The organism is Nocardioides sp. IC4_145 (assembly GCF_011250565.1).
Lineage (GTDB): Bacteria > Actinomycetota > Actinomycetes > Propionibacteriales > Nocardioidaceae > Nocardioides.
Genome location: NZ_JAANMS010000026.1, coordinates 1 through 57,171 on the forward strand (window position 1 = coordinate 1; position 57,171 = coordinate 57,171).

General features: G+C 73.5%; 54 protein-coding genes (1 of these 54 only partly in view). 42 read left to right on the plus strand and 12 right to left on the minus strand.

Translation table 11 applies throughout. The annotated features are described in order from the left end of the window. The 3 genes from G6553_RS12025 to G6553_RS12035 form a co-directional block, all read right to left on the minus strand. Positions 1–1,060 (minus strand): DUF5667 domain-containing protein (locus tag G6553_RS12025; RefSeq protein ID WP_242680359.1); only part of this gene is annotated, 1,060 nt, incomplete at its 3' end. Between the two features lie 141 nt (positions 1,061–1,201). After that, entirely contained in the window at positions 1,202–1,990 is a 789-nt protein-coding gene (locus G6553_RS12030; RefSeq protein WP_166192915.1) for a sigma-70 family RNA polymerase sigma factor, read from the minus strand. 114 nt (positions 1,991–2,104) lie between these two features. After that, positions 2,105–2,989 carry an HAD-IB family hydrolase gene (locus tag G6553_RS12035; RefSeq protein ID WP_347565677.1) on the minus strand — a complete coding sequence of 295 codons (885 nt, stop codon included), beginning with the start codon at positions 2,987–2,989 and terminating at the stop codon, positions 2,105–2,107. Positions 2,990–3,040: 51 nt separating this feature from the next. On the opposite strand from G6553_RS12035, the gene G6553_RS12040 reads away from it, so the two are divergent. From G6553_RS12040 to G6553_RS12075, 8 genes are all read left to right on the plus strand, one after another. Next, on the plus strand, positions 3,041–4,645 hold the full coding sequence (locus G6553_RS12040) for an AMP-binding protein (protein WP_166192918.1): 1,605 nt from the start codon (positions 3,041–3,043) through the stop codon (positions 4,643–4,645). Between the two features lie 10 nt (positions 4,646–4,655). Further along, complete coding sequence (locus G6553_RS12045) at positions 4,656–4,925, plus strand: glutaredoxin family protein (protein WP_166192921.1); 270 nt, start codon at positions 4,656–4,658, stop codon at positions 4,923–4,925. A 182-nt stretch (positions 4,926–5,107) separates the two neighbouring features. Continuing rightward, the gene (locus G6553_RS12050) at positions 5,108–5,773 is read left to right on the plus strand and encodes a redox-sensing transcriptional repressor Rex (protein WP_347565678.1); all 666 of its coding nucleotides are present in this window, start codon (positions 5,108–5,110) and stop codon (positions 5,771–5,773) included. After that, positions 5,770–7,101, plus strand: a complete 1,332-nt coding sequence (locus G6553_RS12055; protein ID WP_166192924.1) for a glutamyl-tRNA reductase — start codon at positions 5,770–5,772, stop codon at positions 7,099–7,101. The genes G6553_RS12050 and G6553_RS12055 overlap by 4 nt, the downstream gene beginning before the upstream one ends. Then, complete coding sequence (hemC, locus tag G6553_RS12060) at positions 7,098–8,090, plus strand: hydroxymethylbilane synthase (RefSeq protein ID WP_166192927.1); 993 nt, start codon at positions 7,098–7,100, stop codon at positions 8,088–8,090. Before G6553_RS12055 ends, hemC begins: the two co-directional genes overlap by 4 nt. Continuing rightward, positions 8,087–9,739, plus strand: a complete 1,653-nt coding sequence (locus tag G6553_RS12065; protein ID WP_166192930.1) for a uroporphyrinogen-III synthase — start codon at positions 8,087–8,089, stop codon at positions 9,737–9,739. The genes hemC and G6553_RS12065 overlap by 4 nt, the downstream gene beginning before the upstream one ends. Continuing rightward, entirely contained in the window at positions 9,736–10,746 is a 1,011-nt protein-coding gene (hemB, locus tag G6553_RS12070) for a porphobilinogen synthase (RefSeq protein WP_347565679.1), read from the plus strand. The genes G6553_RS12065 and hemB overlap by 4 nt, the downstream gene beginning before the upstream one ends. A gap of 271 nt (positions 10,747–11,017) precedes the next feature. Beyond that, positions 11,018–11,263, plus strand: a complete 246-nt coding sequence (locus tag G6553_RS12075; protein ID WP_166192933.1) for a hypothetical protein — start codon at positions 11,018–11,020, stop codon at positions 11,261–11,263. 77 nt (positions 11,264–11,340) lie between these two features. Here G6553_RS12075 and G6553_RS12080 read toward each other — a convergent pair whose 3' ends face one another. Then, a complete protein-coding gene (locus G6553_RS12080; protein ID WP_347565680.1) occupies positions 11,341–12,471 on the minus strand; it encodes a lytic murein transglycosylase in 1,131 nt (376 codons plus the stop codon). A 335-nt stretch (positions 12,472–12,806) separates the two neighbouring features. On the opposite strand from G6553_RS12080, the gene hemL reads away from it, so the two are divergent. From hemL to ccsB, 6 genes are read left to right on the plus strand one after another with little or no spacing between them, the layout of a single operon-like run. Continuing rightward, positions 12,807–14,126, plus strand: a complete 1,320-nt coding sequence (hemL, locus tag G6553_RS12085) for a glutamate-1-semialdehyde 2,1-aminomutase (RefSeq protein ID WP_166192939.1) — start codon at positions 12,807–12,809, stop codon at positions 14,124–14,126. Beyond that, positions 14,126–14,809, plus strand: a complete 684-nt coding sequence (locus tag G6553_RS12090) for a histidine phosphatase family protein (protein WP_166192942.1) — start codon at positions 14,126–14,128, stop codon at positions 14,807–14,809. Before hemL ends, G6553_RS12090 begins: the two co-directional genes overlap by 1 nt. Next, positions 14,806–15,393: a TlpA disulfide reductase family protein gene (locus G6553_RS12095; protein ID WP_166192945.1), complete on the plus strand. Its 588-nt coding sequence runs from the start codon at positions 14,806–14,808 to the stop codon at positions 15,391–15,393. The genes G6553_RS12090 and G6553_RS12095 overlap by 4 nt, the downstream gene beginning before the upstream one ends. Then, complete coding sequence (locus tag G6553_RS12100; RefSeq protein WP_166192948.1) at positions 15,386–16,147, plus strand: cytochrome c biogenesis protein CcdA; 762 nt, start codon at positions 15,386–15,388, stop codon at positions 16,145–16,147. The genes G6553_RS12095 and G6553_RS12100 overlap by 8 nt, the downstream gene beginning before the upstream one ends. Then, on the plus strand, positions 16,144–17,763 hold the full coding sequence (locus G6553_RS12105) for a cytochrome c biogenesis protein ResB (RefSeq protein ID WP_347565681.1): 1,620 nt from the start codon (positions 16,144–16,146) through the stop codon (positions 17,761–17,763). The genes G6553_RS12100 and G6553_RS12105 overlap by 4 nt, the downstream gene beginning before the upstream one ends. Further along, positions 17,760–18,806: a c-type cytochrome biogenesis protein CcsB gene (ccsB, locus tag G6553_RS12110; protein WP_166192951.1), complete on the plus strand. Its 1,047-nt coding sequence runs from the start codon at positions 17,760–17,762 to the stop codon at positions 18,804–18,806. Before G6553_RS12105 ends, ccsB begins: the two co-directional genes overlap by 4 nt. Here ccsB and G6553_RS21200 read toward each other — a convergent pair. Both G6553_RS21200 and G6553_RS12120 read right to left on the minus strand, forming a co-directional pair. Continuing rightward, a complete protein-coding gene (locus G6553_RS21200) occupies positions 18,768–19,337 on the minus strand; it encodes a TlpA disulfide reductase family protein (RefSeq protein WP_166192954.1) in 570 nt (189 codons plus the stop codon). The two genes, ccsB and G6553_RS21200, sit on opposite strands and share 39 nt — an antisense overlap. Beyond that, complete coding sequence (locus tag G6553_RS12120) at positions 19,334–19,582, minus strand: hypothetical protein (RefSeq protein ID WP_166192957.1); 249 nt, start codon at positions 19,580–19,582, stop codon at positions 19,334–19,336. The genes G6553_RS21200 and G6553_RS12120 overlap by 4 nt, the downstream gene beginning before the upstream one ends. 45 nt (positions 19,583–19,627) lie before the next feature. Here G6553_RS12120 and G6553_RS12125 point away from each other — a divergent pair, with 45 nt between their 5' ends. Then, the gene (locus G6553_RS12125) at positions 19,628–19,888 is read left to right on the plus strand and encodes a DUF4229 domain-containing protein (protein ID WP_166192960.1); all 261 of its coding nucleotides are present in this window, start codon (positions 19,628–19,630) and stop codon (positions 19,886–19,888) included. A 17-nt stretch (positions 19,889–19,905) separates the two neighbouring features. On the opposite strand, the gene G6553_RS12130 is transcribed toward G6553_RS12125, so the two are convergent. Continuing rightward, the gene (locus G6553_RS12130) at positions 19,906–20,043 is read right to left on the minus strand and encodes a hypothetical protein (RefSeq protein WP_166192963.1); all 138 of its coding nucleotides are present in this window, start codon (positions 20,041–20,043) and stop codon (positions 19,906–19,908) included. 23 nt (positions 20,044–20,066) lie between these two features. Next, entirely contained in the window at positions 20,067–20,942 is an 876-nt protein-coding gene (locus tag G6553_RS12135; protein ID WP_166192966.1) for a 1,4-dihydroxy-2-naphthoate polyprenyltransferase, read from the minus strand. 66 nt (positions 20,943–21,008) lie between these two features. Here G6553_RS12135 and G6553_RS12140 point away from each other — a divergent pair, with 66 nt between their 5' ends. The 7 genes from G6553_RS12140 to G6553_RS12170 all read left to right on the plus strand — a co-directional run bounded on the left by G6553_RS12140 (position 21,009) and on the right by G6553_RS12170 (position 30,284). After that, the gene (locus tag G6553_RS12140) at positions 21,009–22,016 is read left to right on the plus strand and encodes an AMP-binding protein (protein WP_166192969.1); all 1,008 of its coding nucleotides are present in this window, start codon (positions 21,009–21,011) and stop codon (positions 22,014–22,016) included. Further along, complete coding sequence (locus tag G6553_RS12145) at positions 22,013–22,963, plus strand: o-succinylbenzoate synthase (RefSeq protein WP_347565682.1); 951 nt, start codon at positions 22,013–22,015, stop codon at positions 22,961–22,963. The genes G6553_RS12140 and G6553_RS12145 overlap by 4 nt, the downstream gene beginning before the upstream one ends. Continuing rightward, positions 22,960–24,537 carry a 2-succinyl-5-enolpyruvyl-6-hydroxy-3-cyclohexene-1-carboxylic-acid synthase gene (menD, locus tag G6553_RS12150; protein ID WP_347565683.1) on the plus strand — a complete coding sequence of 526 codons (1,578 nt, stop codon included), beginning with the start codon at positions 22,960–22,962 and terminating at the stop codon, positions 24,535–24,537. Before G6553_RS12145 ends, menD begins: the two co-directional genes overlap by 4 nt. 39 nt (positions 24,538–24,576) lie before the next feature. After that, a complete protein-coding gene (locus G6553_RS12155; RefSeq protein WP_166192972.1) occupies positions 24,577–26,445 on the plus strand; it encodes a Na+/H+ antiporter in 1,869 nt (622 codons plus the stop codon). A 70-nt stretch (positions 26,446–26,515) separates the two neighbouring features. Continuing rightward, complete coding sequence (locus G6553_RS12160) at positions 26,516–27,529, plus strand: extracellular solute-binding protein (RefSeq protein ID WP_166192975.1); 1,014 nt, start codon at positions 26,516–26,518, stop codon at positions 27,527–27,529. Next, on the plus strand, positions 27,526–29,193 hold the full coding sequence (locus tag G6553_RS12165) for an iron ABC transporter permease (RefSeq protein WP_166192978.1): 1,668 nt from the start codon (positions 27,526–27,528) through the stop codon (positions 29,191–29,193). Before G6553_RS12160 ends, G6553_RS12165 begins: the two co-directional genes overlap by 4 nt. Continuing rightward, positions 29,190–30,284, plus strand: coding sequence for an ABC transporter ATP-binding protein (locus G6553_RS12170; RefSeq protein ID WP_207619688.1), 1,095 nt, complete (start codon positions 29,190–29,192; stop codon positions 30,282–30,284). The genes G6553_RS12165 and G6553_RS12170 overlap by 4 nt, the downstream gene beginning before the upstream one ends. Here G6553_RS12170 and G6553_RS12175 read toward each other — a convergent pair. From G6553_RS12175 to G6553_RS12185, 3 genes are read right to left on the minus strand one after another with little or no spacing between them, the layout of a single operon-like run. After that, complete coding sequence (locus G6553_RS12175) at positions 30,176–32,827, minus strand: AMP-binding protein (protein WP_207619689.1); 2,652 nt, start codon at positions 32,825–32,827, stop codon at positions 30,176–30,178. The genes G6553_RS12170 and G6553_RS12175 overlap by 109 nt on opposite strands. Before the next feature lie 55 nt (positions 32,828–32,882). Then, a complete protein-coding gene (locus G6553_RS22175; protein WP_166192981.1) occupies positions 32,883–34,073 on the minus strand; it encodes a cytochrome P450 in 1,191 nt (396 codons plus the stop codon). Next, positions 34,070–34,555: a GNAT family N-acetyltransferase gene (locus G6553_RS12185; RefSeq protein WP_166192984.1), complete on the minus strand. Its 486-nt coding sequence runs from the start codon at positions 34,553–34,555 to the stop codon at positions 34,070–34,072. Before G6553_RS12185 ends, G6553_RS22175 begins: the two co-directional genes overlap by 4 nt. 72 nt (positions 34,556–34,627) lie before the next feature. Here G6553_RS12185 and G6553_RS12190 point away from each other — a divergent pair, with 72 nt between their 5' ends. Then, the gene (locus G6553_RS12190; protein WP_166192986.1) at positions 34,628–35,266 is read left to right on the plus strand and encodes an MBL fold metallo-hydrolase; all 639 of its coding nucleotides are present in this window, start codon (positions 34,628–34,630) and stop codon (positions 35,264–35,266) included. 206 nt (positions 35,267–35,472) lie between these two features. Here the strand turns inward: G6553_RS12190 and G6553_RS12195 are convergent, their stop codons facing one another. Further along, positions 35,473–36,657: an isochorismate synthase gene (locus G6553_RS12195; protein ID WP_242680373.1), complete on the minus strand. Its 1,185-nt coding sequence runs from the start codon at positions 36,655–36,657 to the stop codon at positions 35,473–35,475. 241 nt (positions 36,658–36,898) lie between these two features. Here G6553_RS12195 and G6553_RS12200 point away from each other — a divergent pair, with 241 nt between their 5' ends. The 19 genes from G6553_RS12200 to G6553_RS12290 form a co-directional block, all read left to right on the plus strand. Continuing rightward, a complete protein-coding gene (locus tag G6553_RS12200; protein ID WP_166192988.1) occupies positions 36,899–37,537 on the plus strand; it encodes a hypothetical protein in 639 nt (212 codons plus the stop codon). A 44-nt stretch (positions 37,538–37,581) separates the two neighbouring features. Next, positions 37,582–38,271, plus strand: a complete 690-nt coding sequence (locus tag G6553_RS12205; RefSeq protein WP_166192991.1) for a demethylmenaquinone methyltransferase — start codon at positions 37,582–37,584, stop codon at positions 38,269–38,271. 289 nt (positions 38,272–38,560) lie between these two features. Beyond that, complete coding sequence (locus G6553_RS12210) at positions 38,561–38,920, plus strand: NADH-quinone oxidoreductase subunit A (RefSeq protein ID WP_166192994.1); 360 nt, start codon at positions 38,561–38,563, stop codon at positions 38,918–38,920. Between the two features lie 15 nt (positions 38,921–38,935). Then, entirely contained in the window at positions 38,936–39,490 is a 555-nt protein-coding gene (locus G6553_RS12215) for an NADH-quinone oxidoreductase subunit B (RefSeq protein ID WP_166192997.1), read from the plus strand. Next, the gene (locus G6553_RS12220) at positions 39,487–40,227 is read left to right on the plus strand and encodes an NADH-quinone oxidoreductase subunit C (RefSeq protein WP_166193000.1); all 741 of its coding nucleotides are present in this window, start codon (positions 39,487–39,489) and stop codon (positions 40,225–40,227) included. The genes G6553_RS12215 and G6553_RS12220 overlap by 4 nt, the downstream gene beginning before the upstream one ends. Before the next feature lie 88 nt (positions 40,228–40,315). Continuing rightward, on the plus strand, positions 40,316–41,656 hold the full coding sequence (locus G6553_RS12225; RefSeq protein WP_166193003.1) for an NADH-quinone oxidoreductase subunit D: 1,341 nt from the start codon (positions 40,316–40,318) through the stop codon (positions 41,654–41,656). A gap of 82 nt (positions 41,657–41,738) precedes the next feature. Then, the gene (gene nuoE / locus G6553_RS12230; RefSeq protein WP_166193006.1) at positions 41,739–42,551 is read left to right on the plus strand and encodes an NADH-quinone oxidoreductase subunit NuoE; all 813 of its coding nucleotides are present in this window, start codon (positions 41,739–41,741) and stop codon (positions 42,549–42,551) included. After that, positions 42,548–43,885, plus strand: coding sequence for an NADH-quinone oxidoreductase subunit NuoF (nuoF, locus tag G6553_RS12235; protein ID WP_166193009.1), 1,338 nt, complete (start codon positions 42,548–42,550; stop codon positions 43,883–43,885). Before nuoE ends, nuoF begins: the two co-directional genes overlap by 4 nt. Further along, positions 43,882–46,314: an NADH-quinone oxidoreductase subunit G gene (locus tag G6553_RS12240; protein WP_166193012.1), complete on the plus strand. Its 2,433-nt coding sequence runs from the start codon at positions 43,882–43,884 to the stop codon at positions 46,312–46,314. Before nuoF ends, G6553_RS12240 begins: the two co-directional genes overlap by 4 nt. Further along, positions 46,311–47,651: an NADH-quinone oxidoreductase subunit NuoH gene (nuoH, locus tag G6553_RS12245; RefSeq protein WP_166193015.1), complete on the plus strand. Its 1,341-nt coding sequence runs from the start codon at positions 46,311–46,313 to the stop codon at positions 47,649–47,651. The genes G6553_RS12240 and nuoH overlap by 4 nt, the downstream gene beginning before the upstream one ends. Further along, complete coding sequence (gene nuoI, locus G6553_RS12250) at positions 47,648–48,310, plus strand: NADH-quinone oxidoreductase subunit NuoI (protein WP_166193018.1); 663 nt, start codon at positions 47,648–47,650, stop codon at positions 48,308–48,310. Before nuoH ends, nuoI begins: the two co-directional genes overlap by 4 nt. Further along, a complete protein-coding gene (locus G6553_RS12255) occupies positions 48,307–49,203 on the plus strand; it encodes an NADH-quinone oxidoreductase subunit J (protein ID WP_166193020.1) in 897 nt (298 codons plus the stop codon). Before nuoI ends, G6553_RS12255 begins: the two co-directional genes overlap by 4 nt. Continuing rightward, positions 49,200–49,502: an NADH-quinone oxidoreductase subunit NuoK gene (gene nuoK / locus G6553_RS12260; RefSeq protein WP_166193023.1), complete on the plus strand. Its 303-nt coding sequence runs from the start codon at positions 49,200–49,202 to the stop codon at positions 49,500–49,502. The genes G6553_RS12255 and nuoK overlap by 4 nt, the downstream gene beginning before the upstream one ends. 12 nt (positions 49,503–49,514) lie before the next feature. Then, positions 49,515–51,449, plus strand: a complete 1,935-nt coding sequence (nuoL, locus tag G6553_RS12265; RefSeq protein ID WP_166193026.1) for an NADH-quinone oxidoreductase subunit L — start codon at positions 49,515–49,517, stop codon at positions 51,447–51,449. Continuing rightward, positions 51,446–53,134: an NADH-quinone oxidoreductase subunit M gene (locus tag G6553_RS12270; protein ID WP_166193029.1), complete on the plus strand. Its 1,689-nt coding sequence runs from the start codon at positions 51,446–51,448 to the stop codon at positions 53,132–53,134. Before nuoL ends, G6553_RS12270 begins: the two co-directional genes overlap by 4 nt. A 2-nt stretch (positions 53,135–53,136) precedes the next feature. Next, on the plus strand, positions 53,137–54,741 hold the full coding sequence (gene nuoN / locus G6553_RS12275; RefSeq protein WP_166193032.1) for an NADH-quinone oxidoreductase subunit NuoN: 1,605 nt from the start codon (positions 53,137–53,139) through the stop codon (positions 54,739–54,741). An 86-nt stretch (positions 54,742–54,827) separates the two neighbouring features. After that, on the plus strand, positions 54,828–55,760 hold the full coding sequence (locus G6553_RS12280) for a polyprenyl synthetase family protein (RefSeq protein WP_166193067.1): 933 nt from the start codon (positions 54,828–54,830) through the stop codon (positions 55,758–55,760). 77 nt (positions 55,761–55,837) lie between these two features. Next, complete coding sequence (locus G6553_RS12285) at positions 55,838–56,158, plus strand: hypothetical protein (protein WP_166193035.1); 321 nt, start codon at positions 55,838–55,840, stop codon at positions 56,156–56,158. Further along, positions 56,158–57,171: the 5' portion of a SprT family zinc-dependent metalloprotease gene (locus tag G6553_RS12290; protein WP_166193038.1), read on the plus strand. It continues 36 nt past the right edge of the window; the window shows 1,014 of its 1,050 coding nt (coding positions 1–1,014); it begins with the start codon at positions 56,158–56,160; its stop codon lies off the right edge, out of view. Before G6553_RS12285 ends, G6553_RS12290 begins: the two co-directional genes overlap by 1 nt.

Here is a 57,171-nt window from a genome sequence, read left to right on the forward strand (position 1 = left end):
CACCCCGACCCTCCCGCCGGTGCTGGCCGCCGCCCAGCACCGGCGGGAGGGTCGGGGTGTCGGTGGGGACGGCCTGGCCACCCCCGGGGCCGGCCTTGCCCTGGCCGCCGCGGTCCTTGCCCTGGCCCCGGCCGGAGTCGCCCCGGCGGTCCTCGGACGCGGCCTGGGTGCTGGCCGGGGTGGTGAGCGCGCCGACGAGCCCGCCGAGGACGTCCTCGACGGCCTTGACCGCGAACGGCGGGATGATCGAGATGCCCTCGCCGCCGCAGACGGTGCACAACGCGGCCGCCTCGGCGTCGATCCGGGTCAGCAGCTGGGCGGCCTGGATCAGCGCCGCGCGTGCGCCCTCGGGCAGCACGCTCTCGAGGCCGGCGAGCGCGTCCATGCTCGAGCCGGTGAAGTCGCGCAGCTCCGCGATCGCGGCGGCGTGACCGTTCTCCTCGTAGTCGCTGATGAGGAGCTCGGACGCCGCGCCGGCCTGCTCGCTGAACTCCGCGAGCGTGCCGGCGATCGTCTCGGCGGTGGCGGCGTCGCGCGCGGCCTCGGACTGGCTGAGCTCCTCGACCTCCGCCAGGCGACCCTGCGCGTTGGCCAGCAGGTTCGAGCCCTTCTGGTTGTCGCTGACGCTGAAGCCGGTCTGGGCGTTCTCGATCGCGCGCTTGAGCGGGTACAGCGTGTCGCCCGGCAGGGCGGTCTGGGCCGCGACCGCCATCGACGTGGTGGCACCGACGATCGCGAAGCCGCCGACCGCGGCGGCGATCCGCCGGTCCCGCGTCGTACGCCGCGGCGCCAGCGTCAGGCGGCGCTCGGTGTCGTCGCCGGCCTCGTCGCGGGTGCCGGCCGCGGACGGGACCAGCGCGGTGGCGGCCTCGGCCATCAGCCGCTCCCGCAGGTCGGCGACGAACGCCGGGCGCGCCTCCACGGGCGCGGCGGAGCGCAGCGTGCCCACGAGCTCCGCGAGCTCGACGGTCCGCGTGTCGTGCAGCTCGCGGGTCGAGGTGCCCTCGACGAGGGCGTTGAACTCCTCGGCACGTCGGCGCGCCGTGAACACGGGGCTCATCGGATCAGTCCTGTCGTCTCGGTCGTGCCCGCGCGACCCTGCGCGGACACCCGGCTCAACGACGGGTCGACGAGCGAGGTTACGCGGCTCGTGAGGCGGCGAGCGTCACGGCGTGCACGCGTGCGGAGGGGGGCACCGGTGTCAGCCACGGAGTCCCTCCGGCATCAGCTTGGCGAGGTTGCGGACGCCGCGCAGCTGGAGCTGCTTGACGGCGCCGTCGCTGCGGCCCAGCACCGCGGCCGTCTCGGCGATGCTCATCCCCTGCAGGAAGCGCATGACCAGGCAGTCGCGCTGCTCGTCGGGCAGCTCGGTGAGGGCCTGGAGCAGGATCTCGTTGGTCAGGCTCGCCAGCACCGCGGCCTCGGGGCCCTCGGTGGCGTCGTCGTGCTGACCCATGTCCTCGGTGGTCATCTCGAGGCGGGTGCGGCCGGCCTTGAAGTGGTCGGTGGCGAGGTTGCGGGCGATGGTCATCAGCCAGGCGCCGAAGTCCTTGCCCTGCCAGCGGAAGTTCTGCATCGACCGCAGCGCGCGGAAGAACGTCTCGGAGGTGAGGTCCTCGGCCAGCGGCGCGGAGCGGGTCCGGTAGAAGAGGAAGCGGTAGACCGAGCCCTGGTAGTGGTCGTAGAGCAGCCCGAACGCCTCGGCGTCGCCGCCGCGCGCCAGCTCGACCAGGGCGATCAGCCGGGTGCGGTCGGCCTCGGACTCCTCCGAGGAGGTGGCCAGCGCGCCGTCGCCGTACGCCGGACCGCCGGGCCCGGGGCCGGGTGCGGCGCTGTCGTCGGCCATGGCCTCGGTGCGCAGCGCCTCGGTGAGCAGCAGCTGGGGGCCGCCGCCGGCGACCTGCAGGGCCGTGCCGCCGAGCAGGAGGCGCGCGACGTCGCGGCGGAGGGCCTCGAGCCCGCGCGCGACACCAGCACCGTCCGACGGCATGACGACAACCCCTCCCGGCCCACGGCTCCTCCCGAGCCGCCTCGATGGTAGGCCCGGTCGCGGCCCCGTGGGAACGAAACCGTCCAGAAGAGGTCCAGACCGGACTTCTACTTCTCAGCGGCGGCGGGCGCGGAGCGCCACCCCGGCGGCGACGGTGCCGGTCGCCGCGCCGGTCACCGCGCCCAGGAGGAGGCCGGCTCGGGCGGCCTTGCGGCCGGTGCGGTAGTCGCGGGTGCGCCAGCCCTGCTGCCGCGCGTGGGCCCGCAGCCGCGCGTCGGGGTTGATCGCGCAGGGGTCGCCGACGAGCTCGAGCATCGGCAGGTCGTTGTAGGAGTCGGAGTACGCCGAGCAGCGGGTGAGGTCGAGCCCCTCGCGGGCGGCGAGGGCCTTGACCGCCTCGGCCTTGGCCGGTCCGTGCAGCATGTCGCCGACCAGGCGGCCGGTGTAGACGCCGTCGACGTGCTCGGCCACGGTGCCCATCGCGCCGGTGAGCCCGAGCCGGCGGGCGATGATCGAGGCGATCTCGATCGGGGCCGCGGTGACCAGCCAGACCCGCTGGCCCTCGTCGAGGTGGAGCTGAGCCAGCGCGCGGGTGCCCGGCCAGATCCGGTGCGCCATCGCCTCCTCGAAGATCTCCTCGCCGAGCTCCTGCAGCTCCGCGACGGTGTGCCCGGCGATGAAGCTGAGGGCGGAGTTGCGCGCGTCGGCGACGTGGTCGGGGTCCTCGACGCCGACGACGCGGAAGTAGGCCTGCTTCCAGGCCGCCCCGAGGATCTCGCGGCTGGTGAAGAACTTGCGCCGGTGGAGGCCGCGCGCGAGGTGGAAGATGCTCGCGCCCTGCATGACGGTGTTGTCGACGTCGAAGAACGCCGCGGCGGTGGCGTCGGCGGGCTGGTGCAGGGCCCGCTCGACCTCGGCGGCCGAGGCGGCGGCCTCGCCGGCGAGCGCGGACCGCTGGCGCAGGTCGAGCGGGGTGCGGGGGCGCTCCGGCGGGCTCACGCCGGCCAGCGTAGACCCGCGGACGGGGCCCGGTTGTGGAAGTATCCGGCCATGCCCGCCGCGTCCGACCTGGCCGACCTCGTCGCCGTCGCGGCGACGGAGAACCCCGGCAAGCTCGCGGTCGTCGAGGCCGGTGGTCGCAGCGCGACGTGGGCGGAGCTCGACGACGAGGTGGGCCGGGTCGCCACCGGTCTCGGGGCGGCCGGGATCGTCGCCGGCAACCGGGTGCTGCTCGTCGTCGGCAACCGGCTGGAGTTCGTGACGACGTACCTCGCGGTGCTGCGCGCGCAGGCGGTCGCCGTGCCGCTCAACCCCTCCTCGACGCCCGCGGAGCTGGCCCGCGTGCTGGCCGACTGCGGTGCGCGGATGGTGGTGGCCGACCCCGACACGGTGGGTGCGGTCCGGGCGGCCGTCGCCGACGCGGTGGCCGCGGGGACCGCGGCGACGAACGTCCGCGTCGTGGTCGTCGGCGGCGCGCCCCAGCCGGGGGAGCGGTCCTACGACGACCTGCGCGCCGACCGGGCGCGGCCGGTGCCACCGCTGCAGGACCCCGACAAGCTCGCCGTCCTCCTCTACACCAGCGGCACCTCCGGCCTGCCGCGCGCCGCGATGCTCACGCACCGGGCGCTGCTCGCCAACATCGACCAGGTCGCCTCGGTCGAGCCCCCGATGATCCACGGCGACGACGTCGTGCTCGGCGTGCTCCCGCTGTTCCACGTCTACGGGCTCAACGCGGTGCTCGGCGCCGTGCTGCGCCACCGCGCCAAGCTGGTGCTCGTCGAGCGGTTCGACCCCGAGGGGACCCTCGACCTGGTCGAGGACGAGGCATGCAGCGTGGTCCCGGTCGCCCCGCCGGTCTTCGCCCACTGGCGCGGGGTCGACGGGCTCGCCGAGCGGCTGGGTCCGGTGCGGCTGGTGCTCTCGGGCTCCGCGCCGCTCGCCCCCGAGCTGGTCGAGGAGTTCACCGGGCTGACCGGGGTGCCGGTCCACCAGGGCTACGGGCTGACCGAGGCCGCGCCGGTGGTCACCAGCACGCTGTGCTCGACCGGGGTGGGCTCGACCGGGGTGGGCTCGACCGGCACCGCCGCCCGCGGCTCCGTCGGCGCTCCGCTGCCCGGCATCGACGTGCGGCTGGTCGACGCGACCGGGCGCGTGCTCGCGCCGGGGGGCGACCCCGGTGAGATCCAGGTCCGGGGCGCGAACCTGTTCAGCGGCTACTGGCCCGACGGCGCCGACGGCCCCGACGCCGACGGCTGGTGGAGCACCGGCGACGTCGGCATCCTCGACGACGCCGGGGACCTCACGCTCGTCGACCGGGTCAAGGAGCTGGTCATCGTCTCCGGGTTCAACGTGTTCCCCGTCGAGGTGGAGGACGTGCTCAAGGGCGCCGCGGGGGTGCTCGAGGCCGCGGTCATCGGCGTTCCCGACGAGGTCACCGGCGAGGCGGTCGTCGCGTACGTCGTCGCGGAGCCGGGCGCGGACGCCGCGGCGGTCGAGACGGCCGTGGTCGAGTGCTGCGAGACCCGCCTGGCGGCGTACAAGCGTCCGGCGCGGGTCGAGGTCGTCACCGAGCTGCCGCTCACCGTCACCGGCAAGGTCCAGAAGGGCCGGCTGCGCCAGCTCGAGCGGCGCCGGGCGCTGGACCTGCTCGAGTGAGGCCGGCGCGATGAGGCTGTGGCGACGAGCGGGGGCGGACGGACCGCGGGTCACGCTCTACGGCAAGCCCGGCTGCCACCTGTGCGACGACGCCCGGACGGTGGTCGAGCGGGTCTGCGCCGACCTCGGCGTCGACTGGGTCGAGCAGTCGATCCTCGACGACCCGGCGCTGCGGGAGCGGTACGCCGAGGAGATCCCGGTGGTGCTCGTCGACGGGCGGCAGCACACCTTCTGGCGGGTCGACGAGGCGCGGCTGCGGGCCGCTCTCGGCGCTTCCTGAGGAGGGCCTGAGAAGGCGCGCACCCCGCCGCGTGTTGGGCTTCTCACATGTGCTAGGCCGCGGGCCGGAACGGGCGCTGTCCGTTTTGTTCTCCCGTTCACAAACTCCTACAGTGGCAGGGCCGCTGAGCGAATCCGGGCCCGGCACGGCCCCCGCTGCGGCATGGCTGGGAAGAGCTGCACGTGACCGCACGGACTTCGACCGAGAGTGCTCGGGACATCCCCGAGGCCACGGTCGCGCGACTCCCCGTCTACCTCCGGGCGTTGACGACGCTCTCCGAGGCCGGGACGGGCACCTGCTCGAGCGAGGCGCTCGCGGCGGCGGCCGGCGTCAACAGCGCCAAGCTCCGCAAGGACCTCTCCTACCTGGGCTCCTACGGCACGCGCGGTGTCGGGTACGACGTCGACTACCTGCGCTACCAGATCGCGCGCGAGATCGGCGTGACCCAGGACTGGCCGGTCGTCATCGTCGGCATCGGCAACCTGGGCCACGCGCTCGCCAACTACTCCGGCTTCCGCAGCCGCGGCTTCCGCACGGTCGCGCTGCTCGACGCCGACCCCGCCCGCCACGGCGAGATGGTGGCGGGGATCGAGGTGCAGCCCTTCGACGACCTCGAGTCGATCGTCGCCGAGCACGGCGTCGCGATCGGCGTCATCGCCACGCCGGCGGTCGCCGCACAGGCGGTCGCCGACCGGATGGTGGCGTGCGGCATCACCAGCATCCTGAACTTCGCGGCCGGCGTCCTCTCGGTGCCGGCCGGGGTCGACGTGCGCAAGGTCGACCTCTCCGTCGAGCTGCAGGTCCTCGCCTACCACGAGCAGCGCAAGGCCCAGGGGGAGCTCGCATGAGCGTCTTGGTCGTCGGCATCTCGCACAACACCGCGCCGGTCGCGCTGCTCGAACGGCTCGCCATGACGCGCGACGAGGTGCCCAAGCTCGTCCACGACGCCTCGACCTGCGCGCACGTCAACGAGGCCACGGTGATCGCCACCTGCAACCGGCTCGAGCTGTACGCCGACGTCGACCGCTTCCACGGCTCGGTCGAGGAGCTCTCGACCCTGCTGGTCGACCGCGCGGGCGAGACGACCGGCGCGATGCTCCCGCACCTTTACGTGCACTACGACGACGGCGCCGTCTCCCACCTCTTCCAGGTGGCGGCCGGGCTGGACTCGATGGCCGTCGGCGAGGGCCAGATCCTCGGCCAGACCCGCGAGGCGCTGCGGATGGGCCAGGAGCTCGGCACGGTCGGCCCCGCCCTCAACGTGCTCTTCCAGCAGGCGCTCCGCGTCGGCAAGCGCTCGCGCGCCGAGACCGGCATCGACCGGGCGGCCCCGTCACTGGTGACCGCCGCGCTCGAGCGGGTCGGCGGCGACCCGACCGCGCCGGACGACGAGCTCGACCCGACCGCCGACCTGCGCAGCTCGGTCGGCGGCAAGCGGGTCGTGGTCGTCGGTGCCGGTGCGATGGCCGGCCTGGCCACCGCGACCGTGGCCCGCCTGGGCGCCGAGGACATCGTGGTCGTCAACCGCTCCGCCGAGCGCGCTCAACGGCTGGCCGGCGAGCACGGCGCGCGACCGGCGCTGCTGGCCGACCTGGAGGCCGAGCTCGCCCACGCCGACCTGGTGGTCACCTGCGCCGGCGCGACCGGCGTCCTCGTGACCGCCGACATGGTGGCCTCGCGGCCGGTGCAGAAGCCGATCTCCTTCGTCGACCTGGCGCTGCCCCACGACGTCGACCCCGCCGTCGCCGACCTGCCGGGCGTCACGCTCGTCGACCTCGCCTCCCTGGCCGAGGCGCTGCACGCCTCCGAGGCCGGCCGCGAGGTGCTCGAGGTCCGCCGGATCGTCACCGAGGAGGTCGGCGCGTTCCTCGCCGCCCGCCGCAGCGCCAGCGTCACCCCCACGGTGGTCGCGCTGCGCTCGATGGCGACCTCCGTGGTCGACGCCGAGATGACCCGCCTCGACCACCGGCTGCCCGACCTCGACCCCGCCGTCCGCACCGAGGTGCTCCACGCGGTGCGGCGGGTCGCGGACAAGCTGCTCCACGAGCCGACCGTGCGGGTCAAGGAGCTCGCGAACGAGACCGGCGCGGTGTCGTACGCCGCCGCCCTCGCCGAGCTCTTCGCCCTCGACCCCGAGGCGGTCACCGCCGTCACCCGGCCGGAGGGACTGTCATGAGCGCCGGGTCGTCCCGCCCCATCCGCGTCGGCACCCGCGCCTCGCTGCTAGCGACCACGCAGAGCGGCCACGTCGCCGACATGATCCGCGAGCGCCTCGGCCGTGAGGTCGAGCTGGTCGAGGTCCGCACCGACGGCGACCGCACCCAGGCCTCGGGCATCCCGCTGGCGGAGTACGGCGGGGTCGGCGTCTTCGTCGCCGCGCTGCGCGACGCGCTGGTCGCCGGCGAGGTGGACGTCGCGGTGCACTCGCTCAAGGACATCCCGACCTACCCCGCGCCCGGCATCACGCTGGCCGCCGTGCCGGTCCGCGAGGACCCCCGCGACGTCGTCGTCGCCCGCGACGGGCTGACCCTCGGGGAGCTGCCGGTCGGCTCGCGCGTCGGCACCGGCTCGCCGCGCCGCGTCGCCCAGCTGGCCGCGCTCGGTCTCGGTTTGGACCTGGTGGGGGTGCGTGGCAACGTCGACACCCGCATCGCCAAGGTCCGGTCGGGGGAGTACGACGCCGTCATCCTCGCCCGGGCGGGCCTGGCCCGGATCGGACGGCTCGAGGAGGCGACCGAGGTGCTCGACCCGCTCCAGGTGCTGCCCGCTCCCGGGCAGGGCGCCCTCGCTGTCGAGTGCCGCAGCGACGACCCGTTGCTGGCCGGGCTCGGCGTGCTCGAGGACCCCGCCACCCGTGCGGCCGTCGACGCCGAGCGGGCCGTGCTCGCCACCCTCGAGGGCGGCTGCACCGCCCCCATCGGCGCGCTCGCCGAGGTCGTCGAGGGCGAGGACGGCGAAGAGCTGTGGGTGAGGGCCGTGGCGCTCTCCCCCGACGGGGCGCTGTCGGTGCGGATGTCCGTCTCCGGCACCCCCGCCGACGCGGTCGGCGTCGGCACCCGGCTGGGCGGCGAGATGCTCGCCGACGGCGCCGGGGACCTCGACCAGGACACGCAGGACCAGCAGGACCAGCCACACTTCGAGCCAGAACAGGTGCGCAACGCATGACGACCCGAGGCAAGACCACCACCGCCACCACCACGCCCGGCTGGGTGTCGTTCGTCGGGAGCGGGCCCGGTGACCCGGACCTGCTGACCGTCCGCGCCGCGGAGCTGCTCCGCACGGCCGACGTCGTCGTCACCGAGGCGCCCGAGCACGTCACGCTCGTCCGCACCGTGCTGGGCCTGGCCGAGCCGGTCGAGGGCGAGGAGCCGGTCGGCCCCGAGGTCGTCGACGGCGGCTTCGGCGAGGACGGCCAGCCGCTGACCCACGCCGCTCGCGCGAAGGTCGTCGTCAAGCAGGCCAAGCGCGGCCTGCGCGTCGTGCGCCTGATGACCGGCGACCCGTTCCTCTACGCCTCCGGGCCCGAGGAGGCGCAGGCCTGCGCCAAGGCGTGCATCGGCTTCGAGATCGTCCCGGGCGTCTCCTCGGTCAGCGCGGTCCCGGCGTACGCCGGCATCCCGCTGACCACCAAGGACCACCGCGAGGTCGCCGTCGTCACCTGTGGGGAAAAGGTCGACTGGTCGCAGTACGCCGACGACCGCACGCTCGTGCTGCTCTCCGCCGTCGGCCAGATCGGCGAGATCTCCAAGGCGCTCGTCGCCGCCGGCCGCAGCCCGCAGACGCCGGTCGCGATGACCCGTGTCGGCACCACCACCGGTCAGTCGACGGTCTGCTCGACGCTCGCCGACATCGCCGCCGACGCCCGCGCCGCCCGGATGGCCCCGCCGGCGATCATCGTCGTCGGCGAGGTCGTCGACCTGCGCGAGACGCTGTCGTGGTTCGAGACCAAGCCGCTCTTCGGCTGGCGCGTGCTCGTGCCGCGCACCAAGGACCAGGCCGGCGTGCTGTCGGCCCGGGCCCGCGGCTACGGCGCGGTGCCCGAGGAGGTGCCGACGATCTCGGTCGAGCCGCCGCGCAACCCGCTGCAGATGGACAAGGCCGTCCGCGGCCTCGTCGAGGGCCGGTACGAGTGGATCGCCTTCACCTCGGTCAACGCGGTCAAGGCGGTGCGCGAGAAGTTCGAGGAGTACGGCCTCGACGCCCGCGCCTTCTCCGGCCTGAAGATCGCCGCGGTCGGCGACAAGACCGCCCAGGCCATCGCTGCCTGGGGCCTGCGCGCCGACCTGGTGCCGACCGGTGAGCAGTCCGCCGCCGGCCTGCTCGAGGTGTGGCCGGAGTACGACGAGGTGCTCGACCCGATCAACCGGGTCTTCCTGCCCCGCGCCGACATCGCCACGGAGAACCTCGTCGCCGGCCTGATCGACCTCGGCTGGGAGTGCGACGACGTCACGGCGTACCGCACCGTCCGCGCCACCCCGCCGCCGGCGCCGGTGCGCGACGCGATCAAGACCGGCAAGTTCGACGCGGTCGTCTTCACCTCCTCCTCGACCGTGCGCAACCTCGTCGGCATCGCCGGCAAGCCGCACCCCTCGACGGTCATCGCGGTCATCGGTCCGCAGACCGCCAAGACCGCGGAGGAGCACGGCCTGCGGGTCGACGTGATGGCGCCCAAGCCGGACGTCGAGGTGCTCGTCGACGCGCTCGCCGACTTCGGCGCGTCCCGCCGCGCGGCGATGCTCGAGGCCGGCCAGCCGGTCACCCGGCCGTCCGAGCGCAAGCCCTCCGCACGGCGTACCAAGGCCTCCTCGCGGTGACCGAGGCGGCGGCCGAGGGCCTGGCCAGGGGTCTGCGTCCCGTCGTCCGCCCGCGGCGCCTGCGCACCACGCCGGCGCTGCGGCGGATGGTCGCGGAGACCTCGCTCGAGGCGCGGCAGCTCGTGCTGCCGCTCTTCGTGCGCGAGGGGATCGACGCCCCCGTGCCGATCTCCTCGATGCCCGGCGTCGTGCAGCACTCCCGCTCCTCGCTGCTGGGCGCGGTCGCCGAGGCGGCCGAGCTAGGTCTCGGCGGCGTCATGCTCTTCGGCATCCCGGAGGCCAAGGACGCCACCGGCTCCGGCGCGGTCGACCCCGCCGGCGTGCTGAACCTCGCGATCACCGACGTGGTCGCCGAGGTCGGCGACGCGCTCACGGTGATGAGCGACCTGTGCCTCGACGAGTTCACCGACCACGGGCACTGCGGCCTGCTCACCCCCGACGGGCGCGTCGACAACGACCGGACGCTCGAGCGGTACGCCGAGATGGCGCTCGCGCAGGCCGACGCCGGCGTCGACATGGTCGGGCCCAGCGGGATGATGGACGGCCAGGTCGCCGTCGTCCGCGCCGCCCTCGACGCCGCCGAGCACACCGACGTCTCGGTGCTGGCCTACTCCGCGAAGTACGCCTCCGCCTTCTTCGGCCCGTTCCGCGAGGCCGTCGACTCCTCGCTCGTCGGGGACCGCCGCACCTACCAGCAGGACCCGGCCAACGCCGTCGAGGGCGTCCGCGAGGCGCTGCTCGACGTCGAGCAGGGCGCCGACCTGGTCATGGTGAAGCCCGCCCTGGCGTACCTCGACGTCCTCCGCCGCGTCCGCGACGCCGTCGACGTCCCCGTGGCCGCCTACAACGTCTCCGGCGAGTACGCCATGCTCGAGGCCGCCGCCGCCCAGGGGTGGATCGACCGCGAGCCGGCCATCCTCGAGTCGCTGATGTCGATCCGCCGCGCCGGCGCCGACGTCGTCCTCACCTACTGGGCCGCCGAGGCCGCCCGGCTCCTCCGCGCCTGACCCTCGCCTCCGCTCGTCCGGAGGCAGGTGAGCCAAGAGCTGGTGACCGGGGTCGTGTGTCTGGCGACGCGCGACGGCACGTTCTCGAGCACACGACCGCCGCGGTGAGACAGACACTTCCGCGCAGCTGCGCGGTGTCAGCGCCTGGCCGGGTCCGCGGGCGGGCCTCTCGGAGCAATCTGGACGATCGTCGGCGCCCCAGGCCGGAGCACGCTCGGGTGGGGGAAGGCCCGCGGCTGGCGGGCTGGTCCTGGACGGCTACGGTGCGGACGTGAGCAGCGCGGGACCGGACATGCGACCGCTCGGCGGCCTGGCGCTCGGCCTGGCGCTGCTGGCCGTCGCGTTGTCGTGGACGTACTTCTTCAGCCTGTACGCCTACATCGCCGCGGCCGTCGCGCTGCCGCTCGGGCTGGTCGCGCGAGGTGTCGAGCGCTCCCGCACCCTGGGTGCAGCCGCGGTCGTGCTGGCTGTCGTCGCCGTCGTGGTGGCCACGGCGGCGTTGTACGTCTTCGGCTGACCTGTCGGCCCGGGGGGACAGGACGAGGGCCCCACCCGGCGTACGGATGGGGCCCCCGAGATCGGGACGGCGTGGGGCTACGGGTTCGTGTAGCCCTTGACGCACTGGTCGAAGGGGTCGTCCTTCTTGAAGATGTTGTCGATGTAGCCGTCGAGCGTGCACTGGACCACGGCCTGGGCGAAGCTCAGGATGCCGTCGACCGGGTCGATGCCGGTGGAGGGCAGCGCCGGGAGCGACGGGGTCGGGAGGCCGGGGATGCCGAGGCCGCCCTTCGGGCCGTCGTTCTTGCCGTCGTCCCCGCTGCCGCCGTCGTCGCCACCGGTGGCCGGGCCTTGGGTCGGCTGCGGTGCGGTGGTGGGCTGCGGGGCGGTGGTCGGCCCGTCCTGCGGCGCGATGACCGTCTGGCCGCCGCCGTCGGAGCGCGGACCCTCGCCGGGGCCCGGGCCGACGTCGACCGGCGTGGGGGAGGGGGCGATGACGCCGGCCGCCACGGTGCCGTTCGGGATCGACATGAAGTCGCCCTCGAGGTAGGCGTCCATGATGCCGAGCACGAGCGAGACGTAGCTGTTGGAGTGGTTGTAGCGGTAGACCGCGGCGCGCTGGCCGCTGGTGGTGGACAGGTCGTCGCTGCCGGAGCAGAGGTAGACCGCACTGGCCAGCGCCGCGTCGTCGATGTCCTGCGGGTTGCGCTGCGAGTCGCCGTCGGCGTCGACGCCGACGACCGACCAGGTCGAGGGGATGAACTGCATCGGGCCGACCGCGCGGTCCCACACGGGGTCGTTGTCGAACTGCCCGGCGTCGGTGTCGCGGATGGCCTGGGTGTTGTTCTTGCCGTTCAGCGCGATGCCGTAGATGCCGGGACGGGCCACGCCCTCGTCGTCGAGGGAGTTCCCGCCGTAGCGACCGTGGTCGGACTCGACGCGGCCGATCGCCGCGACCAGCTGCCAGGTGAGGTTGCAGCTCTTGTCGGCGGAGTTGATGACCGTCTCGGCCCGCTGGTACGCCGCGAGGGCGGCGGACGGGATCGCGTTGGTCGACGCGGTGCGGACCACCTCGGTGGTGTCGCCCTCGACGCCGGGCGCGACCGAGCCGGTCGACCCGGACGAGACGCTCGCCGGCGCCTGGATGGCCTCGGTCGGCACCGAGGTGCCGTCCGGCAGCGACTCGGCCACCGGGGTCTCCGCGGACACCGTGACGGGGGCTCCCACGCCCGCCAGGCTCGCGGTCCACGCGGTCGAGAGGACAGCAAGGGGCACGAGTGCCGTCGCTCGCTGCCAGCGACCGAAACGCTTGACGGACATGGGTTCACTCCCGGTAGTAGCCGACCCGACCGCGCTCCCTCGACGGCCGGGTGTGACGTCCACAACGAAGCGTGTCACAACGGAGTTACGGATGTGTCCGCTTCGTGGGACGTCGGACCGCCTCCCACGCGGCCCGGACGGCAGGTTGCCCAACACGGCGTCGCGTGAAACCGGTCACCCGCGCCGCCCGGGCGTGGCGCACCCGACGTGGCGCGTTTCGTCCCCTCGGCGACAATGGCGGGGTGCCTCTCGACACCGCTGCCTCCGCCGGCCTCTTCGCCCGTGCCCGCGCGGTGACCCCGGGCGGCGTGAACTCCCCGGTGCGCGCGTTCAACGCCGTCGGCGGCACACCGCGGTTCATCCGCTCGGCGGCCGGCGCGTGGCTCACCGACCACGACGGGAACGAGTACGTCGACCTCATCTGCTCCTGGGGCCCGATGCTGCTGGGCCACGCCCACCCCGAGGTGCTGGCGGCGGTCCAGACCGCCGTCGCGCGCGGCACGTCGTACGGCACGCCCACCGAGCCCGAGGTCGAGCTGGCCGAGGAGATCGTCGCCCGCACGTCGGTCGAACGGGTCCGCTTCGTCTCCTCCGGCACCGAGGCGACGATGTCGGCGATCCGGCTGGCCCGCGGCTTCACCGGCCGCGACGTGGTCGTGAAGTTCGCCGGCTGCTACCACGGCCACGTCGACCCGCTGCTGGCCTCGGCCGGCTCCGGGCTGGCGACGTTCGCGGTCCCGGGCACCCCCGGCGTACCGGCCTCCTCGACCGAGCTCACGCTCGTCCTGCCCTACAACGACCGCGCCGCGGTGGAGAAGGTGTTCGCCGAGCACGGCGACCGGATCGCCTGCCTGGTCACCGAGGCCGCGCCGGGCAACATGGGCGTCGTCCCGCCCGAGCCGGGCTTCAACGCGTTCCTCGCCGAGACCTGCGCCCGCCACGGCGCGCTGTTCGTCAGCGACGAGGTGATGACCGGCTTCCGCGCCTCGCGCCAGGGCCAGTGGGGCCTCGACGGCGCCGTCGAGGGCTGGCGCCCGGACCTGGTGACCTTCGGCAAGGTGATGGGCGGCGGCTTCCCGGCCGCGGCGTTCGGCGGCCGCGCCGACGTCATGGGCCACCTGGCGCCCGAGGGGCCCGTCTACCAGGCCGGCACGCTCTCGGGGAACCCGATCGCGACCACCGCCGGCCTGACCACGCTGCGACTGGCGACCGAGGAGGTCTACGACCACGTCGGTCGCGCCGCGGACGTCGTCAAGACCGCCGCTGCCGAGGCCCTGACCGCCGCCGGGGTGCCGCACACCGTGCAGTCGACCGGCACGATGTTCTCCGTGTTCCTGACCGAGGGCCCCGTCCGCGACTTCGACGACGCCTCCCGCACCTCCGCGGCGGGGTACGCCGCGTTCTTCCACGCGATGCTGGAGCGCCGGGTCTACCTGCCGCCCTCGGCGTACGAGACGTGGTTCCTGTCCTCCGCGCACGACGACCGCGCCCTGGAGACCGTGGTGGACGCACTGCCGCACGCCGCGCGCGCCGCCGCGGCCGCGATGGGAGGCGAGGCCTGATGTCGACCCCCGACACCGTCGTCCACCTGGTGCGCCACGGCGAGGTGCACAACCCCGAGGGCGTGCTCTACGGCCGCCGCGACGGCTTTCACCTCTCCGACCTCGGCCGGCAGATGGCCGAGAAGGTCGCCGCCGCCCTCCAGGACCGCGACATCGTCCACCTGCGCGTCTCCCCGCTCGAGCGGGTCCGCGAGACGGCCGAGCCGCTCGCGCTGGCGCGCGGGCTGGAGCCGGTCGTCGACGAGCGGGTCATCGAGTCGACCAACGTCTTCGAGGGCGAGCGGTTCGCCGCCGGCGCCAACGCGCTCAAGGACCCCCGCAACTGGCGCTACCTGTGGAACCCGTTCCGGCCGTCGTGGGGCGAGCCCTACAAGCAGGTCGTCGCGCGGATGATGTCCGCGGTCCACGACGCCCGCATCGCGGCCACCGGCCACGAGGCCGTCGTCGTCTCCCACCAGCTGCCGATCTGGATCACCCGGCTCCACGTTGAGCGCCGCTCGTTCCTCCACGACCCGCGCAGCCGCCAGTGCACGCTGTGCTCGGTCACCTCGCTGCACTTCGTCGGGGACCGGATCACGCAGGTCTCCTACAGCGAGCCCGCCGGCGACCTGATCCCCGTCCAGGACAAGGGCGCGCCGTTCTCGGCCGGCGGCGCCACCGAGGAGAAGAAGCCGCCCGCATGACGCGCACGCCGCTCGCCCGCCGGACCACCGCCGCCCTGGCCGCGACGGTCGCCGCGGCGACCCTCGGCTCGACCCTGGCCGGCTGCACGTCGGTCGAGAGCACCGGCGACAAGGGCTACATCAGCGGTGACGGCGAGGTGCGCGTGCTCGAGCCGGGGCAGCGCGAGGAGCCGGTCGACCTGACCGGCACCGACCTGGCCGGCGACGAGGTCGACCTGGCCGACCTGCGCGGCACGCCCGTCGTCGTGCCCGTCTGGGGCTCGTGGTGCGTGCCGTGCCGCGCCGAGGCGCCCGACGTGGTCGCTGCCGCCGAGGAGCTGGAGGGCGAGGCGGCGTTCGTCGGCATCAACATCCGCGACACCGAGGGCGGCGCCCGCGGCTTCGAGCGCGAGTTCGACGTGCCCTACCCCTCGATCGTCGACGACGGCCTCGCGCTGCTCGCCTTCACCGGCACGCTGACGCCCTACACCGTCCCCGCCTTCGTCGTCCTCGACGAGCAGGGGCGCATCGGCGGCAGCATCCTCGGCGAGCTGCCCTCCACGCAGACCCTGGTCGACCTGGTCGACGAGGTCGCGCGTGGGTGACTGGTTCCGCGACCAGGCTTTCTCCGGGTCGCTCGTCCTCGCCGTGCCCGTCGCCCTGGTGGCGGGCCTGGTGTCGTTCTTCTCCCCGTGCGTCATCCCGCTGCTGCCCGGCTACCTGTCGTACGCCACCGGGCTCTCCGGCGCCGACCTGGCCGGCGGCGAGGCGCAGACGCGTCGCGGGCGGATGCTGCTCGGGTCGCTGCTCTTCGTGCTCGGCTTCGCGGTCGTCTTCGTCTGCATCGGTGCCCTCTCGGGCCAGGTCGGCTACTGGCTGATCACCTGGCGCCGGGAGCTGACCGTCGGCCTCGGCCTGCTGACGATCGTCCTCGGCCTGGTCTTCGCCGGCGTGCTGCCGTTCCTCCAACGGGAGTGGCGGGTGCACCGCGTCCCGGCGGTCGGCCTGGCCGCGGCGCCGCTGCTCGGCTTCCTCTTCGGCCTCGGCTGGACGCCCTGCATCGGTCCGACGCTGGCCGCGATCAGCATGCTGTCGGTCAACGAGGCGACGGTCGGACGGGGCGCGCTGCTCTCCGGGATCTACGCGATCGGCCTCGGCATCCCCTTCATCGTCGCCGGCCTGGCCTACCGCCGCGCGCTCGGCGCGTTCGGCTGGGTCCGCCGGCACCAGACCACGGTCGTCCGCGCCGGCGGCGGCATGCTGGTGGTCGTCGGGCTGCTGCTGGTGACCGGTGTGTGGGACCAGGCGGTGACCTGGATCCAGTCTGAGGTCGTCACGAGCACGGAGACGTCACTGTGAGCGATCCCCGCGAGACCCAGTACGACAAGCTCCCCGCGGGCCGCCGCGCCGGCGAGCTGACGCTGCGCGAGCTGCTCCGCTTCGGCTGGCGGCAGATCACCTCGATGCGCACCGCGCTGGTGCTGCTCCTGCTGCTCGCGCTGGCCGCCGTCCCGGGCTCGATCGTGCCGCAGGAGGGCGTCGACGCGCTCGCCGCCTCGCGCTGGCGGGACGACCACCCGCGGCTGGCGCCGGTCTACGAGTGGCTCGGGCTGTTCGACGTCTACGGCTCGGTGTGGTTCTCCGCGATCTACCTGCTGCTGATGATCTCGCTGGTCGGCTGCATCGTGCCGCGCACGCTCGTCTACTGGCGGGCCATGCGGGCCCAGCCGCCCCGCGCCCCCCGCAACCTGTCCCGCCTGCCCGACGCCGCGTCGTACCGCACCGACGAGAGCGTCGACGAGGTCCTCGCCCGGGCGCGCACGGTCCTCGGCCGTCGGCACCGCGTGCGGAAGGCCGAGGAGGGGGCGGCGGACGGTGCCGTCAGCGCCGAGCGCGGCTACCTGCGCGAGGCCGGCAACCTCGTCTTCCACCTCTCGGTGGTCGTGGTGCTGGTCGGCTTCGCGATCGGCGGGCTCTTCGGCTACAAGGGCGGCGTCATCCTCGTGACCGGCGACGGGTTCGGCAACACGCTGACCTCCTACGACGACTTCGTGCCCGGCAGCCTGTTCACCCCCGACCAGCTCGACCCGTTCAGCTTCACCGTCGAGGACTTCGAGGTCGACTGGCTGCTGTCGGGGCGCGCGGCCGGCCAGGCGCGCGGCTTCAGCGCGGACGTGCGCTACCGCGAGACGCGGGACGCCGAGGAGGAGCGGTACGACCTGAGGGTCAACCACCCGCTCACCATCGGTGACACCGACATCTTCCTCATCGGCCACGGCTACGCGCCGGTGGTGACGATCCGCGACGGCGAGGGCGAGATCGCCTACAACGGCCCGACGATCTTCCTGCCGCAGGACCAGAGCCTGTTCTCCTTCGGCGTCATCAAGGCCCCCTCGGCCGAGCCGCAGGAGATCGGCCTCGAGGGCGTGCTCTACCCGACGTTCGGGATGACCGAGGAGGGCGACCCGGTCAACCTGCTCGGCAAGGCGGTCGACCCGCTGCTGTCGGTGCTTGTCCACGCCGGCGACCTCGGCATGGACGAGGGCGCCTCGCAGTCGGTCTACGTCCTGGACAAGGGCGACACCGAGCAGGTCGAGGACGAGGACGGCAAGCCGTTGCGGCTCGACCTGCGCCCCGGCGACACCGTCGAGCTGCCCGACGGCCTCGGCTCGGTCACCTTCGAGGGGCTCGAGGACTGGCAGCGCATCCAGATCAGCCAGACCCCCGGCAAGCTCATCGCGCTCGGCGGCGTCGTCATGGCGCTCGTCGGGCTGCTGGGATCGTTGTTCATCCGACCCCGCCGGGTCTGGGTTCGTGCCCGTCAGGACGGGGACGGCACACTGGTCGAGGTCGCCGCGCTCGACCGCTCCGGCGGCGGCGACGTCGTGCCGGTCCTGGAGGACCTGGTGGCGGCACTGCGCGGCGACGAGCGGGGCAACCAGCCCCCCGAGACGAAGAGGGACGGTACGTCGTGACCGATGCTGCGTGGGAGACGCTGAGCAACCAGGCGGTCGCCGTCTGCGGCGTCGTGTACTTCCTGGCGCTGATCAGCCACCTCGTCCAGTGGACGGCGCTGCGCAAGCTGCCGGTCGAGGCGGGCGCCGAGGCCCCGGCCCCGGTCGCCGTCGGGGCGGGCGCGCCCTCGGTCGTCGAGGACACCGCAGCCCACGAGCCCGACGTCGAGCGGCGTACGGCGCTCTTCGGCCGGCTCGGCCTGCTGCTCACGGTGATCGCCACCGCGGTGCACCTGGTGGCGCTCGTCGGGCGCGGCATGGCCGCGGACCCGAACCGGGTGCCCTGGGGCAACATGTACGAGTTCACGCTGTCGGGCACCTTCGTGGTCAGCCTCGGCTACCTGCTGCTGAACCGCCGGTTCGGGCTGGCGTGGATGGCGCCGATCGTCGTGGGCTTCGTCGTGGTCGTCCTCATGGTCGACGTGGTCTGGCTCTACGACCCGGTCGCGCCGCTCTCGGAGGCGCTCTACTCGCCGTGGCTGGTCATCCACGTGGTCTCGGCGGTCATCGCGACCGGCGCGTTCACCCTCGGCGGCATCTGCTCGGTGCTCTACCTGGTCAAGGAGCGGCGCCCGGCCCGCACGACCGGCTACCTCGCGCGCGTGCCGGCGCCGGCCGCGCTGGACCGGATCTCCTACCGGATGCACGCCTTCGGCTTCCCGGTCTGGACCTTCGCGGTGCTCATCACCGGCCCGATCTGGGCGCACCAGGCGTGGTCGTCCTACTGGAGCTGGGACCCCAAGGAGGTCTGGGCCTTCATCACCTGGGTCGTGTACGCCGCGTACCTCCACGCACGCGCCACCGCCGGCTGGAAGGGCCGCAACGCCGCGATGCTCGCGCTGCTCGGCCTGGCGACGCTGTGGTTCAACTTCATCGGGATCAACTTCTTCTCCACCACCAGCCAGCACTCGTACGCCGCGCCCGCGGTCGCCGAGGTCGGAAAGGTCAGTGTCGAGGCGCCGGCGTCAGCCGGTGGCGAGCTCGCGCAGCCGCTCGGCCGATAGGTCCGCGGCCGACTCGAACTCACCCGGGTGCGAGGCGACGACCTCGCCGTCGACGATGAGCACCGTCGAGGGGAGCCAGCTCGGGCTGACGGCCGGCGCGTAGCTGCTCATCAGCTCCATGTCGGGGTCGCGCCAGCTCGGGTAGTCGGCGTCGAACTCCTCGAGGAACGCGACGGCCTTGTCCTCGAACTGGTCGAGGGAGACGCCCACGACCTCGACGTCGTCGCGCGCGGCGACGTCCGCCAGCAGCGGCATCTCGGCCCGGCAGGGGACGCACCAGCTGGCCCAGAAGTTCAGCAGCACCGGCTTGCCGGTGTCGATGCCCGGGGCGACGCCGCTCCGGGAGCCGACGGGGTCGCCCTGGGGCAGCTCGACCGCCTTCGGACTGTCGAGCCGGGTCCAGCCCGGCCGGATCGGCCCCTCGTCGTCCTCGGGCGCCTCGCCGGCGGTGCAGGCGGTGCCGCTGACCAGCAGGGCGGCGGCGAGCAGGCCGCGGAGGGACCGACGGGGGCGGGTGGCCCGGCTGGTCACAGGTCGGGGTCCTCGGGGCGCTCGGGGTGCTTCCGCTTGCGCTCGAGGTCACGCAGGAAGTCCGGGTCGTCGTCGGGCCCCAGGGGCCGCGGCGGCTGGGCCGGGCCGGAGGCGCGGGTACCGCGGGCGCCGGACGAGCCGCTCGGGCCGCCGGCAATGGGCGGGGTGCCGCGGCGCTCGAGGAACCGCACGGCGGCGTACGTCGCGAGCGCGAAGAGCACGACGACGAGGAGGAACTTCAGCACACCTCCAATGTAGGTGGCCGCTCCACAGCGCCTACCCTGGAGGTCGTGAAGGAGTTCGTCGTCTACACCGCCCTGCGCATCGTCCTGTTCCTGGGGTCGCTCGCGCTCGTCCTCGGCATCTGGTGGGCGGTCGCCGGCGAGGTGCCGGTCCTGTGGGCCGTCGTCATCGCGTTCCTGCTCAGCGGGCTCGGCTCGCTGTGGCTGCTCAACGGCCCCCGGGAGGCGTTCGCGCTGCGCGTGCAGGAGCGCGCCACCAAGGCGTCGCGGGCGTTCGAGGAGATGAAGGCCAAGGAGGACGCCGACTAGGCGTCAGCGGCTGGCGATCAGCGGCGCTTGCGGGCGTTCAGCTGCCGCTGGACGCGCGCCTCGGACTGGCCGAGGACCTTGGCCAGCAGCGGCACGCGCATCTTCCACGCCACCACGGCGACAACGACGAGCGCGACGAAGATCAGGAAGCCCATGCTGCCAGCCTACGCAGCGTCGGTCAGGCAGCGAGGAGCAGCGGCACGGCGACGAACACGGCCCAGACCAGCTCGGCCGCGCCGGTGCGCTGGAGCACCGGGATGAGCGCGGGGCCCGCGGCGCCGCCGAGCACGGTGCGCGTCGCGGCGAGGCCCGGGACCAGGAAGAGCAGGCCGGCCAGCGCCCACCAGGTCGTGAGCGCCGCGACGCCCACGACGGCGAGCGCCGCGACGGCGACGAGCGCGGCGTACAGCAGGCGGGTCCCGCGGTCGCCGATCCGCACCGCGAGGGTCCGCTTGCCGGCGACGGTGTCGGTGGGGATGTCGCGCAGGTTGTTGGCGACGAGGATCGCGCAGGCCAACGCGCCGATGCCGACCGCGGCGAGGAGCGCGGCGGGCTCCCACGTCTCGGTCTGGACGTACGTCGTGCCGACCACGGCCACGAGCCCGAAGAACACGAAGACCATGACCTCGCCGAGGCCGAGGTAGCCGTAGGGCCGCGACGTGCCGGTGTAGCCCCAGGCGGCGAGCACGCAGACCAGCCCGACGGCGACGAGCCACCAGGCGGTCGTGGCGGCAAGGACGATCCCGGCCACGCCGGCGACGCCGAAGGCGAGGAACGCCGCGCGCTTGACCGCCGACGGGCTGGCCGCGCCCGAGCCGACCAGACGCATCGGCCCGACCCGGACGTCGTCGGTGCCGCGGACGCCGTCGGAGTAGTCGTTGGCGTAGTTGACCGCCACCTGCAGCGCCAGGCTCACCACCAGGGCCAGCAGCGCCTTCTCCCACACCCAGGCGTCGACGTACGCCGCGACGCCGGTGCCGGCGAGGACCGGCGAGACCGCAGCGGGAAGGGTGCGGGGCCGCGCGCCGGCGACCCAGTCGGATGCAGATGCCACGAGGGACGATTCAACCCGACCGGGCTGCGGGCCGCGCGCGGCGGGGCTCGGCGTAGCGTTCGCCGTGTGGTGCTGGCCGGTGGGACCCTCGAGTGGTGGCTCGCCGCGGAGGCCGAGCCCGAGCCGTGGGTCGTGGAGACCTCGGGGTCGACCGGGCGCCCGAAGCGCGTGGTCCTGCCGCGCTCCTCGGTGCTCGCGTCGGTGGACGCCTCGGCCCGGAGGCTGGGCGCGAGCGGCCAGTGGCTGCTCGCCCTGCCGGAGGAGTACGTCGCCGGGCTGCAGGTCGTCGCGCGGTCGCTCGTGGCCGGCCACGCGCCGATGCGGGTCGAGGACCACGGGTCCTTCGTGGCGGCCGCGGCGGCCATGACCGCCGAGCACCGCTTCACCTCGCTGGTGCCGACCCAGCTGCGGCGGATGCTGGAGGAGCCGGCCGAGGTCGAGGCGCTCGCGTCGTTCCACACCGTGCTGGTCGGCGGCGGACCGGTCGACCCGGCGCTGCGCCGGCGGGCCGCGAAGCTCGGGGTGCGTGCCGTGGCGACGTACGGCGCGGCCGAGACGGCGGGCGGCTGCGTCTACGACGGCGTGCCGCTCGACGGGGTCGGCCTCGCGATCGACGACGACGGGCGGGTGCGCATCTCGGGCCCGACCCTGTTCGCGGGGTACGACGGCGACCCGGCGCTGACCGCCGAGGTGCTCGTGGACGGGTGGTACCTCACCTCCGACGCCGGCCGCCTGGACGACGACGGCCGCCTCCAGGTGCTTGGCCGGCTCGACGACGTGGTGGTCACCGGCGGGGTCAACGTGCCTGCGCCGGCCGTCGCCGCGCGGCTCCGCGAGCACCCGGACGTGCGGGCGGCCGAGGTGCTCGGCGTGCCGGACGAGGAGTGGGGCAACCGGCTGGTCGCCTTCGTGGTCGGCGGCGTGCTGCTGGAGGAGGTGCGCGACTGGGTCGGCGCCGAGCACCCGCGGGCGTGGGCGCCCCGCCAGCTCGTCGCGCTCGACGACGTTCCGCTCCTGGCCAACGGCAAGCCGGACCGGCTGGAGCTGCGCCGGCTGGCGGAGGGGGCGTCGTGAGCGGGCTCCGCGTCTTCAGCCTGCCGATGCGGACGCGCTTCCGCGGGATCACCGTGCGCGAGGGCGTGCTGCTGCGCGGTGAGGCGGGCTGGGGGGAGTGGTCGCCGTTCCTGGAGTACGACGCCGCGGTCGCCGAGCCGTGGCTGCGCTGCGCCGAGGAGGCCGCCGCGGGCGACTGGCCCGACCCGGTGCGCACCAGCGTGCCGGTCAACGTCACCGTGCCGGCCGTCGACGCCCAGCGCGCGCACGCGATCGTGGTCGCCGGTGCTTGCTCGACCGCGAAGGTGAAGGTGGCCGAGCCCGGCCAGACGCTCGCCGACGACCAGGCGCGGCTCGAGGCCGTCCGCGACGCGCTCGGCCCGGCGGGCAGGGTCCGCATCGACGTCAACGGCCTGTGGAGCGTCGAGCAGGCGCTCGAGCGGCTGCCGGTGCTCGACCGTGCCGCCGGTGGGCTGGAGTACGTCGAGCAGCCCTGCGCGACCGTCGAGGAGCTGGCCGCGGTGCGCCGGGCCGTCGACGTGCCCGTGGCCGCGGACGAGTCGATCCGCCGCGCGGCCGACCCCTACCGGGTCCGCGACCTCGAGGCGGCTGACGTGGCGGTGCTCAAGGTGCAGCCGCTCGGCGGCGTGCGGGCGTGCCTGCGGATCGCCGAGGACATCGGCCTGCCGGTCGTCGTCTCCTCGGCGCTGGAGAGCTCCGTCGGGCTCGCCGCCGGGGTGGCCCTGGCGGCGGCGCTGCCCGAGCTGCCCTATGCGTGCGGGCTGGCCACCGCCCAGATGCTCGCCGCGGACACGACGACCGACCCGCTGCTGCCGCTGGCCGGCGAGCTGCCCGTGCGGGTGCCCACGCTCGATCCCGGTCACCCGGTCGCCGACCCGGACCGGGTGGCGCACTGGCAGGCCCGGCTCGCCGAGGTGCGTGCCCTGCGGGAGGATCGGCGCTCGTGACCGGTCCCACGAGCTCGACCGACCTCGCCCGCTCGGTGATGACCGCGCTGCTCGAGGCCGGCGTCACCGAGGTGGTGCTGTCCCCGGGGTCGCGGAACGCGCCGCTGTCCTTCGCCGTGCACGCCGCCGCGGAGGCCGGCCTGCTGCGGCTCCACACCCGGGTCGACGAGCGGACCGGCGCCTTCCTCGCCCTCGGGCTGACCAAGGTCGGCGCCCGCGCGGCCGTGCTGTGCACCTCCGGCACGGCGGTCGCCAACCTGCACCCCGCGGTGCTCGAGGCCGCCCACACCGGCCTGCCGCTCGTGGTGCTCACCGCCGACCGTCCGGCCCGGCTGCGCGGCACCGGCGCCAACCAGACGACCGACCAGGTCGGCGTCTTCGGCCGGCTGGTCACCACGCGCGACCTGCCCGACGACGCCCTCGTCCTCGAGGACGACGGGCCGACCCACCTCAACGTGCAGCTCGACGAGCCGCTCGTGCCCGACGACGTGTGGGTGCCGCCCGTGGTCGAGCGCCCCGCCCGGCCCGAGGAGCGGCCCGCCACCGACGAGGTGCTGCCGCTCGGCCCGCGCACGGTGGTCGTCGCGGGCGACGACGCGGGGCCGCCCGCCCGCGTCCTCGCCGAGCGCGCCGGCTGGCCGCTGCTGGCCGAGCCGACGTCCGGCTCGCGCACCGGCGACAACGCGCTGCGCTGCTACCGGCTGCTGCTCGACACCGACCTGGGCCGCAGCGTCGAGCGCGTCGTCGTCGCCGGCCACCCCACGCTGTCTCGACCGGTGACCCGGCTGCTCTCGCGCGCCGACGTCGAGGTGGTCTCGGTGCCGGGACGCGGGGCGTGGCCGGACCGGCCGTTCCCCGTCGACCGCGTCGTCGCCCGCCCGGTGGTCGAGGGCCGCGACGACCCCGCCTGGCTCCACGCCTGGCGCGAGGCCGACCGCTCCGTGGGGAGGCAGCTCGACCGGCTGCTGGCGGCCGAGCCCGGGCTCACGCCGCACGAGGTGGCGGCGGCCGTGAGCCGCGGCGTACCTCCTGGGGGGCTGTTGTACGTCGGCGCCTCCAGCCCGATCCGCGACCTGGACCTCGTGGTCGCGCGATACGACGTCGGCGACCGGCGCAAGGTGGTCGCCAACCGCGGGCTGGCCGGCATCGACGGCACGATCTCCTCGGCGATCGGCGCCGCGCTCGGCCGCCCGCACGGCAGCCGCAACCTCGCGCTGATGGGCGACGTGACGTTCCTGCACGACAGCGGCGCGCTCGTGCTCGGCCCGCGCGAGGAGCGGCCTGACCTCACGATCGTGGTGGTCAACGACGACGGCGGGGCGATCTTCTCGATGCTCGAGCAGGGCGCGCCGGAGCACGCCGACCCGTTCGAGGTCCTCTTCGGCACCCCGCACGGTGTCGACCTGGCCAGCCTCTGCGCCGCCACCCGGACGCCCCACTGGCGGGTCGACACCGCGGCCGAGCTCGAGCACGCCCTCGCGAGCCCGAACGGCGGCATCGAGGTCGTCGAGGCGGTGGTCGACCGGCGCACCCGCCGCGACCTGGACGAGCGGATCCGCGCGCTGCGCCCCTGACTCCCGCCCGGCTACCGGGCGGGGGAGCACAATGGCGTCGTGGAGATCGCCCTGCTGCTGTGCGGCATCGCCGTGGCGGTCCTCGTGGGGACGTCGGTCGCCGAGAAGGTCCGCGTCCCCGCCCCGCTGCTGCTGACCGCGCTGGGTGTCGCGGGGTCCTACCTCCCGCACGTGCCGCAGGTCCACCTCGAGAGCGAGGTGGTGCTGCTGGGGCTCCTGCCGCCGCTGCTGTACGCCGCGGCGCAGCAGACGTCCCTGGTCGACTTCAACGCCAACCGGCGACCGATCCTGCTGCTCTCGGTCGGCCTCGTGGTCTTCACCGCCGCCGGGGTCGGCGCCGCCGCGAAGCTGGTGCTGCCCGACCTGCCGTGGGCCGTCGCCCTCGCGCTGGGCGCCGTCGTCGCCCCGCCGGACGCCGTCGCCGCCACGGCGATCGGCCGGCGGATAGGCCTGCCGCGCCGGATCGTCACGATCCTCGAGGGCGAGTCGCTGCTCAACGACGCGACCGCGCTGGTCGCGCTGCGCACGGCGATCGCGGTCGCGGCCGGCACCGGGCTCGACGCGTGGGGGATCACCCTCGACTTCGTGCTCGCCGCGGGCGGCGGGCTGCTGGTCGGCGTCGTGCTGTTCCTCGTCGTCGCGAAGGTGCGGCGGCTGGTGACCGACCCGGTGATCGACAGCGCGATGTCGCTGGTGGTGCCGTTCGTGGCGTACCTGACCGCCGAGGAGCTGCACGCCTCCGGCGTCCTCGCGGTCGTCGTCGCGGGGCTCCTGCTGGCGCACAAGGCGCCGGTGCTGCAGAGCGCCCAGTCGCGGATCACCGAGCGGCTCAACTGGCGCACGATCGCGTTCGTCCTGGAGAACACCGTCTTCCTGCTCATCGGCCTCCAGGCGTGGTGGATCGTCGAGGGCGCCCTGGACAGCCCCATCGGCCTCGGCCGCATCGCGGCGCTGTGCCTGGTGGTCCTGGTCGCGGTCGTGGTGCTGCGGCTGGTGTGGGTCTTCCCGACCCGCTACGTGCTGGTGCGGCCCGGGCCGGACCCCGACACCGGCCGCCCGCCGCCGTGGACCTACACGTTCATCCTCGGCTGGGCCGGCATGCGCGGCGTGGTCACGCTGGCGGCGGCGTTCGTGCTGCCCGAGGACACGCCGTACCGCGAGGTGCTGCTGCTCGCCGCCTTCGCCGTCGTCGCCGGCACGCTGTTCCTGCAGGGGCTGACCCTGCCTTGGCTCGCCCGTCGCCTGCGCGTGCCCGCCCCGGACCCGGCCGAGGACGCGCTCGCCCGCGCGACGCTGCTGCAGCAGGCGTCCAAGGCGGCGTTCGAGGAGCTGGACCAGCAGGAGCACGACGACCCGCACGGCGTCGTCGACCTCATCCGGCAGCGGGTGGACCAGCGGAACTTCGCCGCCTGGGAGCGGCTCGGCACCGCACCCGACGTGGAGAGCCCGAGCGACCTCTACGCGCGGGTGCGGATGGCGATGCTCGCTGCCGAGCGGCGCCGGGTGCTCGAGATCCGGGGGTCCGGCTCGACGCCGTCCGACGTGGTGGCGGACGTGCTCGCGATGCTGGACGTCGAGGAGTCCATGCTCACCGTCGCCAGCGAGGAGCGGGCCGAGCTCCGCGTCGTCCAGCGCGAGGCACGGCAGACGGGCGAGCGCTGCGCGGACCTCGAGGAGCACGCCGCCGTCGACACCGTCGAGGACCCGGCCTGCACGGACTGCCTCGCCGAGGGGACCCGCTGGGTCGCGCTGCGCCAGTGCCTGACCTGTGGGCACGTCGGGTGCTGCGACTCCTCGCCGCAGCAGCACGCGACCGGCCACTTCCACGACACCACCCACCCGGTCGTGCAGTCCGCCGAGCCGGGCGAGGACTGGCGCTGGTGCTACGTGCACCACACGACCGCGTGATGGGACACGGCGCGAGGTGAGGCTAGCCTTACTCCGCTCTCTGCCCGTCTCCTGCTCCCGAGGACCACCCATGCGCCGTCCGTTCGTCCTGCTCGCCGCCCTGCCGCTGCTCGCCACCTCCGCCTGCGGCTTCCTCGGCTCCGACGAGGAGGCCGACATCCAGGTCTACTCCGCCCGGCACTACGACCTCGAGCAGGCCTTCGAAGGCTTCACCGAGGAGACCGGGCTGACGGTGGAGTTCCTCAACGGCGACGACGACGAGCTGCTCGAGCGGCTCAAGGCCGAAGGGGAGGACACCCCGGCCGACGTCTTCATCACCGTCGACGCGGGCATGCTGTGGAACGCCGCCGAGCAGGGCCAGCTCGCCACGATGGACTCCCCGGTCCTCGAGGAGGCCGTGCCGGCGGACCTGCGCGACCCCGAGGGCCGCTGGGCGGGCCTGGCGATGCGGGCCCGGACCGTCGTCTACGACCCCGAGGCGGTCGACCCCTCCGAGCTCGACCCCACCGACACCTACGCGGCGCTCGGCGACCCCCGCTGGCGGGGCCGCGTCTGCATGCGCGACGAGACCGCGTCCTACACCCAGTCGCTGGTGGCGAGCCTGATCGACCTCCACGGGCGCGAGCGGGCCCAGGAGATCGTCGAGAGCTGGGTCGCCAACGACGTGCAGATCATGAGCAACGACGTCGAGCTCCTCGAGACGATCGACGCCGGGGGCTGCGACCTCGGCATCAGCAACCACTACTACCTCGCCCGGATGCTCGAGGAGGACCCGGACTTCGGCGTCGCGCTGTACTGGGCCAGCCAGGAGGGCGAGGGCGTCCACGTGAACATCTCCGGGGCCGGGGTCGTCGAGGGCTCCGACGCGCCGGAGGACGCGCAGCGGCTGATCGAGTGGCTCGCCACGGACGGCCAGAGCCAGTTCGTGGACGGCAACCACGAGTTCCCGGTCAACCCCGACGTCGAGCCGGAGGAGCTCATCGCGGGGTTCGGTGACTTCGAGCGGATGCCGGTCGACGCGGCGGCGTACGGCTCGCTCAACGCGGAGGCCGTCGAGGTGCTCGACGAAGCCGGCTACCGGTGACCGTGCTCCTGGCCCGCCGCGTCGGCGGGGCAGGGCGACCGGGCTGGTCGTTGCTCGTCCTCCTGGTCGCAGCGGCGGTCGCGAGCCCCGTGGCCGGCGTCTCGGGCTACGCCGTCGCGCAGGGCGGCGTGCGGGCCCCCAGCGGCACCGGCGCGATGATCGTGACGACCGCCGTCCTGCTCGGCCTCGTCGCGGCCGGCACGGCCGTGCTCGGGACCGGGCTGGCGTGGCTGGTCACCGCCTACGACTTCCCGCTGCGGCGCACCCTGGGCTGGCTGCTGGTGCTCCCGCTCGCGATGCCGGCCTACATCCTCGGCTTCGTCTACCTCTCCACGTTCGACTACGCCGGGCCGGTGCAGAGCTGGCTGCGGTCGGTCCTCGGCGATGACCTCGGGATCGGTGTGAGCGGGATACCGGTCCGGTCGATCGGTGGCGCCGCGGTGGTGCTGGTGCTCACGCTCTACCCCTACGTCTACCTGATGACGCGGGCGGCGCTCGCCGAGACCGCGCCGACCGCGCACGACGCGGCCCGGAGCTTGGGCGCCGGCCCGGGCCGAGCCTTCCGGACCGTGCTGCTCCCGCTGGTCAGGCCGTCGCTGGCCGCCGGCCTGGCCCTGGTGATGATGGAGACGCTGACCGACTTCGCCACCGTGCAGTACTTCGGCGTGCGCACGCTCTCGGTGGGGGTCTACCTCGCGTGGAAGGGGTCCTTCGACGTCGGCTCGGCGATCGCGGTGGCGGTCCTGGTCCTCGTCGCGGCCGTCGTGGTGCTTGCTGTGGAGCGGCTGCTGCGTGGGCGCGCCCGCTACTCCCAGCGAGGAGGGCGCGGACGCGGCCTCGCCCAGCGGCGGCTCACCGGCTTCCGCGCGGCAGCGGCGACCGGGACCGCGCTGCTGGTGGTCGCGCTCGCGTTCGGCCTGCCGGTCCTCCGCCTCGGCGTCTGGGCGGCGACGGCCCTGGCGGACGACCCCGGCGCGGTGGTCGACGAGCGGTTCGTCGACCACCTCGGCTCGAGCGTCTCCGTGGCGGCCGTCGTCGCCGGCACGTGCGTGCTGGTGTCCCTGCTCATGGCGCACGCGTTGCGGCTGGGCGGCGGGCGGGTGGTGCGCGGCGCCGCGCAGGTCACGACGTTCGGGTACGCGGTGCCGGGCGCGGTGGTGGGCATCGGTGTGCTGGTCGTGTTCCAGGCCGCCGACGACGCTCTCGTGGCGCTCGGCGCGGAGGGCGGGACCGGGCTGCTCGCGACCGGCTCGGTCCTCGGCGTCCTGGCGGCGTACGTCGTCCGCTTCACCGGTCCGGCCTACCAGGCCGTCGACGCGAGCTTCTCGCGCGTCCCGCCCACGGTCACCCAGTCCGCCCTTGCCCTGGGCGCCGGGCCGATCCGGCTGCTCAGCCGGGTGCACCTCCCGCTGGTGCGCCCGGGCGTGGCGGTGGCGTTCACGCTGGTGGTGGTGGACGCCGTCAAGGAGCTGCCGCTGGTGCTGCTCCTGCGGCCGTTCGGGTTCACGACGCTGTCGGTGTGGGTCTACGAGCTGGCCTCGGAGAACTTCTGGGAGCGGGCGGCCCTGCCCGCCCTGCTGATCGTGGCCCTGGCGCTGGTGCCGGTGGCCCTGCTGAACCGGTCCGCGCGCCCGGTCGACCCGATGGCGCGGGTGGGCGGATGAGCGCCCCGGGCGCCGGCGCTGCGCTGCGACTCGAGGGCGTCGACAAGCACTACGGCCGCGTGCACGCCGTGCGGGCGCTGGACCTGTCGCTCGCACCCGGGGAGGTGCTGACCGTCATCGGGCCGTCGGGCTGCGGCAAGTCGAGCCTGCTGCGCCTGGTGGCCGGGCTCGAGCGGCCCGACGCGGGACGGGTGAGCGTGGGCGGCGTGGTCGTGGCCGAGCAGCGGCGGTTCGTGCCTCCGGAGGCCCGCCACGTGGGGCTGGTGTTCCAGGATCACGCCCTCTTCCCGCACCTCGATGTCGGCCGCAACGTGGCCTTCGGCCTCGCCGGTCTGCCGCGCGCGGAGCGCGCGGCACGCGTCGCCGAGGCGCTCGCGCTGGTCGGGCTGGGCCACCTGGCCGGGCGGCACCCGCACGAGCTGTCCGGCGGCGAGCAGCAGCGCGTCGCGCTGGCGCGCGCGCTGGCCCCGCGCCCGGCGGTGGTCCTGCTCGACGAGCCGTTCTCCAGCCTCGACGAGAACCTGCGCGCCCAGGTCCGCGGCGACACCCTGGCCGCCCTGCGCGGGACCGGCAGCGCAGCCGTGGTGGTCACCCACGACCAGGCCGAGGCGCTGTCCATGGCCGACCGGCTGGCGGTGATGCGTGCCGGCGTCGTGGAGCAGGTCGGCTCACCGGCCGAGGTCTACGAACGCCCGGTGAACCGGTTCGTCGCGACGTTCATGGGGGAAGCCGACTTCCTGCCCGCCCACGTCCACGACGCGCTCCTCACCTCCGAGATCGGTGTGGTCTCGACCGTGCCTGGCTGGGGCGGGGTCGACCTCGACGTGGAGGTCATGCTGCGGCCGCACGAGGTGGCGCTCGGCGTCGACCCGACCTCGACCAGCCGGGTCGAGCGCACGGAGTACCACGGGGGGTTCGTGCTGCACCACGTGCGGCTCGCGTCCGGGCGCGTGCTGCGCTCCTGGCAGCAGCACGGGGTGCGTCACCCGGTGGGCACGCCGGTCGCCGTCAGCGTGGTCCCCGGCGCCCGGCCGGTGCTGCTGTCCGGCGACGTCGCGATGACCGAGCCGCCCCCGGGCGCGGTGCGCTGAGGCTCCGGCCGCCAGGGCGCACACAGACCGCCTCGCACCCGGCCGGCCGCGGCGGTCGCTGCCGTCCAGGCGTGCTGCGCCGCGATCCCGACCGCCAGAGACGCCAGCAGGGCCAGGACGGGCCACCGGTCCTCGAGGTGGGGGTAGACCTGCCAGTGGGTCAGGTAGGTCCACAGCGACGCGCCGGCCACGGTGCCGCACGCGCGGCCCACCGCGGACGGCAGGCGCACGGTCGGCACCCACACCAGGACGAGCAGGCCGACCACGACCGCCGCCTCGCGGGCGGGGTCGCCGAAGAACCCGGGCACCGTGGACGCCAGCAGCAGCGAGAGGACCGCCCGGTGCTGCCAGGAGGTCGCGCGGGCCGCCGCCCAGCCCAGGGCGACCAGCCACACCACGACGTGCGCGCGGTGGATCTCGTCACCACCACGCAGGGAGACCAGGTCGTAGCGGGTCGTCAGCGCCCCGACGGCGACCGCGACCGGGAACCAGAACGGCCAGCGCCGCTCGAGCCGGTGCACCCCCGGCAGCGCGACGAGGACGGCCGTGGCGAGCAGGACGGCGACGACCGCCTCGACGAACCACAGGTGCCACGCCGGCTCGGACCACGACCGCGGTCCGGCGACGCCGTTGAGGAGCAGAGCGGTGCGCCACGGGTAGGCACCGGCCACGATCGTCATGGTGCCGACCCAGACCACCGTCGGCACGGCGATCCGGGCCGCGCTGCGCAGGAGCCTTCGGGCGCGCTCGGACGCGGAGGTGCCGGTGAGGTGGAACCGGGCGAGGTTGAAGCCGACGAGTCCCAGCAGCAGGTGAGCTCCGCCGGTCAGGTCGAGGAGGTTGCCGTGGGTGGCGACGATCGCGGTGATCGCCAGCGCCCTGAGCAGCACGCCGGTCTCGACCGACCGGTTGCGCGGTCGCGGCCGTCGTGCGGCGTCGCCGTCGCGGCGCAGCGCCTCCAGCTCGCCGACGGGACGCGCGTGCCAGCCGGCCGGCAGCGAGCCCAGCAGCTCCTCCAGGCGCACCGTCATCTCGACGTACGACAGCGAGTCGCCACCGAGGGAGGCGAAGGTGTCGTCGTCGTCGACCCGCTCGGCACCCAGCACCAGTGCGAAGGTGCCGCGGACGTCCTCGGGCGCCGGCGGCCGGGCGTCCGCCGCGAGCGCCAGGACGGCGCGGGCGTCGGGCTTGCCGGTGGCCAGCCGCGGGAGCTCGGGGACGACGACGACCCGGACGGCCGACGGCGGCAGCGACGTGATCGCCCGCGCCCTCGCGCCGACCCGCGCCTCGAGCCGTCGGTCCTGCCCGGGTCGTCCCGACCGCGCGGACGGCTGCACGGCGACCACGAGCCGCTCGTCGTCGGAGGCGCAGCTGGCCACCAGCCCGTCGTCGGCGAGCAGGTGGTCCACCCGGTCGAGGTCGACGCGCAAGCCGTAGACCTTGGCGAACCTCGCGGCCCGTCCGACGACCTCGACCAGCCCTGCGTCGTCGAGGCGGGCGAGGTCGCCGGTGCGGAGCTCGGCCACCTCGCGCGGCCGCGCCAGGTCGGCCGGGGAGGTGGCGTACCCGAGCATCACGTTGGGGCCCGCGTAGACGAGCTCCCCGACCCCGGTCGACGGGTCCGGCGCGTCGATGCGCAGGCGACCACCGGGCACGGCGACGCCGACGGCACTCGGGTGCTCCGAGGCCAGGTCGGGTGGGAGGTACGCCATCCGGGCGGTGGCCTCGGTCTGCCCGTACATCACGAACAGGTCGAACCCCTGGCGTTGGCCGAGCTCGGCGTACCGGCACACCCGCTCGGGCGCCATCCGACCGCCGGCCTGGGTGAGGTACCGCAGGGACGGCAGCGCCTCGGCGCCGAACCCCACCCGGTCGAGCAGCTCGAAGGTGTGCGGCACCCCCGAGAGCGAGGTGACCCGCTGCTCGCGCACGAGGTCCCAGAAGCAGGCGTCGACCACGGAGAGCGACGTCAGCACGATCCGGGCGCCGCGGACCAGGTGGCTGTGCAGGACCGAGAGGCCGTAGCAGTAGTGCAGGGGCAGCGTCGTCACGGCCACGTCGCTGTCGCGGACCGAGAGGTACTCCGCGATCGCCTCGGCGTTGGCCTGCACGCCCTCGGCGCCCAGCCGCACCAGCCGCGGGGAGCCGGTGGTCCCGGAGGTGGACAGCAGCAGCGCGAGGTCGGGGTGCAGGTCGTGCGCGCTGCCCTCGCGGCGTTCCTCGACCCGGCCGCCGCGCACCACGACGTCGGGGTCGTAGGCCGCCACGAGCTCCGCCACGGACTCGTCCCGGTCCGCGGTCAGCAGGACGACGTGGCCGACCGCCAGCGCTCCCAGGTGGGCCACCACGGTGCCCAGGTCGTTGCCGGCCGCCACCAGGACCAGCCGGCGGGTCCGGCCGAGGGTCCGGCCGACCTCGTCGACGCGCGCCGCCAGCGCGGCGTAGCTCAGGACGCGGGTGCCCTCGACGAGCGCCGGACGGTCGCCGAACCGGGCGAGGTCGGTCGCGAGGGCGACCCGTCGTGTCTGAGGACGGGGGAGCACCTGCTGAGGATAGGCGACCCTAACCTCGCTGTGGGCATCGTCCGAGACGGCGATCTCATTGGCTCGGCGTGAACCGGATCGGGAACGACAGCGCCCCGGTGTTGCCGGAGACCGGCAGCCACTGCCCCGGCCCGTCCGGGACCGCGTCGGGCATCCGGCGCGCCAGCAGCGGCAACGCGACGGCCATGTCGGTGCGCGCGACGTAGTGGCCCAGGCAGTGGTGGATGCCGGTGCCGAAGCCGTGGTGCGGCGGCCGCTCGGCGGTGATGTCGAACGCCGGCTCGGGCACCGCCCGTGGGTCCGTGCCGGCGCTGTGGGAGAGCACCTGGACGATGCCGCCGGCCGGGACGTGCAGGCCGTCGAGGTCGACGTCCTCGACCGCCTCGCGGGTCACCCAGGTGACGGTCGGGTTCACCCGCATGACCTCCTCGACCGCGTTGCGGCCGAGCTCGGGCCGCTCGCCGAGCAGCCGCCACTGGTCGGGCTGCTGGAGCAGCGTCTGGACGGCCAGGCCGATCTGGTTGCGGGTGGTCTCCATGCCCGCGAAGGCCAGGAAGACGAGCGCCACGTCGAGCTCGCGGCGGCTCAGCCGTTCTGCGCCGTCGGCGCCCTGGCTGGCCTGCACGAGCGCGGTCACGAGGTCCTCGCGCGGGCGGGCGGCCCGGTCGGCGACGACCTCCTCGAGGTAGCCGGTCAGCCCCTCGATCGCCGCCTCGATCCGCGGCACCTGGTTGCCGACGTCGATGGAGAACGACGCGCCCAGGTCGTCGGCCCAGTGCGCCACCTGCTCCCAGTGGGACTCGTCGAGCCCGAGCAGCCGGCAGATGATGCGGGCGGCGTACGGCTCGGCGAACTCGCTGATCAGCTCCACCTCGCCGCGCGGGGCGAACGCGTCGACGAGCTCCTCGGCCAGCTCCTGGAAGCCCGGCACCATCGCCTCGATCGAGCGCTTCTTGAACGCCGGCAGCATCAGCCGCCGGATCCGGGCATGGTCGTCGCCCTCGAGGCTCAGCAACGTCTCGCCCCACCAGTCGCTGAAGAGGCCGGAGTGGATGCCGTTCTGCTCCGGCCACCGGGCATTGCCCTGGCGGAACCGCCGGTCGCGAAGCAGCGCCGACGCCTCGGCGTACCGAAGCACGGCCCAGCCCCACGTCGTCTCGACGTACCAGTCCTGCTCGCGGGCCGCGTGCACCTCCGCCGACGTGACGTCGAACGTCGGGTCGCCGAGGTCGAAGTGCCGCCTCACGGCCGCACCATGCGGATGTGGAGGCCCTCCTCGGCCTGCTCGAACGCGCCGTCGGGGTGGTAGCCGTGGTTCTCGTAGAACCGGATGGCGCGCTTGTTGGGCTCGAGGACCCACAGGTACGACGGCGCGCCCCCGATCGTCGCCTCGAACAGGAGGTGGCCCAGGCCGGTGCCCCACCAGTGCGCCCGCACGTAGAGCGCCAGCAGCGGGAGCCCCAGCTCGTCCGGCTCGCCCGCGCCGGCGAAGCCGACCAACCCCTCGGGCGCCTCGGCCACCAGCGTGCGGTCGTGGAGCGCGACCATCTCGCGCCACACCTCGATCCGCTCGGCGAGGTGCTCCTCCCGGTCGGCGCGGACCCTCTCCGGCACCAGGTGTGCGTAGGACTCGTCCCAGGAGTCCACGTGGAGCCGACCCAGCGCGTCGGCGTCGTCGAGGACGGCCGGGCGGATCGTCACGCCGTCGGAGTGGTCGGTGGAGCTCATCCGGCCATCGTATGGAGCGTGCGTCCCACGACCACGACCGCCGGCCGTCGTGGTCGCTCTACGGTGTGCGTCATGCGGATCACCAAGCTCGGGCACGCCTGCGTCCGGATCGAGCACGAGGGCACGACCGTCGTCCTGGACCCCGGCGCCTTCACCGACCCGGACGCCGTGGACGGTGCCGACGCGGTGCTCGTCACCCACGAGCACCCCGACCACTACGTCGCCGACACCTTGCGCCGGGCCGACGCGCCCGTGCACACGATCGAGGGCGTCGCCGCGCACGTCCGCTCCGACGCTCCGGACCTGGTCGAGCGGCTGCACGTCGTCGCGCCGGGGGAGTCGTTCACGATCGGTTCGATCTCCGTGCGCGCCGTCGGTGAGCTGCACGCGGTGATCCACCCCGAGCTGCCGCGGATCACCAACTCCGGCTACCTGCTCGACCTCGGCGGCACGAAGGTCTTCCACCCCGGCGACGCGCTCACCGGCCCGGGCGAGCCGGTCGACCTGCTGCTCGTCCCCGTGTCCGCGCCGTGGCTCCGCGTCGCCGAGGCCATCGACTTCGCCCGGGAGGTCGGCGCCCCCCGCAACCTCGCCATCCACGACCGGGTCTACTCCGAGGCCGGCCTCGGCATCGTGGACGGCCACCTCCAGCGCTTCCTCGAGCCCGCCGGCCAGACCTACACCCGCCTCCCCGACGGCCACGACCTCTGAGCCTCCCGCGCCGTTCTCGGCCGGTTGAGGAGGGCCGCCAGCCCGTCTCGAAACCCGCCGAGAAACTCCTCAGATCAGTGTCCGCATGCTCAGCTTCCACATGCGGACGTAGACCGGCAGGCTTCGAGACGCGCGCCAGCGCGCGCTCCTCGACCAGCCGGACACGCCAGCACGTCCTCTCGCTGGTCGACCAGTGGACGGGACGGTCAGTCGGCGAGGGCGTCGCGGACAGGGACGAACTTGGCCTGCGACTCGGCGAGCTCGGACTCGGGGTCGGAGTCGGCGACGACGCCGCAGCCGGCGAAGAGACGGACGGTGTCGCCGTCGTGGAAGCCGGAGCGCAGGGCGATGCCCCACTCGCCGTCGCCGGAGGCGTCCATCCAGCCGACGGGGCCGGCGTACCGTCCGCGGTCCATGCCCTCGATCTGCGCGATGAGCGCGGTCGCCTCGGGCGTCGGGGTGCCGCCGACGGCGGCGGAGGGGTGGAGCGCCTCGGCGAGCTGCAGCGAGGAGACGGTGGCGGCGTCGTGCACCACGCCGTTGACGTCGGTGGCCAGGTGCATGACGTTCGGCAGGTGCAGCACGAACGGCGCCTCGGGGACGTTCATCGACGAGCAGTGCGGCTCGAGCGCGTCGGCGACCGAGCGGACGGCGTACTCGTGCTCCTCGAGGTCCTTCGACGACCGCGCCAGCGTCGCAGCGAGCGCGAGGTCGCGCTCGTCGTCACCGGTACGCCGGATGGTGCCGGCCAGCACCCGGGAGGTGACCAGGCCGCGCTCGCGGCGCACCAGCATCTCGGGCGTCGCGCCGAACATCCCGTCGACGTGGAAGGTCCAGCACATCGGGTAGCCGCTCGCGAGCCGCCGCAGCGGCCAGCGCACGTCCAGCGGCTCGACGGCGGTCGCGACCAGGTCTCGGGCGAGCACGACCTTCTCCAGCTCCCCGCCGGCGATCCGCGAGACCGCGTCGGCGACGACGCTCATCCAGCGCTCGCCGTCGAGCGCGCCGTCGGCGAAGGTGAGCCCGACGGGCGGAGGGGGTACGTCGCGGACGCGGACGTCCGCGTCGACCTCCGGTCCGTCGGCCGGCGAGACGGTGGTGACCCAGGTCCGGTCGCCGCGGCGACCGACGACGACCGACGGCACGACGAGCACCGAGTCCCCGGGCTCGTCGGCGAAGGCGAACGTCCCGAACGACACCAGCCCGGTGCCGGGCTCCTGGACCTCGTCGACCACGTCGGTGCGCGCGACGGTCTCGCTCCACCACTTGGCGGCGTCGGCGAACCGGGTGGGTCCCTGCGTCCGCAGCTCGGCTGCCACGCCCCAGCCGACGAGCCCCTCGCCGCGGCGCAGCCAGGTGACCGGCGCGTCCGTGGGGAGGAGGTCGAGCAGCGAGCTGCCCGGCGAGGAGGGGGAGTCCGGCTCGATCGCCGTGGTCCGCGCGACCAGCCGGCCTGCGGACACCTGCTCGTCCGGAGCCGTACGGGTGGTCACCCGCCGAGCCTACCCGCGGGTCCGGCCCCGGACGCCGCCCAGGCGGACCCGCTCAGGAACGCCTCAGGGCGGCCGGTTAGCGTCCCGGGGGCGCCCGCGAACGGTGCCCGCCCCGCAGCCAGCACCCAGGAGAACCGTCGTGAGCAGCCCCGCCACCCCGTCCGCCAAGACCTCCGTCCTCGGCCTCGTCGCCGGCGTGGTCGTGCTCGCGCTGCTGGTGGTCTTCGCCGTCCTGCTCCCCAAGGCGGTCGACGGCAGCGCCGGCGCCGAGGAGCCGATCGGCCTGCCCGACACGCTGCCGGGCGGCTACACGGCCTCGGACCTCGAGGAGGCGTTCGCCGAGCAGTACGACGCCGAGCAGGCCGGCGTCGTCGCCGACCGCGAGTCCGCGTCCCGCGAGCACACCGACGAGGTGCTGGCCGACGTCTACGACTACGCCGCCGAGACCCGCGTCTACGCCAGCGAGGACCTGTCGACGGCCGTCTCCGTGCAGGCCTTCCGCGCCGCCGGCGGCGCGTTCGCCCCGGAGCGGATCAGCGAGGACGACGCGGCCGCCTCCGGCGGGGCCAGCCAGGAGCTGGTCCGCGAGGGCGACGCGGTGTGCATCGTGCAGCGCGCGGCCGTCGACCCGGCCGCCGGCGCCCCGCAGGGCGACACCCCGTCGTACGTCTCCTGCCAGCGCAGCGAGGACGACCTGACCGTCCAGGCGGCGGCCGGCGCGATGACGCCCGAGGACCTCGTCGCCCTCGTCGACGCGGCTTGGGACGCGGTCGCCTGAGCCGCGGGTACGCCGCCGGCACAGCGGCGCCGTAGGGTTCCGTCGTGGCCCGTGCAGAGCTCGACAAGCAGCCGACCGACGTCCGTCGGATGTTCGACGCGGTGGCGCGTCGCTACGACCTGACCAACGACGTCCTCTCGCTAGGGCAGGACCGCCGCTGGCGGCACGAGGTCATCGAGGCGGTCGGCGCCGGCTGGGGCGACCTGGTGCTCGACCTGGCGGCCGGCACCGGCACCTCCAGCCAGCCGTTCGCCGACCGCGGCGCCACCGTCGTGCCGTGCGACTTCTCCCTCGGCATGCTCCGCGTCGGCAAGAAGGCGCGGCCGGCCCTGCCGTTCACCGCCGGTGACGGGACCCGGTTGCCCTTCGCCGACGACACCTTCGACGCGGTCACGATCTCCTTCGGTCTGCGCAACATCGTCGACCCGCTGGCGGGCCTGCGCGAGATGCGGCGCGTGACCAAGCCCGGCGGGCGCCTGGTGGTCTGCGAGTTCAGCCACCCCACCCACGCCGGCTTCCGCACCGTCTACCTCGAGTACCTCATGAAGGCGCTCCCGGCGATCGCCCGCGCGGTGTCCTCCTCGCCGGACGCCTACGTCTACCTCGCCGAGTCGATCCGCGCCTGGCCCGACCAGCGCGGCCTCGCCGACCTCGTCGCCGAGGCCGGCTGGCAGCGCCCGGAGTGGCGCGACCTCTCCGCCGGCATCGTCGCGCTCCACCGCGCCACCAAGTAGCCGCCCCGGCCACCTGCGGCCCGCCTCGGGGCCGCCCCGTCGCGGCGTGGTGTCCACCACGCCGGGCGTGCACGCGCGCGTTCCCGCAGGTCAGGGCGCGGATGCATATCGGCAACGTCGGCATGCCGTAAATGCCCAGGTCAGGCCGCGTGTCACCAGTTCCTACCCCCGGCGTGCGCCATCCCGGGACGAGTGGCACTATGTGTCTCGCACCACTTAGTGATTCTGTTCACAAGGTCACATGTGGGGCGGAGAAGCGACGCCGTCGACGTTCCGAAGAGGAGTGCCCGTGGAGCTGTACACACCGGTGCTGGCCCTCGTCGTGCTGGCCGGGCTGTTCGCGGTCGGGTCGGTCGCGATGAGCGCCCTGGTCGGGCCGAAGCGCTACAACCGCGCGCGGCTCGACAGCTACGAGTGCGGCATCGAGCCCACCCCGCAGCCGATCGGCGGCGGGCGGTTCCCGGTGAAGTACTACACGGTCGCGATGACCTTCATCATCTTCGACGTCGAGATCATGTTCCTGGTCCCGTGGGCGGTCTACTTCGACCAGCTGCACTGGTTCGGGCTGGTCGCGGTCGTCCTCTTCCTCTTCAACATCACCATCGCCTACGCCTACGAGTGGCGCCGCGGTGGACTCGACTGGGACTGACCGAGGGGCTGCACGATGGGAATCGAAGAGAAGCTGCCGAGCGGCGTCCTGCTGACCACGGTCGAGGGCGTGGCCGGCTACATGCGCAAGGCGTCGTTCTGGCCGGCGACGTTCGGCCTGGCCTGCTGCGCCATCGAGATGATGACCAGCGGCGGCCCGAAGTACGACCTGGCGCGGTTCGGCATGGAGGTCTTCCGGGCCAGCCCCCGCCAGGCCGACCTGATGATCGTGGCCGGCCGGGTGAGCCAGAAGATGGCCCCGGTCCTGCGCCAGATCTACGACCAGATGCCCGAGCCCAAGTGGGTGCTGGCGATGGGCGTGTGCGCCTCGAGCGGCGGCATGTTCAACAACTACGCGATCGTCCAGGGCGTCGACCACGTCGTGCCGGTCGACATGTACCTCCCCGGCTGCCCGCCGCGCCCGGAGATGCTCATCGACGCGATCCTCAAGCTCCACGACCAGGTGCAGCAGACCAAGCTCGGCCCCCACCGCGCCGCCGAGGTCGAGGAGCGGGAGAACGCCGCGCTGCGGGCCCTGCCCACCTCCGAGATGAAGGGGCTGCTGCGATGAGCGGCGACGAGCCCGGCAAGGCGCCCGACCAGCGCGCGCTCGACGAGTCCCCGGAGAACGCGCCCGCCACGCTCGACCCCGAGGTGCGCGCCGTCGGCGCCCGCCACGGCATGTTCGGGACCAAGGGCTCCGGCGACACGAGCGGGTACGGCGGTCTGGTGCAGCCGGTGGTGTACCCCGGCCTCGCGCGACGCCCGCTCGACGGCTGGCACGAGGAGGTCGCGTCGGCGCTCGACGCGGCCCTCGCCGCAGCCGGCGTGTCCGACGCGGTCGAGGGGATCGTCGTCCACCGCGGCGAGATCACCTTCCACGTCCGCCGCGACGGTCTGCCCGCGGTCGCCCGGGCCCTGCGCGACGACCCGTCGCTGCGCTTCGAGGTGCTCAGCGGCGTCAGCGGCGTGCACTACCCCGACGACAAGGACCGTGAGCTGCACGCGGTCTACCACCTGCTGTCGATGACGTGGAACCGCCGGGTCCGCGTCGAGGTGGCCGTGCCCGACGCCGACCCGCACCTGCCGTCGGTCGTGGCGACGTACCCCACCGCCGACTGGCACGAGCGCGAGACCTACGACATGTTCGGCCTGGTCTTCGACGGCCACCCCGCGCTCACGCGCATCCTCATGCCCGACGACTGGCCGGGCCGCCCCCAGCGCAAGGACTACCCGCTGGGCGGCATCCCCGTGGAGTACAAGGGCGGCACCGTCCCGCCGCCCGACCAGCGACGGAGCTACAACTGATGTCACCCCACGACGTTCTCGACCTCCCCCGCTTCGCTCCTCCGGCCGACAGCGCCGCGGGGACCCCGACGTCTCGGAGTGATCAGGCATGACCGCTGACCAGGACATCTACGCGAGCTCGACCGAGACCACCGAGGGCCGGGTCTTCACCGTCTCCGGCCAGGACTGGGACCAGATCGCCGAGGGCCTCGCCGAGGACGACAGCGACCGGATCGTCGTCAACATGGGCCCCCAGCACCCGTCGACCCACGGCGTGCTGCGGCTGATCCTCGAGCTCGAGGGCGAGACGGTGACCGAGGCCCGCTGCGGCATCGGCTACCTCCACACCGGCATCGAGAAGAACATGGAGTTCCGCTCCTGGGTCCAGGGCGTCACGTTCTGCACCCGGATGGACTACCTCTCCCCGTTCTTCAACGAGGCGACGTACTCCCTGGGCGTCGAGCGGCTGCTCGACATCGAGGACCAGATCCCGGAGAAGGCCGACGTCATGCGGGTGCTCCTCATGGAGCTCAACCGCATCTCCTCCCACCTGGTCGCGATCGCGACCGGCGGCATGGAGATCGGCGCGCTGACCGTGATGACGGTCGGGTTCCGCGAGCGCGAGCTGGTGCTGGACCTCTTCGAGCTGATCACCGGCCTGCGGATGAACCACGCGTTCATCCGGCCCGGCGGCGTCGCCCAGGACCTCCCGCCCGGTGCGCTGGACGAGATCCGCGCGTCCGTGGCGCTCATGCGCAAGCGCCTGCCGGAGTACGCCGCGCTGTGCAACGCGAACCCGATCTTCAAGGCCCGGCTGGAGAACGTCGGCACCCTCGACCTCGAGGGCTGCGTCGCGCTCGGCCTGACCGGCCCGGTGCTGCGCAGCACCGGCTACCCCTGGGACCTGCGCAAGTCTGAGCCGTACTGCGGCTACGAGACCTACGACTTCGACGTGCAGACCTGGGACACCGCCGACTCCTACGGCCGCTTCCGGATCCGCCTCAACGAGATGTGGGAGTCGCTGAAGATCGTCGAGCAGGCCGCCGACCGCCTCGCCGGGCTCGAGGGCGCGCCGGTGATGATCGAGGACAAGAAGATCGGCTGGCCCAGCCAGCTGTCCATCGGCAGCGACGGCATGGGCAACTCCCTCGACCACATCCGCCACATCATGGGCGAGTCGATGGAGGCGCTGATCCACCACTTCAAGCTGGTCACCGAGGGCTTCCGCGTCCCCGCCGGCCAGGCCTACGTCCCGGTCGAGTCGCCCCGCGGCGAGCTCGGCGCCCACGTCGTCTCCGACGGGGGCACGCGCCCGTTCCGCGCGCACTTCCGCGACCCGTCGTTCACGAACCTGCAGGCGACCAGCGTGATGAGCGAGGGCGGGATGATCTCCGACGTCATCGTCGCGATCGCCTCCATCGACCCCGTCATGGGAGGCGTCGACCGATGATCTTCACCCCACGAAGTTCTTCGCTCCTCCGCTTCGCTCCCCCGCGAACAACTCCGCGGGGGCCCCGAAAGGTCGATGGCTGATGGGCACGAAGTTGAATCACGAGTCGTTGGCGGAGCTGCGCGAGATCGCGGCCCGCTACCCCCAGCCGCGCTCCGGCCTGCTGCCGATGCTGCACCTGGTGCAGTCGGTCGAGGGGCGGATCACCCCGGAGGGGATCGAGGCCTGCGCCGACGTGCTCGGCATCTCCGCGGCCGAGGTCAGCGGCGTGGCGACCTTCTACACGATGTACAAGCGCAAGCCGGTCGGCGACTACCACGTCGGCGTCTGCACCAACACGCTCTGCGCGGTCATGGGCGGCGACGAGATCTTCGCCCGGCTCAAGGACCACCTCGACGTCGGCAACGACGAGACCACCGCCGACGGCAAGGTCACCCTCGAGCACCTCGAGTGCAACGCGGCGTGCGACTACGCCCCGGTGATGATGGTCAACTGGGAGTTCGTCGACAACCAGACGCCCGAGTCGGCCGTGCAGCTGGTCGACGACCTGCGCGCCGGCAACGAGGTCCGCTCCACCCGGGGGCCCCGGATCTGCACGTGGCGCGAGGCCGCGCGCGTGCTCGCGGGCTTCCCCGACGGTCGCGCCGACGAGGGCCCGAGCGCCGGCCCGGCCTCGCTGGTCGGCCTCGGCATCGCGACCGAGCGCGGCTGGTCCGCGCCGGACGCCGACCAGACGGACCAGGCCGACGGCTCGACCGACCACCCGGTCGCCGAGGAGGCCCACCAGGAGGCGGCGGCCACCGCGGACGCCGGCACGAAGGAGGCGGAGGCCGCCGTGGTCGAGAAGGAGAGCCCGACGACCGAGACGGCCGCGGAGAAGGGAGACGCCCGATGAGCAGCACTGCGACCGGGTCCACCGACACCCTCACGCCCGTGCTCACCTCGGGGTGGGCCGACGAGCGGTCCTGGACCCTCGACGCCTACGCCCGGCGCGGCGGGTACGCCGCGCTCGACAAGGCGTTCGCGATGGGTCCCGACGCCGTCATCGAGGCGGTCAAGGACTCCGGCCTGCGCGGCCGCGGCGGCGCGGGCTTCCCGACCGGCATGAAGTGGTCCTTCATCCCGCAGGACAACCCGAACCCGAAGTACCTCGTCGTCAACGCCGACGAGTCCGAGCCGGGCACCTGCAAGGACATCCCGCTCATGATGGCCAGCCCGCACACGCTGGTCGAGGGCGTCATCCTCAGCAGCTTCGCCATCCGCGCGCACACCGCGTTCATCTACATCCGCGGCGAGGTCCTCCACGTCATCCGCCGGGTCCAGGCCGCCGTCGCCGCGGCGTACGCCGCCGGGCACCTCGGTCGGGACATCCACGGCTCCGGCTACGACCTCGACGTCGTGGTGCACGCCGGTGCCGGTGCCTACATCTGCGGCGAGGAGACCGCGCTGCTCGAGGGCCTCGAGGGCCGTCGTGGCCAGCCGCGCCTGCGTCCGCCGTTCCCCGCCGTGGCCGGCCTCTACGCGAGCCCGACGGTCATCAACAACGTCGAGTCGATCTCGTCGGTGCCGAGCATCATCGCCAACGGCGCCGAGTGGTTCTCGAGCATGGGCACCGAGAAGTCCAAGGGCTTCGGGATCTTCTCCCTCTCCGGCCACGTGCAGCGCCCGGGGCAGTACGAGGCGCCGCTGGGCATCACCCTGCGCCAGCTCATCGACCTCGCCGGCGGCATCCGCGAAGGTCACGAGCTGAAGTTCTGGACCCCCGGCGGCTCCAGCACGCCGCTGCTGACCGCCGAGCACCTCGACGTACCGCTGGACTTCGAGGGCGTCGGCGCGGCCGGGTCGATGCTCGGCACCCGCGCGCTCCAGCTCTTCGACGAGACCGTCTGCGTGGTCCGCGCGGTGCTGCGGTGGACGGAGTTCTACAAGCACGAGTCCTGCGGCAAGTGCACCCCGTGCCGCGAGGGCACGTGGTGGCTGGTGCAGACGCTCGCCCGCCTCGAGAAGGGCCAGGGCAGCGAGGCCGACCTCGACCTGCTGCTCGACCAGTGCGACAACATCCTGGGCCGCTCGTTCTGCGCGCTCGGTGACGGCGCCACCAGCCCGATCTCCAGCTCGATCAAGTACTTCCGCGAGGAGTACCTCGCCCACCTCACGCACGGCGGCTGCCCGTTCGACCCGGCTGCCTCGACCGCGTGGTCCGACCGCACCGTGGGAGCGACGGCATGACGCTGCAGCAGGACCGCACCGGCCAGGAGGTCGACCGCACCGACCTGGTCTCCCTCACCATCGACGGCGTCCAGGTCAGCGTCCCGAAGGACACCCTGGTCATCCGCGCCGCCGAGCAGGCCGGCATCCAGGTCCCGCGCTTCTGCGACCACCCGCTGCTCGCGCCGGTCGGCGCGTGCCGCCAGTGCCTGGTCGACGTGCCCGACGCCGGCAACGGCCGCGGCTTCCCCAAGCCGCAGGCCTCCTGCACGCTGCCGGTCGCCGAGGGCATGGTCGTCAACACCCAGGCGACCAGCGCGGTGGCCGACAAGGCGCAGCAGGGCGTCATGGAGTTCCTGCTCATCAACCACCCGCTCGACTGCCCCGTCTGCGACAAGGGCGGCGAGTGCCCGCTGCAGAACCAGGCGATGTCCAACGGCCGCGGGGAGTCCCGCTTCGCCGCCTCCGGCGGCATCAAGCGCACCTACCCCAAGCCGATCAACATCTCCGCCCAGGTGCTCCTGGACCGCGAGCGCTGCGTGCTCTGCGCCCGGTGCACCCGGTTCTCCGAGCAGATCGCCGGCGACCCGTTCATCGCGTTGGTCGAGCGCGGCGCGCTCCAGCAGGTCGGGATCTACGAGAAGGAGCCCTTCGAGAGCTACTTCTCCGGCAACACCATCCAGATCTGCCCGGTCGGCGCGCTGACGAGCGCGGAGTACCGCTTCCGCTCCCGCCCCTTCGACCTCGTCTCCACCCCGGCCGTCGCCGAGCACGACGCCTGCGGCTCCGCGATCCGCGTCGACCACCGCCGCGGCAAGGTCATGCGCCGCCTGGCCGGCAACGACCCCGAGGTCAACGAGGAGTGGATCACCGACAAGGACCGCTTCGCGTTCCACTACGCCCAGCAGGCCGACCGGCTGACCTACCCGCAGGTGCGCGACACCGACGGCAGCCTGCGGCCCGCGTCGTGGCCGGAGGCCTTCGCGGTCGCCGCCCGCGGCCTGGCCGAGGCCGGCGCCGTCGGCGTGCTGCCCGGCGGTCGGCTCACCGCCGAGGACGCCTACGCCTACAGCGTCTTCGCGCGCGTCTCGCTCGGCACCAACGACGTCGACTTCCGCGCGCGTCCGCTCTCGGCCGAGGAGGCGGACTTCCTCGCCTCCGAGGTCGTGCTCACCGGCCCCTGGGACGGTGCGGTGACGTACGCCGACCTCGAGGCCGCGCGGACCGTCGTCCTGCTCGGGCTCGAGCCCGAGGACGAGGCCGGCGCGATCTTCCTGCGGCTGCGCAAGGCGTCCGGGCGGGGCACGCGCGTGCTCTCGGTCGCGCCCTTCAGCAGCCGCGGCCTGCGAAAGATGAACGGCGTGCTGGTGCCGGCGGCGCCCGGCACCGAGGCGCAGGCCATCGAGGCGCTGGCCGAGCACTCCGAGCACGGCTTGGACAAGGACACGGTCCTGCTGGTGGGGGAGCGGCTCGCGACCTCGCCCGGGGCCCTGACCGCGGCGGCCGCGCTCGCCCGGCGTACCGGTGCCCGGCTCGCGTGGGTGCCGCGCCGGGCCGGCGACCGCGGCGCGGTCGAGGCCGGCTGCCTGCCGACCCTGCTGCCCGGTGGCCGCCCGGTCGCCGACGCCGCCGCCCGCGTCGACGCCGCCACCACCTGGGGCGTCGACTCCCTGCCCGAGGCCCCCGGCCGTGACGCCGACCAGATCGTGGCCGCGCTCGTCTCCGGCGAGCTCGGCGGCGTGGTCGTCGGCGGCGTGGACCCCGACGACACCGCCGACCCGGCCGCGACCCGCGCCGCGCTGCGCGCGGCCCGCTTCGTGGTCGCCCTGGAGGTCCGCGAGACCGACGTGACCCGGGAGGCCGACGTGGTCTTCCCGGTGGCGCCGGTCAGCGACAAGGCCGGCACGTTCCTCACCTGGGAGGGCCGCCCGCGGCCCTTCGACGCGGTCTTCACCAACCCCGCCTCGCTGCCCGACCTCCGCGTCCTCGCCGGCATCGCCGAGGAGCTCGCGGTGCTCGGCCGCGGCCGCCCGCTCGGCTTCCGCACGGTCGCCGACGTCCGCGCCCGGATGGAGGAGCTCGGCGGGTGGGACGGCGAACGACCGGCCCCGCGCGCGGAGCTGGTGGCGTCGACCGCCACCGCGAGCGACGGCATGGTGCTCGCGACCTGGAAGCAGATGCTCGACCTCGGCTCGATGCAGGACGGCGACGCCGCCCTCCGGGCCACCGCCCGGATGCCGGTCGCGCGGGTCAGCGCGACGACGTACGACGCCGTCGGGCCCACCGTCACCATCACCGGTGACCGCGGCTCGGTGACGCTGCCGGCCGAGATCACCGACGACCTGGTCGACGGCGTGGTCTGGGTGCCGGCGAACTCCTTCGGCGACGGGGTGCTGGCCGGCCTGGCCTCGCCCGGGTCCCGCGTGAGCGTGAAGGGAGCAGGCCGATGACCTCGCTCGTGGCGCCGCTGCTGTCGACGCTGGCCGTCGACGACCTCTCGGCGTTCGGCAACGACCCGCTGTGGGTCGTCCTCCTCAAGACCGTGCTGATCTTCGTGGTCCTGGTCCTGCTGACGCTGTTCAACATCTGGTGGGAGCGCCGGGTCGTGGCCCGGATGCAGCACCGCATCGGCCCGAACGTCAACGGGCCCTTCGGCCTGCTGCAATCGCTGGCCGACGGCGTGAAGCTGGCGCTGAAGGAGGACATCATCCCCAAGGCCGCCGACAAGGTGGTCTTCCTCCTCGCCCCCGTCATGGCCGTCATCCCGGCGTTCGTGACCTTCAGCGTGATCCCGTTCGGTCCCGAGGTGCGGATCCCGTTCACCGACACCGTCACCCCGCTCCAGCTGACCGACATGCCGGTCGCGGTGCTGTTCGTGATGGCGATCGCCTCGATTGGCATCTACGGCATCGTGCTAGGCGGCTGGTCCAGCGGCTCGACGTACTCCCTGCTGGGCGGCCTGCGCTCGAGCGCGCAGATGATCTCCTACGAGGTCTCGATGGGCCTGGCGCTCGTCTCGGTGTTCCTCTACGCCGGCTCCGCCTCGACCTCGCAGATCGTCGACGCGCAGGACTCGCTGTGGTTCGGCCTGGTGCTCGCCCCGTCGTTCGTCATCTACGTCATCTCGATGGTCGGCGAGGTCAACCGCGCACCCTTCGACCTCCCCGAGGCCGAGGGCGAGCTGGTCGGCGGCTTCCACACGGAGTACTCGTCGCTGAAGTTCGCCCTGTTCTTCCTCGCCGAGTACATCAACATGGCGACCGTCTCGGCGGTCGCGACCACGCTGTTCCTGGGTGGCTGGCGCGCCCCGTTCTGGATCGACCGGGTGTGGGAGGGCGCCAACGAGGGCTACGTCCCGCTGATCTGGTTCTTCGGCAAGATGCTGTTCTTCATCTTCCTGTTCATCTGGCTGCGCGGCTCCCTGCCCCGGCTGCGCTACGACCAGTTCATGAACTTCGGCTGGAAGGTGCTGATTCCGGTCGCCCTGGGCTGGACCGTCGCGGTCTCCGTCATCCGCGCGATCACGCTCGACGGCGGTCTCGACCGGCAGTACGTCCTGGTCGCGCTGGCCGTGCTGGCGGCGGTGTTCCTCGCCGTCATGTTCTTCGGCCAGGACAGCGACGAGCCGGCCGCGCGGACCACCCGCCCGGCGCCCGAGCCGACCGGCGGCTTCCCGGTCCCGCCGATGCCCGCCGGCGGCCCCGTCCGTGGTGCCGCCCGACCGTTGACCTTCGCGACCCCTGCGACGCAGGGGAGCGCCGCCGAGGCGGAGGAGGAGAGCCGATGACCGACGCACCGAGCGGCAGCTCGCCGGACCGGTCGGGCGAGCTGCCCAACGACCAGCCGACCGAGAAGCAGCGCTTCTGGGACCCCGTGGCCGGCTTCGGCGTGACGCTGCGGACGATGTTCAAGAAGGTGGTCACCGAGCAGTACCCCTTCGAGAAGCAGCCGACCGCCCCGCGCTTCCACGGCCGCCACCAGCTCAACCGCTGGCCCGACGGCCTGGAGAAGTGCGTCGGGTGCGAGCTGTGCGCCTGGGCCTGCCCGGCTGACGCGATCTACGTCGAGGGCGCCTCGAACGTCGACCTGCCCGACGGCTCCGGGCGCTACAGCCCCGGCGAGCGCTACGGCCGCGTCTACCAGATCAACTACCTGCGCTGCATCCTGTGCGGGCTGTGCATCGAGGCGTGCCCGACCCGCGCGCTGACGATGACCAACGAGTACGAGCTGGCCGACGACAACCGCGCGGACCTCATCTACGAGAAGTCCGACCTGCTCGCCCCGCTGCTGCCGGGCATGGAGCAGCCGCCGCACCCGATGCTGCTCGGCTCCGACGAGGGCGACTACTATCGCGGCACCTTCGCCGCGCCCCCCTCCCCGTCCACGTCGACCGCCCCGGCGACCACGCTCGACGACGACGCCACGCTGCGGGGGGCCGGCCGGTGACCGCGTTCTGGATCCTGGCCCCGGTGATGGTGGTCTGCGCGCTCGGCATCCTCGTCGTGCGCAAGGCCGTCCACGCGGCGCTGCTGCTCGCGACGGTGATGATCAGCCTGGCGGTGCTGTACGCCGTGCTGGAGGCGCCGTTCCTCTTCGTCGTGCAGATCATCGTCTACACCGGCGCCATCCTCATGCTGTTCCTCTTCGTCGTCATGCTCGTCGGCGTCGACGCCTCGGACTCCCTGGTGGAGACGATCCGCGGCCAGCGGAGCGCGGCCGTCGTCGCGGGCATCGCCCTGGGCGCCCTGCTGCTGGTGGGTGTCGCCCAGCTCTCGCTCGGCACGACGGTCGGCCTCGAGGAGGCCAACGCCGGCGGCAACATCGAGGGCCTGGCCGACCTGCTGTTCTCCCGCTACGTGCTGGTCTTCGAGGTCACCGCGGCCCTGCTGATCACCGCCGCGCTCGGCGCGATGGTGCTGGCGCACCGCGAGCGCGCCAGCGCCAAGCCGGGCCAGGCCGAGCTGGCCGCCCAGCGGGTCCGCGACTTCGGCACCAAGGGCGCCCACCTCGGTCCGCTGCCGGCGCCGGGTGTCTACGCCCGTCACAACGCCGTGGACACCCCCGCGCTGCTGCCCGACGGCACGCCCGCGGAGACGTCGGTCTCGCAGACCCTCGCGGCCCGCGGCACGATCCGCCACGCCCCCGACCTGGCCGACGACATCGAGGACGTCCAGCGCGCGCTGGGCGGGCCCGCCGGCGGCGCCGGCACGCCCGCGGACACCTCGGCCGGCTCCGGGCACAACACCGAGAACCCCAGCACCGGCAACGCGACGGGCGCCGGCGGCCCCGGCGCGTCCGGCACCACCGGCACCGGGACCGACGAGGAGGCCCACCGATGACCGACGTGACGCCGTACGTCGTGCTGTCGGCGATCCTGTTCAGCATCGGCGCCGTGGGCGTGCTGACCCGCCGCAACGCGATCGTGGTCTTCATGTGCGTCGAGCTGATGCTCAACGCCTGCAACCTCGCGTTCGTCGCCTTCGCCAAGCAGCACGGCAACCTCGACGGGCAGGTCGCCGCGTTCTTCGTGATGGTCGTCGCCGCCGCCGAGGTCGTCGTGGGGCTCGCGATCATCATGACCATCTTCCGCACGCGCCGGTCGGCCTCGGTCGACGACGCCAGCCTGCTGAAGTACTGAGGAAGAGGACGGATGTACTCACTGTCCGAGGCTGCCCACCAGGTGCCGGTCATCGAGCCGAGCGCCGCGGACGGCACCTTCTCGCTGCTGTGGCTGGTGATCGGCCTGCCGCTGCTCGGCGCCGTCGTGCTGCTGCTCGGCGGCCGGGCCACCGACCGCTGGGGCCACTGGCTGGGCACGCTCATGTCGGCGGCGTCCTTCGTCGTCAGCCTGCTGCTCTTCGTCGAGCTGCTCGGTCGGGAGGAGGGTGACCGGTCGGTCACCCAGCACCTCTACGACTGGATCGCGGTCGGCGACCTGCAGGTCGGGATGGACCTGCTCTACGACCCGCTGTCGGCGCTGTTCCTGCTGCTGATCACCGGTGTCGGCACGCTCATCCACGTCTACTCCATCGGCTACATGGAGCACGACCCGCGGCGTCGCCGGTTCTTCGCCTACCTCAACCTGTTCGTCGCCGCGATGCTCATGCTGGTGCTGGCGGAGAACTACCTGGGGCTGTTCCTCGGCTGGGAGGGCGTCGGCCTGGCGTCGTACCTGCTCATCGGCTTCTGGCAGCACAAGCCCTCCGCGGCCGCGGCGGCCAGGAAGGCCTTCGTCATCAACCGCGTCGGCGACATCGGCATGGCGCTGGCGATCGCGCTGCTGTTCACGACCTTCGGCACCACGAGCTTCTCCGCCATCAGCCAGGTCTCCGGCGCCGCCGAGGAGGACACGCTCACCGCGGTCGGCCTGCTCCTGCTGCTCGCGGCCTGCGGCAAGTCCGCCCAGGTGCCGCTGCAGGCCTGGCTCCTGGACGCGATGGAGGGCCCGACCCCGGTCTCCGCGCTCATCCACGCCGCGACCATGGTCACCGCCGGCGTCTACCTCGTCGTCCGGTCGAACTTCATCTTCGAGCTCGCCCCGACCGCGCAGACGGTGGTCGTCGTCGTCGCGACGGTCACGCTGCTGTGGGGTGCGGTCATCGGCTGCGCCAAGGACGACATCAAGAAGGCGCTCGCCGGCTCCACGATGAGCCAGATCGGCTACATGATGCTCGGCGCCGGCCTCGGCGTCGCGGGCTACGCGTTCGCGATCTTCCACCTGATCACGCACGGCTTCTTCAAGGCCAACATGTTCCTCGGTGCCGGGTCGGTCATGCACGGCATGAACGACGACGTCGACATGCGGCGGTACGGCGCGCTCCGGCACGCCATGCCGGTCACGTTCCTGACCTTCGCGATGGGCTACCTCGCGATCATCGGCTTCCCCGGCTTCTCCGGCTTCTGGTCCAAGGACAAGATCATCGAGACCGCCCTGGCCGAGAACTGGGTGGTCGGCGTGCTCGCGCTGCTGGGCGCCGGCATCACCGGCTTCTACATGACCCGGCTGATGCTGCTGACCTTCTTCACCACCAAGCGGTGGAAGGAGGACGTGCACCCCCACGAGTCACCCGGCGTCATGACCGTGCCGCTGGTCGTGCTGGCCGCGCTCTCGGTCCTCGGCGGCGTGCTCCTGCTCGGCGACTGGATCGTGGAGTGGCTCGCGCCGGTCGTCGGCGAGGCGCCGCACCACGAGCCGCCGCTGCCGATCATCGTGATCACGCTGCTCACGGTCGCGACCGTCGCGGTCGGCGTGGCCGCCGCCTGGTTCCTCGTCGGCAGGCGCGAGGTGCCGCTCACCGCGCCGCAGGACGTGTCGTTCGCGACCCGCGCCGCGCGTGCCGACATGTACGGCGACGCGATCAACGACGTGCTCGTCGGCCGTCCGGGCGCCGCCACCGTCCGAGGGCTCACCGCCGGTGACCGCACGGTCGTCGACGGGCTCTTCACCGGTGGCTCCGCCGGGGTGAAGGCCACCGGCAACGTGCTGCGCCGGCTCCAGAACGGCTTCGTCCGCTCCTACGCCCTCTCCGTCCTCGGCGGCGTCCTGCTCGTCGTCCTCGCACTCCTGGCGGTGAACCTCGCATGAGCGACTTCCCCTGGCTCACCCTCCTGATCGTCGTGCCGCTCGTCGGCGCGGTCGTCGTGGCCGCCCTGCCGCGTGCCGAGCTCGCCAAGCTGGTCGCGCTGCTCGTCTCCGTGCTGACCCTCGGGCTCGGCGTCGCCGTCGCGCTCCAGCACGAGCTGCGCGGGGGCATGCAGCTGACCGAGACCCACGACTGGATCTCCGCCTTCGGCGTCCACTACGCGCTCGGCGTGGACGGGCTCTCCCTGCTGATGGTCCTGCTGACCGTCGTGCTGGTCCCGATCGTGCTGGCCTACTCCTGGACCCACGACGAGGGCCCTGGTGCCGGCGGCTCGCCGCGGGCGTTCTTCGCCTGGGCGCTGGCGCTCGAGGCGCTCTCGCTCGCGGTATTCCTCGCCACCGACGTCTTCCTCTTCTACGTCGTCTTCGAGGCCACGCTGATCCCGGCGTACTTCCTCATCGGCGGCTTCGGCAAGGCCGGCCGCGGGGCCGCCGCGGTGAAGTTCCTGATGTTCCAGCTCGGTGGCGGCCTGGTGCTGCTCGGCTCGGTGATCGGGCTCTACGTCGTCTCCGCGCAGGCCGGGGAGCCGTCGTACCTCCACTCGGACCTCGCCGCGCTGGACATGTCCACCTCCGCCGAGCGCTGGATCCTCGCCGGCTTCCTCATCGCCTTCGTGGTCAAGGCGCCGCTCTTCCCGCTGCACACCTGGTTGGCCGACACCACCGAGAAGGCCACGCCCGGCACGAGCGTGCTGCTGGTGTGCGTGCTCGACAAGATCGGCACCTACGGGATGCTCCGCTTCTGCCTGGAGCTGTTCCCCGACGCCTCGCAGTGGGCCACGCCGCTGGTCGTCACGCTGGCGCTCATCTCGATCGTGTACGGCGCGCTGCTGGCCATCGGCCAGGACGACCTGCTGCGGCTGGTCGGCCTCACCTCGCTGAGCCACTTCGGGTTCATCACCCTCGGCATCTTCGCCTTCAGCAGCCAGGGCCAGAGCGGCGCGATCCTCTACATGGTCAACCACGGCCTCGGCACCGCCGCGCTGTTCCTCACCGCCGGCCACGTGGTCGCGCGACGGGGGACCTCCTCCATCAGCCGGATGGGCGGGATGGAGAAGCTCGCCCCGGTGCTGGCCGGGCTGTTCCTCCTCGCGGGCCTGGCGACGCTGAGCCTGCCCGGGCTGAGCCCGTTCGTCTCCGAGCTGCTCGTGATCATCGCGGCCTTCGACTACCACTGGTGGGTCGGCGCGATCGCGGTGACCGGCATCGTGCTGGCCGCGATCTACGTGCTGTCGATGTACCAGCGCGTGATGACCGGTCCCGGCCCGCTGGTCGCGGACGACGCGGCGGCGGGCGAGCACCTCGAGGACCCGGCGCACCGCGAGCCGGCCGGCCACGGGACGGCCGGGGGCGGCGCGACCGCCACCGCCACGCACACCGACACCCGCGCCGGGGCCGCCGTCGCGACGCCGGCCGCTGCGCGCGACCTCCGCCCGCACGAGGTCGCGGTGCTGACGCCGCTGGTGGTCGGGCTGGTGCTCTTCGGCTTCTTCCCGATGCCGTTGTTCGACGTGGCCAACCCCTACGTCGAGGACCTGATGGCCCGCGTCGACGTCGACGACGACGCTCCCGCCGTACCCCCGGGGACGACCGTCGAGCACGAGGCCGCTGGAGAGGGAGCTCACTGAGCATGGAGTTCGTCAAGCCCACCATCGAGTACGCCGAGCTCGCTCCGCTGCTCATCGTCCTCGGCGGCGCCTGCCTCGGCGTGGCCGTCGAGGCGTTCCTGCCCCGCTCGCTGCGCCGGACGGTGCAGCTGGTGCTGACCACCGTCGTGCTGCTCGCAGCGTTCGCGACCACGATCTGGGTCGCGACCGACCTCGCCGAGGTGGCCGGCGGTGCCGCGCGGGGGCTGCTCACCGCGGAGGGCACGATCGTCGTCGACGGCCCCACCGTCTTCCTGTGGGGCCTGGTCCTCCTGCTCTCGCTCGGAGGCGTGGCGCTGTTCGCCGAGCGCCGGATCGAGGGCGGGGTCTCGGCGTTCGCCGGCCAGGCCGCGGCGCTGCCCGGCACCGAGGCCGAGCGCGAGGCCTCCACCCGCGGCTGGGAGCACACCGAGGTCTACCCGCTGCTGCTCTTCGCGGTCGGCGGCATGATGCTCTTCCTCGCCTCGAACGACCTGCTCACGATGTTCGTCGCGCTCGAGGTGCTCTCGCTGCCGCTCTACCTGTTGACCGGCCTGGCCCGTCGCCGGCGCCTGCTCAGCCAGGAGGCCGCGCTCAAGTACTTCCTGCTCGGCGCGTTCTCCTCCGGGTTCTTCCTCTACGGCGCGGCGCTCGTCTACGGCTTCGCGGGCTCGATGCAGTTCTCCGCGATCGCCGAGGCGGTCCGCAACGACACCGAGAACCAGGCGCTGCTCCTGGTCGGCATGGGCCTGCTCGCGGTCGGCCTGCTGTTCAAGGTCGGCGCGGCGCCGTTCCAGGGGTGGACGCCCGACGTCTACCAGGGCGCGCCCACCGCGGTCACGGCGTTCATGTCGGCGGCCACGAAGGTCGCCGCGTTCGGCGCGCTGCTGCGGCTGTTCTACGTCGCCTTCGGGTCCGACCGGTGGAGCTGGCAGCCGATGATGTGGGCCGTCGCGATCCTCACGATGGTCGTCGGCGCGGTCGTCGCGGTCTCCCAGACCGACGTCAAGCGGATGCTCGCGTACTCCTCGGTCGCCCACACCGGCTTCATCCTCACCGGCGTGCTCGGGGTGCAGGGCGCCGGCGAGCTCGCCGACGGCCAGATCACCTCGCTCCAGGCGGTGCTGTTCTACCTGGCGGCGTACGGCGTGGCCACGCTCGGTGCGTTCGCCGTCGTCACGCTGGTGCGCGACTCCAACGGCGAGGCGACCCACTTCGACCGGTGGGCCGGGCTGGGCAGGCGCTCGCCGTGGCTGGCGGGGGCCTTCGGCCTCTACCTGCTGTCGATGGCCGGGATCCCGCTGACCGCCGGCTTCGTCGGCAAGTGGGCCGTCTTCACCGTGGCGCTGTCCGCGGGCGCCTGGCCGGTCGTGCTCACGGCGATCGCGTCGAGCATCGTGGCGATCTTCTTCTACGTGCGCTACATCCGGATCATGTTCTTCACCGAGCCGCACGCCGGCACCCCGGCCGGCGAGGTCGCCTCGGTGACGACGCCGTCGCTGCTCACCTCCGCGACCATCGCGGCGGGCGTGCTGGCGACGGTGGTGATCGGCGTCGTGCCGGGCCCGGTTCTCGATCTCGCGGCCCGTGCGGGAGACTTCATCAGGTGAGCTCCCGATCGACCGCGGGCCTGTCGTCTGCGGGCCTGGCCCTGCCGGTGACCGACCCGACCCTCGAGGCCCGCCTGCGCGACCGGATGGTCGAGGTCGAGGAGGCGCTGTACGCCCACGTGCAGAGCCGCTACCCCTACGTCACCGAGGCGGCCAGCCACCTGCTCGACGCCGGCGGCAAGCGGTTCCGGCCGCTGCTGGTGCTCCTGGCGGCCGAGGCCGGTCCGCACCCGCTGGCCGAGGAGGTGCTCGCCGCGGCGTGCGTCGTGGAGATCACCCACGTCGGCTCGCTGTACCACGACGACGTCATGGACGAGGCCGCCCTGCGGCGCGGCGCGGACTCCGCCAACGCCCGCTGGGACAACCACGTCGCGATCCTCACCGGCGACTTCCTCTTCGCGCGGTCCTCCGAGCTGACCGCGCAGCTCGGCCCGGACGCGGTCAAGATCCAGGCCGAGACCTTCAGCCGGCTCGTCGAGGGCCAGATCCTCGAGACCGTGCCGCCGGGCGAGGGCGAGGACCCGCTCGCGCACTACCTCGACGTGGTCGCCGGCAAGACCGGCTCGCTCATCGCCACCTCCGCCCGCTACGGCGCCCGGTTCGGCGGCGCGTCGCCGGAGGTCGAGGAGGCGTTGACGGCGTACGGCGAGATCGTCGGCACCGCCTTCCAGCTCTCCGACGACATCCTCGACATCGCCTCGGAGTCCGCCGAGTCCGGCAAGACCCCCGGCACGGACCTGCGCGAGGGCGTCCCGACGCTCCCGGTGCTGATGGCCCGCGCCTCGACCGACCCGGCCGACGCCCGCCTGCTCGAGCTGCTCGACGCCGACCTGGCCGACGACCAGCTCCACGCCGAGGCGCTGGACCTGCTGCGCAAGCACCCGGCCCTCGAGGAGGCCCGCGCGTACGTCGTCGGGCGCGCCGCCGAGGCCAAGGAGCTGCTCACCGTGCTCCCCGCCGGCCCGGTCCGCGACGCCCTCGAGGCCTTCGCCGACGTCGTGGCGGTCCGCTCCGCCTGACGGCCCGGCATCCGGGCCGTTTCTGCGGCTCGCGGCCGGGAAGGGTCTCCTCCGAAGCGACACGAGGAGGAGCTCGAGTGAGCCAGATGCAGATGATCCGGGCCGAGATGGTCCAGGCCGCGGACGTGGCCCGGGACAGCGCCGCCGAAGCGCGGAAGCTGGGATCCTCCGACCACCTCGCCACGGCGGCCTGGACGCTCCCCGGGGCCGACTGCACCACGCACCTCACCGAGCTCGGGACCTCGTGGGACGACGCCGTCGAGGCGTGGGCTCGTGACGTGCTGGCCTTCGCCGAGGACCTCGGCCTCCACGCCGACGACGTGACCGGCACCGACTCCGACGCCGGCGGGCTGCTCGACGGCCTGGGCGGTCTGCTCGGTGGCGAGGAGGAGGACTGATGCCGGCGACCTTCGGCGACGTCCGCCACTGGCGAGCGGCTCCGCTCGGGACGGCCGGCGACGGGCTGAAGGGCGACGCCGACGGGCTCGAGCGCACCCGCGACGCCCTGGCGGCCCAGGCGGTCCCCGACTCGTGGACCGGCCTCGCACGCCTCGTGGCGGAGGGGCGGCGCCAGCTGCTGCTGTCGCGGATCGACGTGCACATCGCGGGCAAGCGAGCGGTCCAACGGGCGCTCTACACCGCGGAGGACGACGTCACCACCATCGAGCGGCTGGTCACCGACGTCGAGACAGCCGCCCGGACCCAGGAATTCGCCCTCGGTGCCGACGGGACGGTCACCGACACCAGCGACCCGCCGACGTTCGACGACCCGCACGAGGCGCAGCAGTGGACGGCCCGGCGCACGGAGCTCGCGCAGGCGCTGGCCGACGACATCACGGTGATCCTCGGCAAGGCCGCCGCGGTCGACGCCCTGCTCAGCGGGAGCATCCCGAGCGGCCACGTCGAGGCGGTCGACGAGCGCGGCGTCCCCTCGCCCGAGGTCGCCGAGGAGTGGGCGACGATGACCGACGACGAGCGGCGCGCCTTCATCGAGGAGTACATCGAGGAGTACGCCGAGATGATCGGGATCGACACCCCGGAGCTGGTGTGGGAGCCGGAGTCCTGGGGGCCCAACGGCCAGGCCCGCGACGGCGGCGCGACCATCGCCCTCAACGAGCGGCTGCTCGACGACCCGCAGATCATCAACACCCTCGCCCACGAGATGCGCCACGCCCACCAGTTCGAGGCGATCGACGACCTCGACGGCGGCTTCCGCTGGCCCTGGGAGAGCGACCCGTTCGACCACCACGAGGACCTCGGGGTCACCCAGGAGGAGGCCGAGACGTGGCGCGAAAACTTCGAGGACTACCAGGACGTCGACAACGACGGCTGGGACGCCTACTACGAGCAGCCGGTCGAGGTGGACGCCCGCGAGGAGGGCCGTGAGGTGCTGGAGGACATGACCGCCGAG

Excerpts from the sequence above, each read along its gene's own strand:
- G6553_RS12030 (WP_166192915.1), bottom strand. The coding sequence starts at position 1,990 with ATGCCGTCGGACGGTGCTGGTGTCGCGCGCGGGCTCGAGGCCCTCCGC.
- G6553_RS12040 (WP_166192918.1), top strand. The coding sequence starts at position 3,041 with ATGCCCGCCGCGTCCGACCTGGCCGACCTCGTCGCCGTCGCGGCGACG.
- G6553_RS12045 (WP_166192921.1), top strand. The coding sequence starts at position 4,656 with ATGAGGCTGTGGCGACGAGCGGGGGCGGACGGACCGCGGGTCACGCTC.
- G6553_RS12055 (WP_166192924.1), top strand. The coding sequence starts at position 5,770 with ATGAGCGTCTTGGTCGTCGGCATCTCGCACAACACCGCGCCGGTCGCG.
- hemC (WP_166192927.1), top strand. The coding sequence starts at position 7,098 with ATGAGCGCCGGGTCGTCCCGCCCCATCCGCGTCGGCACCCGCGCCTCG.
- G6553_RS12065 (WP_166192930.1), top strand. The coding sequence starts at position 8,087 with ATGACGACCCGAGGCAAGACCACCACCGCCACCACCACGCCCGGCTGG.
- G6553_RS12090 (WP_166192942.1), top strand. The coding sequence starts at position 14,126 with ATGTCGACCCCCGACACCGTCGTCCACCTGGTGCGCCACGGCGAGGTG.
- G6553_RS12095 (WP_166192945.1), top strand. The coding sequence starts at position 14,806 with ATGACGCGCACGCCGCTCGCCCGCCGGACCACCGCCGCCCTGGCCGCG.
- G6553_RS12130 (WP_166192963.1), bottom strand. The coding sequence starts at position 20,043 with ATGGGCTTCCTGATCTTCGTCGCGCTCGTCGTTGTCGCCGTGGTGGCG.
- G6553_RS12160 (WP_166192975.1), top strand. The coding sequence starts at position 26,516 with ATGCGCCGTCCGTTCGTCCTGCTCGCCGCCCTGCCGCTGCTCGCCACC.
- G6553_RS12170 (WP_207619688.1), top strand. The coding sequence starts at position 29,190 with ATGAGCGCCCCGGGCGCCGGCGCTGCGCTGCGACTCGAGGGCGTCGAC.
- G6553_RS12185 (WP_166192984.1), bottom strand. The coding sequence starts at position 34,555 with ATGAGCTCCACCGACCACTCCGACGGCGTGACGATCCGCCCGGCCGTC.
- G6553_RS12190 (WP_166192986.1), top strand. The coding sequence starts at position 34,628 with ATGCGGATCACCAAGCTCGGGCACGCCTGCGTCCGGATCGAGCACGAG.
- G6553_RS12215 (WP_166192997.1), top strand. The coding sequence starts at position 38,936 with ATGGGAATCGAAGAGAAGCTGCCGAGCGGCGTCCTGCTGACCACGGTC.
- G6553_RS12220 (WP_166193000.1), top strand. The coding sequence starts at position 39,487 with ATGAGCGGCGACGAGCCCGGCAAGGCGCCCGACCAGCGCGCGCTCGAC.
- G6553_RS12225 (WP_166193003.1), top strand. The coding sequence starts at position 40,316 with ATGACCGCTGACCAGGACATCTACGCGAGCTCGACCGAGACCACCGAG.
- nuoE (WP_166193006.1), top strand. The coding sequence starts at position 41,739 with ATGGGCACGAAGTTGAATCACGAGTCGTTGGCGGAGCTGCGCGAGATC.
- nuoF (WP_166193009.1), top strand. The coding sequence starts at position 42,548 with ATGAGCAGCACTGCGACCGGGTCCACCGACACCCTCACGCCCGTGCTC.
- G6553_RS12240 (WP_166193012.1), top strand. The coding sequence starts at position 43,882 with ATGACGCTGCAGCAGGACCGCACCGGCCAGGAGGTCGACCGCACCGAC.
- nuoH (WP_166193015.1), top strand. The coding sequence starts at position 46,311 with ATGACCTCGCTCGTGGCGCCGCTGCTGTCGACGCTGGCCGTCGACGAC.
- nuoI (WP_166193018.1), top strand. The coding sequence starts at position 47,648 with ATGACCGACGCACCGAGCGGCAGCTCGCCGGACCGGTCGGGCGAGCTG.
- nuoK (WP_166193023.1), top strand. The coding sequence starts at position 49,200 with ATGACCGACGTGACGCCGTACGTCGTGCTGTCGGCGATCCTGTTCAGC.
- nuoL (WP_166193026.1), top strand. The coding sequence starts at position 49,515 with ATGTACTCACTGTCCGAGGCTGCCCACCAGGTGCCGGTCATCGAGCCG.
- G6553_RS12270 (WP_166193029.1), top strand. The coding sequence starts at position 51,446 with ATGAGCGACTTCCCCTGGCTCACCCTCCTGATCGTCGTGCCGCTCGTC.
- nuoN (WP_166193032.1), top strand. The coding sequence starts at position 53,137 with ATGGAGTTCGTCAAGCCCACCATCGAGTACGCCGAGCTCGCTCCGCTG.
- G6553_RS12280 (WP_166193067.1), top strand. The coding sequence starts at position 54,828 with ATGGTCGAGGTCGAGGAGGCGCTGTACGCCCACGTGCAGAGCCGCTAC.